Annotated in this window: 60 protein-coding genes, 1 tRNA gene and 1 pseudogene (1 of these 62 running past the window's edge); 51 read left to right on the top strand and 11 right to left on the bottom strand. The window is 41.1% G+C overall.

Annotation, left to right across the window (positions count from 1 at the left end):
• Both LZD48_RS15395 and LZD48_RS15390 read right to left on the bottom strand, forming a co-directional pair.
• Positions 1-574: the start of a BglG family transcription antiterminator gene (locus tag LZD48_RS15395; protein ID WP_235763613.1), read on the bottom strand. The gene continues 1,481 nt to the left of window position 1, outside the view; only the first 574 of its 2,055 coding nucleotides appear in the window; the start codon lies at positions 572-574; the stop codon falls past the left edge of the window.
• A 16-nt stretch (positions 575-590) separates the two neighbouring features.
• On the bottom strand, positions 591-2,372 hold the full coding sequence (locus tag LZD48_RS15390) for a PTS mannitol transporter subunit IIBC (RefSeq protein WP_235763612.1): 1,782 nt from the start codon (positions 2,370-2,372) through the stop codon (positions 591-593).
• A gap of 528 nt (positions 2,373-2,900) precedes the next feature.
• On the opposite strand from LZD48_RS15390, the gene LZD48_RS15385 reads away from it, so the two are divergent.
• Positions 2,901-3,200 (top strand): GNAT family N-acetyltransferase, encoded by a 300-nt coding sequence (locus LZD48_RS15385; protein WP_235763611.1) that lies wholly within the window; start codon positions 2,901-2,903, stop codon positions 3,198-3,200.
• Here LZD48_RS15385 and LZD48_RS15380 read toward each other — a convergent pair.
• Positions 3,130-3,678 carry a short-chain dehydrogenase gene (locus tag LZD48_RS15380; protein WP_235763610.1) on the bottom strand — a complete coding sequence of 183 codons (549 nt, stop codon included), beginning with the start codon at positions 3,676-3,678 and terminating at the stop codon, positions 3,130-3,132. The two genes, LZD48_RS15385 and LZD48_RS15380, sit on opposite strands and share 71 nt — an antisense overlap.
• Positions 3,679-3,785: 107 nt before the next feature.
• Positions 3,786-4,832: an NADH:flavin oxidoreductase/NADH oxidase gene (locus LZD48_RS15375; RefSeq protein ID WP_235763609.1), complete on the bottom strand. Its 1,047-nt coding sequence runs from the start codon at positions 4,830-4,832 to the stop codon at positions 3,786-3,788.
• Positions 4,833-5,262: 430 nt separating this feature from the next.
• On the opposite strand from LZD48_RS15375, the gene LZD48_RS15370 reads away from it, so the two are divergent.
• From LZD48_RS15370 to LZD48_RS15345, 6 genes and pseudogenes are all read left to right on the top strand, one after another.
• Positions 5,263-6,240 (top strand): ABC transporter substrate-binding protein, encoded by a 978-nt coding sequence (locus LZD48_RS15370; protein WP_235763608.1) that lies wholly within the window; start codon positions 5,263-5,265, stop codon positions 6,238-6,240.
• A 1-nt stretch (position 6,241) separates the two neighbouring features.
• Positions 6,242-7,306 carry a FecCD family ABC transporter permease gene (locus tag LZD48_RS15365; protein ID WP_235763607.1) on the top strand — a complete coding sequence of 355 codons (1,065 nt, stop codon included), beginning with the start codon at positions 6,242-6,244 and terminating at the stop codon, positions 7,304-7,306.
• Positions 7,293-8,072: an ABC transporter ATP-binding protein gene (locus LZD48_RS15360; RefSeq protein ID WP_235763606.1), complete on the top strand. Its 780-nt coding sequence runs from the start codon at positions 7,293-7,295 to the stop codon at positions 8,070-8,072. Before LZD48_RS15365 ends, LZD48_RS15360 begins: the two co-directional genes overlap by 14 nt.
• The gene (locus tag LZD48_RS15355) at positions 8,069-8,479 is read left to right on the top strand and encodes an ankyrin repeat domain-containing protein (RefSeq protein WP_235763605.1); all 411 of its coding nucleotides are present in this window, start codon (positions 8,069-8,071) and stop codon (positions 8,477-8,479) included. Before LZD48_RS15360 ends, LZD48_RS15355 begins: the two co-directional genes overlap by 4 nt.
• Before the next feature lie 36 nt (positions 8,480-8,515).
• Positions 8,516-8,860: an antibiotic biosynthesis monooxygenase gene (locus LZD48_RS15350; protein ID WP_235763604.1), complete on the top strand. Its 345-nt coding sequence runs from the start codon at positions 8,516-8,518 to the stop codon at positions 8,858-8,860.
• A gap of 199 nt (positions 8,861-9,059) precedes the next feature.
• A pseudogene (locus tag LZD48_RS15345) lies at positions 9,060-9,718 on the top strand (HAD hydrolase-like protein).
• A gap of 190 nt (positions 9,719-9,908) precedes the next feature.
• Here LZD48_RS15345 and LZD48_RS15340 read toward each other — a convergent pair.
• Genes LZD48_RS15340 through LZD48_RS15330 form a run of 3 tightly spaced genes read right to left on the bottom strand, consistent with a single transcriptional unit; the run spans position 9,909 to position 12,341 of the window.
• A complete protein-coding gene (locus tag LZD48_RS15340) occupies positions 9,909-10,667 on the bottom strand; it encodes a hypothetical protein (RefSeq protein ID WP_235763603.1) in 759 nt (252 codons plus the stop codon).
• Positions 10,664-11,578 carry an ABC transporter ATP-binding protein gene (locus LZD48_RS15335; RefSeq protein ID WP_235763602.1) on the bottom strand — a complete coding sequence of 305 codons (915 nt, stop codon included), beginning with the start codon at positions 11,576-11,578 and terminating at the stop codon, positions 10,664-10,666. Before LZD48_RS15335 ends, LZD48_RS15340 begins: the two co-directional genes overlap by 4 nt.
• On the bottom strand, positions 11,571-12,341 hold the full coding sequence (locus LZD48_RS15330) for a MerR family transcriptional regulator (protein ID WP_235763601.1): 771 nt from the start codon (positions 12,339-12,341) through the stop codon (positions 11,571-11,573). Before LZD48_RS15330 ends, LZD48_RS15335 begins: the two co-directional genes overlap by 8 nt.
• 429 nt (positions 12,342-12,770) lie before the next feature.
• Here LZD48_RS15330 and LZD48_RS15325 point away from each other — a divergent pair, with 429 nt between their 5' ends.
• From LZD48_RS15325 to LZD48_RS15315, 3 genes are all read left to right on the top strand, one after another.
• Entirely contained in the window at positions 12,771-13,208 is a 438-nt protein-coding gene (locus tag LZD48_RS15325; RefSeq protein WP_235763600.1) for a MarR family winged helix-turn-helix transcriptional regulator, read from the top strand.
• A 64-nt stretch (positions 13,209-13,272) separates the two neighbouring features.
• Positions 13,273-14,223, top strand: coding sequence for a ring-cleaving dioxygenase (locus tag LZD48_RS15320; RefSeq protein ID WP_235763599.1), 951 nt, complete (start codon positions 13,273-13,275; stop codon positions 14,221-14,223).
• Position 14,224: 1 nt separating this feature from the next.
• Positions 14,225-14,434, top strand: coding sequence for a DUF896 domain-containing protein (locus tag LZD48_RS15315; RefSeq protein ID WP_235763598.1), 210 nt, complete (start codon positions 14,225-14,227; stop codon positions 14,432-14,434).
• A 90-nt stretch (positions 14,435-14,524) separates the two neighbouring features.
• Here the strand turns inward: LZD48_RS15315 and LZD48_RS15310 are convergent, their stop codons facing one another.
• Positions 14,525-15,076 (bottom strand): helix-turn-helix domain-containing protein, encoded by a 552-nt coding sequence (locus LZD48_RS15310; RefSeq protein ID WP_235763597.1) that lies wholly within the window; start codon positions 15,074-15,076, stop codon positions 14,525-14,527.
• Positions 15,077-15,176: 100 nt separating this feature from the next.
• Between LZD48_RS15310 and LZD48_RS15305 the strand changes: the two genes are divergently transcribed.
• Both LZD48_RS15305 and LZD48_RS15300 read left to right on the top strand, forming a co-directional pair.
• Positions 15,177-15,902, top strand: coding sequence for an AzlC family ABC transporter permease (locus LZD48_RS15305; RefSeq protein WP_235763596.1), 726 nt, complete (start codon positions 15,177-15,179; stop codon positions 15,900-15,902).
• The gene (locus tag LZD48_RS15300; RefSeq protein WP_235763595.1) at positions 15,899-16,222 is read left to right on the top strand and encodes an AzlD domain-containing protein; all 324 of its coding nucleotides are present in this window, start codon (positions 15,899-15,901) and stop codon (positions 16,220-16,222) included. The genes LZD48_RS15305 and LZD48_RS15300 overlap by 4 nt, the downstream gene beginning before the upstream one ends.
• A 166-nt stretch (positions 16,223-16,388) precedes the next feature.
• Here the strand turns inward: LZD48_RS15300 and LZD48_RS15295 are convergent, their stop codons facing one another.
• Positions 16,389-16,625 carry a glutaredoxin family protein gene (locus tag LZD48_RS15295; RefSeq protein ID WP_235763594.1) on the bottom strand — a complete coding sequence of 79 codons (237 nt, stop codon included), beginning with the start codon at positions 16,623-16,625 and terminating at the stop codon, positions 16,389-16,391.
• A 17-nt stretch (positions 16,626-16,642) separates the two neighbouring features.
• Here LZD48_RS15295 and LZD48_RS18820 point away from each other — a divergent pair, with 17 nt between their 5' ends.
• Positions 16,643-16,768, top strand: coding sequence for a hypothetical protein (locus tag LZD48_RS18820; RefSeq protein WP_255771100.1), 126 nt, complete (start codon positions 16,643-16,645; stop codon positions 16,766-16,768).
• On the opposite strand, the gene LZD48_RS15290 is transcribed toward LZD48_RS18820, so the two are convergent.
• Positions 16,761-18,455 carry an FAD-dependent oxidoreductase gene (locus tag LZD48_RS15290; RefSeq protein ID WP_235763593.1) on the bottom strand — a complete coding sequence of 565 codons (1,695 nt, stop codon included), beginning with the start codon at positions 18,453-18,455 and terminating at the stop codon, positions 16,761-16,763. The genes LZD48_RS18820 and LZD48_RS15290 overlap by 8 nt on opposite strands.
• Positions 18,456-18,672: 217 nt before the next feature.
• Here LZD48_RS15290 and LZD48_RS15285 point away from each other — a divergent pair, with 217 nt between their 5' ends.
• From LZD48_RS15285 to LZD48_RS15170, 24 genes are all read left to right on the top strand, one after another.
• Positions 18,673-18,933 carry a metal-sensitive transcriptional regulator gene (locus LZD48_RS15285; protein ID WP_235763592.1) on the top strand — a complete coding sequence of 87 codons (261 nt, stop codon included), beginning with the start codon at positions 18,673-18,675 and terminating at the stop codon, positions 18,931-18,933.
• Between the two features lie 24 nt (positions 18,934-18,957).
• Positions 18,958-19,329, top strand: coding sequence for an Lrp/AsnC family transcriptional regulator (locus tag LZD48_RS15280; protein ID WP_235763633.1), 372 nt, complete (start codon positions 18,958-18,960; stop codon positions 19,327-19,329).
• 163 nt (positions 19,330-19,492) lie between these two features.
• Positions 19,493-20,824 (top strand): alpha/beta hydrolase, encoded by a 1,332-nt coding sequence (locus LZD48_RS15275; RefSeq protein WP_235763591.1) that lies wholly within the window; start codon positions 19,493-19,495, stop codon positions 20,822-20,824.
• A gap of 77 nt (positions 20,825-20,901) precedes the next feature.
• The gene (yabG, locus tag LZD48_RS15270) at positions 20,902-21,816 is read left to right on the top strand and encodes a sporulation peptidase YabG (protein WP_235763590.1); all 915 of its coding nucleotides are present in this window, start codon (positions 20,902-20,904) and stop codon (positions 21,814-21,816) included.
• Between the two features lie 506 nt (positions 21,817-22,322).
• Complete coding sequence (veg, locus tag LZD48_RS15265; protein WP_235763589.1) at positions 22,323-22,565, top strand: biofilm formation stimulator Veg; 243 nt, start codon at positions 22,323-22,325, stop codon at positions 22,563-22,565.
• 154 nt (positions 22,566-22,719) lie between these two features.
• Positions 22,720-22,899: a small, acid-soluble spore protein, alpha/beta type gene (locus LZD48_RS15260; RefSeq protein ID WP_156857427.1), complete on the top strand. Its 180-nt coding sequence runs from the start codon at positions 22,720-22,722 to the stop codon at positions 22,897-22,899.
• 108 nt (positions 22,900-23,007) lie between these two features.
• The gene (ispE, locus tag LZD48_RS15255) at positions 23,008-23,862 is read left to right on the top strand and encodes a 4-(cytidine 5'-diphospho)-2-C-methyl-D-erythritol kinase (RefSeq protein ID WP_235763588.1); all 855 of its coding nucleotides are present in this window, start codon (positions 23,008-23,010) and stop codon (positions 23,860-23,862) included.
• A gap of 65 nt (positions 23,863-23,927) precedes the next feature.
• Positions 23,928-24,737, top strand: a complete 810-nt coding sequence (purR, locus tag LZD48_RS15250; RefSeq protein ID WP_235763587.1) for a pur operon repressor — start codon at positions 23,928-23,930, stop codon at positions 24,735-24,737.
• 132 nt (positions 24,738-24,869) lie between these two features.
• A complete protein-coding gene (gene spoVG, locus LZD48_RS15245; protein WP_156857424.1) occupies positions 24,870-25,160 on the top strand; it encodes a septation regulator SpoVG in 291 nt (96 codons plus the stop codon).
• A gap of 396 nt (positions 25,161-25,556) precedes the next feature.
• Positions 25,557-26,501, top strand: coding sequence for a malate dehydrogenase (gene mdh / locus LZD48_RS15240; protein ID WP_235763586.1), 945 nt, complete (start codon positions 25,557-25,559; stop codon positions 26,499-26,501).
• Between the two features lie 315 nt (positions 26,502-26,816).
• Complete coding sequence (gene glmU, locus LZD48_RS15235) at positions 26,817-28,190, top strand: bifunctional UDP-N-acetylglucosamine diphosphorylase/glucosamine-1-phosphate N-acetyltransferase GlmU (protein WP_235763585.1); 1,374 nt, start codon at positions 26,817-26,819, stop codon at positions 28,188-28,190.
• Between the two features lie 18 nt (positions 28,191-28,208).
• Positions 28,209-29,162, top strand: a complete 954-nt coding sequence (locus LZD48_RS15230) for a ribose-phosphate diphosphokinase (protein WP_235763584.1) — start codon at positions 28,209-28,211, stop codon at positions 29,160-29,162.
• Between the two features lie 97 nt (positions 29,163-29,259).
• Positions 29,260-29,886, top strand: coding sequence for a 50S ribosomal protein L25/general stress protein Ctc (locus LZD48_RS15225; protein ID WP_235763583.1), 627 nt, complete (start codon positions 29,260-29,262; stop codon positions 29,884-29,886).
• Between the two features lie 325 nt (positions 29,887-30,211).
• The gene (pth, locus tag LZD48_RS15220; RefSeq protein ID WP_235763582.1) at positions 30,212-30,775 is read left to right on the top strand and encodes an aminoacyl-tRNA hydrolase; all 564 of its coding nucleotides are present in this window, start codon (positions 30,212-30,214) and stop codon (positions 30,773-30,775) included.
• A 73-nt stretch (positions 30,776-30,848) separates the two neighbouring features.
• Entirely contained in the window at positions 30,849-31,079 is a 231-nt protein-coding gene (gene fin / locus LZD48_RS15215) for an anti-sigma-F factor Fin (protein WP_235763581.1), read from the top strand.
• Positions 31,080-31,147: 68 nt separating this feature from the next.
• Positions 31,148-34,672, top strand: coding sequence for a transcription-repair coupling factor (gene mfd / locus LZD48_RS15210; protein WP_235763580.1), 3,525 nt, complete (start codon positions 31,148-31,150; stop codon positions 34,670-34,672).
• A 113-nt stretch (positions 34,673-34,785) separates the two neighbouring features.
• Positions 34,786-35,322: a stage V sporulation protein T gene (gene spoVT, locus LZD48_RS15205; protein WP_235763579.1), complete on the top strand. Its 537-nt coding sequence runs from the start codon at positions 34,786-34,788 to the stop codon at positions 35,320-35,322.
• 101 nt (positions 35,323-35,423) lie between these two features.
• Positions 35,424-37,001 (top strand): putative polysaccharide biosynthesis protein, encoded by a 1,578-nt coding sequence (locus tag LZD48_RS15200; protein ID WP_235763578.1) that lies wholly within the window; start codon positions 35,424-35,426, stop codon positions 36,999-37,001.
• Positions 36,998-38,437: a bifunctional methyltransferase/pyrophosphohydrolase YabN gene (yabN, locus tag LZD48_RS15195; protein WP_235763577.1), complete on the top strand. Its 1,440-nt coding sequence runs from the start codon at positions 36,998-37,000 to the stop codon at positions 38,435-38,437. The genes LZD48_RS15200 and yabN overlap by 4 nt, the downstream gene beginning before the upstream one ends.
• A 2-nt stretch (positions 38,438-38,439) precedes the next feature.
• Positions 38,440-38,694, top strand: coding sequence for an RNA-binding S4 domain-containing protein (locus tag LZD48_RS15190; protein WP_235763576.1), 255 nt, complete (start codon positions 38,440-38,442; stop codon positions 38,692-38,694).
• 52 nt (positions 38,695-38,746) lie between these two features.
• Positions 38,747-39,052, top strand: a complete 306-nt coding sequence (yabP, locus tag LZD48_RS15185) for a sporulation protein YabP (protein WP_235763575.1) — start codon at positions 38,747-38,749, stop codon at positions 39,050-39,052.
• Positions 39,049-39,648: a spore cortex biosynthesis protein YabQ gene (gene yabQ, locus LZD48_RS15180; RefSeq protein ID WP_235763574.1), complete on the top strand. Its 600-nt coding sequence runs from the start codon at positions 39,049-39,051 to the stop codon at positions 39,646-39,648. The genes yabP and yabQ overlap by 4 nt, the downstream gene beginning before the upstream one ends.
• Positions 39,649-39,653: 5 nt before the next feature.
• The gene (locus LZD48_RS15175; RefSeq protein WP_235763573.1) at positions 39,654-40,034 is read left to right on the top strand and encodes an FtsB family cell division protein; all 381 of its coding nucleotides are present in this window, start codon (positions 39,654-39,656) and stop codon (positions 40,032-40,034) included.
• Positions 40,035-40,106: 72 nt separating this feature from the next.
• Positions 40,107-40,490, top strand: a complete 384-nt coding sequence (locus LZD48_RS15170) for a S1 domain-containing RNA-binding protein (protein WP_235763572.1) — start codon at positions 40,107-40,109, stop codon at positions 40,488-40,490.
• Between the two features lie 467 nt (positions 40,491-40,957).
• Here the strand turns inward: LZD48_RS15170 and LZD48_RS15165 are convergent.
• A tRNA-Met gene (locus LZD48_RS15165) sits at positions 40,958-41,031 on the bottom strand.
• Between the two features lie 414 nt (positions 41,032-41,445).
• Here LZD48_RS15165 and spoIIE point away from each other — a divergent pair.
• The 14 genes from spoIIE to lysS all read left to right on the top strand — a co-directional run bounded on the left by spoIIE (position 41,446) and on the right by lysS (position 57,312).
• Positions 41,446-43,893 carry a stage II sporulation protein E gene (spoIIE, locus tag LZD48_RS15160; protein ID WP_235763571.1) on the top strand — a complete coding sequence of 816 codons (2,448 nt, stop codon included), beginning with the start codon at positions 41,446-41,448 and terminating at the stop codon, positions 43,891-43,893.
• 61 nt (positions 43,894-43,954) lie between these two features.
• A complete protein-coding gene (locus LZD48_RS15155; protein ID WP_235763570.1) occupies positions 43,955-44,695 on the top strand; it encodes a vWA domain-containing protein in 741 nt (246 codons plus the stop codon).
• Positions 44,658-45,575 carry a serine/threonine protein kinase PrkT gene (prkT, locus tag LZD48_RS15150; RefSeq protein ID WP_235763569.1) on the top strand — a complete coding sequence of 306 codons (918 nt, stop codon included), beginning with the start codon at positions 44,658-44,660 and terminating at the stop codon, positions 45,573-45,575. The genes LZD48_RS15155 and prkT overlap by 38 nt, the downstream gene beginning before the upstream one ends.
• Positions 45,576-45,632: 57 nt before the next feature.
• Positions 45,633-47,024, top strand: coding sequence for a tRNA lysidine(34) synthetase TilS (tilS, locus tag LZD48_RS15145; protein ID WP_235763568.1), 1,392 nt, complete (start codon positions 45,633-45,635; stop codon positions 47,022-47,024).
• Between the two features lie 25 nt (positions 47,025-47,049).
• On the top strand, positions 47,050-47,592 hold the full coding sequence (gene hpt, locus LZD48_RS15140) for a hypoxanthine phosphoribosyltransferase (RefSeq protein ID WP_235763632.1): 543 nt from the start codon (positions 47,050-47,052) through the stop codon (positions 47,590-47,592).
• Positions 47,593-47,696: 104 nt separating this feature from the next.
• On the top strand, positions 47,697-49,778 hold the full coding sequence (gene ftsH, locus LZD48_RS15135) for an ATP-dependent zinc metalloprotease FtsH (RefSeq protein ID WP_235763567.1): 2,082 nt from the start codon (positions 47,697-47,699) through the stop codon (positions 49,776-49,778).
• Between the two features lie 384 nt (positions 49,779-50,162).
• On the top strand, positions 50,163-50,939 hold the full coding sequence (locus LZD48_RS15130; RefSeq protein ID WP_235763566.1) for a type III pantothenate kinase: 777 nt from the start codon (positions 50,163-50,165) through the stop codon (positions 50,937-50,939).
• A 13-nt stretch (positions 50,940-50,952) separates the two neighbouring features.
• On the top strand, positions 50,953-51,822 hold the full coding sequence (gene hslO / locus LZD48_RS15125) for an Hsp33 family molecular chaperone HslO (RefSeq protein WP_235763565.1): 870 nt from the start codon (positions 50,953-50,955) through the stop codon (positions 51,820-51,822).
• Positions 51,823-51,843: 21 nt separating this feature from the next.
• Complete coding sequence (locus LZD48_RS15120) at positions 51,844-52,749, top strand: peptidylprolyl isomerase (RefSeq protein ID WP_235763564.1); 906 nt, start codon at positions 51,844-51,846, stop codon at positions 52,747-52,749.
• A 145-nt stretch (positions 52,750-52,894) separates the two neighbouring features.
• Entirely contained in the window at positions 52,895-53,821 is a 927-nt protein-coding gene (gene cysK, locus LZD48_RS15115; RefSeq protein ID WP_235763563.1) for a cysteine synthase A, read from the top strand.
• A 222-nt stretch (positions 53,822-54,043) separates the two neighbouring features.
• Positions 54,044-54,871, top strand: coding sequence for a dihydropteroate synthase (folP, locus tag LZD48_RS15110; protein WP_235763562.1), 828 nt, complete (start codon positions 54,044-54,046; stop codon positions 54,869-54,871).
• The gene (gene folB, locus LZD48_RS15105; protein WP_235763561.1) at positions 54,864-55,229 is read left to right on the top strand and encodes a dihydroneopterin aldolase; all 366 of its coding nucleotides are present in this window, start codon (positions 54,864-54,866) and stop codon (positions 55,227-55,229) included. The genes folP and folB overlap by 8 nt, the downstream gene beginning before the upstream one ends.
• The gene (gene folK / locus LZD48_RS15100) at positions 55,226-55,714 is read left to right on the top strand and encodes a 2-amino-4-hydroxy-6-hydroxymethyldihydropteridine diphosphokinase (RefSeq protein WP_235763560.1); all 489 of its coding nucleotides are present in this window, start codon (positions 55,226-55,228) and stop codon (positions 55,712-55,714) included. The genes folB and folK overlap by 4 nt, the downstream gene beginning before the upstream one ends.
• Before the next feature lie 113 nt (positions 55,715-55,827).
• On the top strand, positions 55,828-57,312 hold the full coding sequence (lysS, locus tag LZD48_RS15095) for a lysine--tRNA ligase (RefSeq protein WP_438822771.1): 1,485 nt from the start codon (positions 55,828-55,830) through the stop codon (positions 57,310-57,312).
• Positions 57,313-57,671: the final 359 nt, after the last annotated feature.

Raw genomic sequence — 57,671 nt, 5'->3', positions numbered from 1 at the left:
AAATGGTCGGCGTTTGCTTGTTTTGAATATTTTCTTTTAGTAGGGAGATGAAAGAAAAGGGATCCACGTATTTTGCAATCAAATGAGTGATTGCGGACCGTTTATTTGCTTCGTCTCCTTCAATTTGTACACCATATCCTCTTCTTCGGATAATCGTTAAGTGAAAGTTCCCTAACGCTTCTTCCAGTTGATCCAAATCATTTCTGACAGTGGCAATCGTTACATCTAATTCATGAGCAAGGGTGAACAGTTTCACCGGCTCATTTGATTCAAGCAGCATGGATAGAACCATGGCTTGTCTTTCTTCCTGAGTGTAATCAATAGGATTAATATTGGAAAGCATCCGTTCTAATAATTGCTTATCCGCTTGGTTACCAACGATTTGGAGCCCGACGCCCGCTTTTTTGTCGAGCTCCAATTGGTGGTTTGAAAGAATTTTTTCAATGCTTTTTAAATCACGGTGAATCGTTCGCGAACTAACATCAAGTGCTTTAGCGATATCTTCGACAGTCACTTGTCCTTGGTTCTGAAGTAAGAACAAGATGATTTTTCTTTCTCGAGCTGTAATACTCAAGGTCAATTCTCCCCCACTAGTTATCTTTCAACCGTTCCACCAATTCGTCATATTTCGGGCTGTTTAGGAAATTATCAACGGAAATATGCTCTGCCGTTGGAAGTTTATTCTTCGCACGGTCGGTCAAATCCTTATGGGTGATGACAATATCTGCATCATCCGGGATGTCATTAATCGCTTTATTCGTTACGAAGATGTCAATATCTGCCTTCTTGAATTTATTTTTCAGTAACGAGGCACCCATCGCGCTTGAACCCATACCAGCGTCACAGGCGAAAATAACTTTATTTACATCTTCCTGTTCTGGTTCAGGTGCTGTCTCTTCTTTCTCTTGATCTAAATCATCTGCCACATCTCCTGTAAGCAATCGATCTACGAGTTCATCATATTTCGGGCTGTTCAGGAAGTTATCGACGGAAATATGCTCAGCTGTTGGAAGTTTCGCTTTTGCACGATCGGTCAAGTCTTTATGGGTGATAACAATATCCGCATCATTGGGAATATCATTGATTGCTTTATTCGTTACGAAAATATCGATATCCGACTTCTTGAATTTATTTTTCAGAAGGGATGCACCCATCGCGCTTGAGCCCATACCAGCATCACAAGCGAAAATAATTTTATCGATTTGTTCTGGTGTTTTCTTCCGGGTAGTGACTGTTTTTACAATCTCTTTATTTTCTTCTTCATCTTGGTTCAAAGCACCTGTAACAGAGCTTTTCTTGCCTTTCATTGCTTCCATTTTACCTGCAGCATCTGCTAAACTGTCCGTCTCTGTCTTGCTTGATTTCAAAATGATAGCAGCAATAACAAAGGTGACGGCTGCTGCCACTAGAACACCTAAGATTACACCAAGATAACTGTCTTGTGCCGTCATCGCAAGGACAGCGAAAATACTACCAGGTGATGAAGGGGCAACTAATCCCGCACCAAATAGCTGGAACATGAATACACCACTCATACCACCAGCGATGACTGCAAGAATTAGAATTGGTTTCATCAATACGTAAGGGAAATAAATTTCATGAATCCCACCGAAGAACTGAATGATTGCAGCCCCTGGTGCAGAACTCTTGGAAGCACCTTTACCAAAAATCATGAATGCGAGTAAAATACCGATACCTGGGCCAGGGTTTGCTTCCAACAGGAATAGTATTGATTTCCCGACTTCACTCGCTTGATCCGCACCAATCGGACTTAATATTCCATGGTTAATTGCATTATTCAAGAATAGAATTTTCGCAGGTTCAATAATGATGTTCGCAAGTGGCAATAACCCTGCGGCAATAATTACTTCCACTCCTGCTGCAAGTGCTGTGTTCAATCCTTCTACTACTGGACCAATTGCATAGACAGCAATAATCGCAAGTAGTGCCGCCAATATACCAGCGGAGAAGTTATTGTAAAGCATCTCAAACCCTTGACGAATCTTCGCCTGGAAGAGATCATCTATTTTCCTCATTAAATAGCCGGCAAGTGGTCCCATCACCATTGCTCCGAGAAACATTGGAATATCCGCTCCGACGATAACTCCCATCGTAGCCGTAGCACCAACAATCCCACCACGTATGTCATAGACCATCCGGCCGCCTGTAAACCCTATCAATAATGGCAATAAGTAAATAAGCATCGGGTCGACCATTGTTGCCAATTGTGCATTTGGCAACCAACCATCTTCAATAAATAAAGCCGTTATAATTCCCCAAGCAATAAAGGCACCGATGTTCGGCATAATCATTCCGCTTAAATAACTGCCGAATTGCTGTGCTTTTGCTCGAATGCCCTTCTTTTCAGCCATCTTTCCACACTCCCTTAATTGAAGTAATATCTTATACTTCTATTTTAAAGCAATCCGTTGGCACTACTCAATGGAATCTAAACATATCTTTGGCAGACCACTTGTTGACATTATTTTAAATGGATTGTCTCTGTTGTTACTATGCCCAACTTGAGTGATAAGATAAACCCGAATTAGAAAATGGAAACCAATGATTTATTCAGTTAGCGTACATTTGTTCAATAAATAGGAAAAGGGATGTCAGAGACCCTTGTCTGTAATGATATAAAATATAATCAATAAAAGCTTGGAGGGAATATCCATGAATATTTTCAATCATTAAAGCAGCTCCAGAACATGGAGAAGAAATTAGTAGAATTTGTTCCATTGGCTGGCTGCAAACGGTTTAAAGTGTTTATGATGAGGAGTACCAAAATAAAAATGTAGAATATTGGTATAACCATGAGCGGGTACATGACGATATTGTGAAAGGTACATACACACATGTTGCATTAGTGAACGGGAAAGTTGTCGGGACATGGAGGGGGGATGACGGGTCCGGATGTTAGTGAGATTTACGTTTTCTATGTTGATGATAATTATAGATATAAAGGAATCGGTGCAAAACTACTCAAGGCATTTACAAAGAAGCATATAGAAAGAGGTGCGAAAAAACAGTATGTATCTGTACAAGAGGGAAATGACTTGGTATCCCTATCTACAAGGCGCGGGGCTTTGCACAGCAGGAACAAGCTGGGCGCTACTGGCGGCGAATTGGTTAAGGTCTATCTTCCCATGGCTCGAGTTGACCAACAATCATTTGTTTCTGTTTTGTCTTTATCGCTGTAATTGTACCTAAAGAAATCTCCTTGTTTGTTAGCCATCTGGAATAATTGTTTTCCACGACAAAGCCTAGCTGCACTTGATGGTATAAGCAATTTCCTGGTACAGATATCTTTTGTTGGATTTTTCTTAAGTCTGTACTGCTCCCTAGTATATGGAACAATTCCCATTCCTTTTGATTTTTGGAGACTTTATTTGTGATGATTGACAGGGCATTTTCAGCAATGGAATGAATCCATGCAACTACGATATTGATATTGCCATTTTTCTTGATTGTATCGCTAATTTGTTCTTGTAACTTTTCTTCATTTGTATAATTAACGAAGAGTGGTGTTATCTTTTCACCCGAAATAGTCTTGCTCATTAGTTCTTTCATCCGTTTAGGGTTACGAGCAACGATGGACACGTGATAACCTTGTTCAACTAACCAGAGTGATACGTCCGATAACATTCCTGTTCCGCCAACTACTAATGCGTGCTTCATTCCGATTAGCTCCTTCTAAATTAACTTTTAAAAACAAGTTCTATCACCGCGATATGAAGGAATCATTACCCGTTCAGACACATGAACAGGTAATGATAAAATTTTTACTACCTTATCCCTCTCTCGTATTGAAGTGGTGGGCTTACTTTCCGAGTTAATTCTTTCTCTGCATGTAATCCCCAATAAGGATCATGAAGCATCCCTCTAGCTATAGACACGAGCTCTGCATCTCCATTTGTGATGGTCGCTTCAGCAAGTTCTGGATTACTCAATTTGCCGACTGCAATTACTGGTACGTCCAATTGTTTCTTAAACTCCCGTGCGAAAGGCACTTGATAGCCTGGCGTGTTGAGTGGTTTACGTTTGCCTGGAGGTCCTTCTCCACCACTGGAAACGTGAAAGACATCAACGCCAGCTGCTTTAAAACGCTTGGCAATCGCGATCGAATGATCCAAGTCATATCCTCCGTCGATATATTCCACAGCAGACATCCGCATAAGAAGTGGCATGTCCGCAGGTATGACAGTTTTTACTGCTTTAATGATTTCTTCACCGAACAAAGCTAAATCTTTTCCATACTCATCTGTACGATTATTAATGCTCGGCGACATGAATTGATGGATGAGATAGCCATGCGCTCCGTGTAATTCAATTGTATCAAATCCAGCTTTTACTGCTCTTTCGGCAGCTTCCTTAAATTGCTGAACCGTTTCTTTTACTTCCTCTGTCGTTAAAGCTCTTGGGGCTTTTAGTGCGCCACTTTTTGTTTCTTCTTGCAGAACTTCTACTGGAATATCGGAAGGAGCTACAGGCTGAACAGCGTCCTCAGCTTTTCTTCCCGCATGAGCGATTTGAATACCAACCTTGGCATCATGCTTTTTGATCGCTTGAACAAGGCGTTCGTAATGTGGAATATGTTCATCTGACCATAATCCAAGATCGTTATCTGTAATCCTCCCCTCGGGAGTAACACTCGTCATTTCCATAATGATGAGACCAGTTCCTCCGATTGCTCGCGAGACGTAGTGGACAAAATGCCAATCATTTGGAATCCCATCTTCTTTTGTAACGGAATATTGACACATTGGTGCCATGACAATCCGGTTTTTTAATGTTAAATTCTTAACTGTGTAAGGGCTGAATAGTTGACTCATCATGTAAAACTCCTTTCATTACGTTGTTTGCGCATGTTTACAATGTACCTTTTAATCTATACAGGTGCAAACAAATGAATTTAGAAAGGATTATTCTTATGAATCATAAAAAAACTGGTTCATGGTTTAAATAATCTAAGTTCTATGGAAACTCGGCTTTTTTGTTATCGCATAAAATATTCTTATTAGCAGACTTAATGAATTTCATAATACGTATTTAATGCTTCACCATCACCATATGTAGTTGGTTCGTTCCCAACTACATATGGTGATGGAAAGTCGACTTTGGTAATTATGAAATTCATTCGACTAACTAATTTTATCTAAAAATTTAAATAAAAACTATTGACAATGATAATCATTCTCACTATAATGGCAATGAACGGTGAGAATGATTATCATTATTAATTATATGAAAGGGGAAGAAAATATGAGGAAATTATCTATATTTATTATTTCTATATTTTTGCTAATCGTACTAGCAGCATGCGGCACAAGTGCAGAGGAAACGGAAGAGGATGTTCAGGACACAAATGATACGGCAAGTGAATCATCAGATAAAGAAAGTAATTTGCCGATTGAAGTTACAGATGCGTCAGGTGAGACAATCACGTTTGAATCGATTCCTGAGTCCGCTGCTACGTTAAGTTCAGGAGATCTTGATATTTTACATAATCTTGGAGTGGAAATCGTTGGAAGACCAACAACAAATGTTGAAGTTCCTGCAGATGTTGAGGATGCTCCTGAAATAGGGAATCTTCATCAGCCCAATTTTGAGAAAATTGCCGAGGCTAATCCAGAAGTGTTAATTGCGCCGCTCAGCTTCGAGCGGCATGCCGCTAACATAGAAGAGCAAGGAACAAAAGTTGTATATTCAAACGCAAACTCCATAGCTGACATTCAAGAAACAATCGAAGTGTTTGGACAAATATTCCATAAGGAAGCAGAAGCAGAAAAAATAAACAATGGGATAACAGAGAAAACGGAAGGCATCGAAGTGGATGAAGAAGACCCTGTTCGTGCGTTGCTCGTATATGGAACAACCGAGAGTTCCCTCGCAGCACTTCCTAACTCGCTTTCTGGTGATTTACTGGAAAAGGCTGGTGGAGAAAATATCGCACAAGACTTTGAACTTGCAGAAAACTTTCCGAACTATGCTAATTTAAGTCCAGAAAGGATTATTGAAAGAAACCCGGAAGTCATTATGTTAATCACACACGGTGAACCAGAAACAGTGAAAGAAGCTTTTGAACAGGAAATGGAAACAAATGCAGCATGGTTTAATTTGGATGCGGTTAAAAATGGAAATGTAGTTATTCTACCATCGGATTTATTTGGCGCTAACCCAGGAACGAAAATTGTTGATGCGTTGGAAGTAATGAGCGAAAGCCTGGAGAGTGTTAGGTAGAATGGAATCTGCAAAAGTAAACGTACGTACATATTCTGCCGAGGAGGGACCGAAGCAGCATGATCGGCATCCGCTTGCAAAAAGACGGCTCATTGTATTAGTTTCATTAAGTATTACGCTCATCCTTGTTTCGTTATTCAGTTTGATGGCGGGAGCTGTATCTTTTTCCATCAGCGAGATATGGAACGGACTTTTTGATTCCTCCGATACACTCGAAAGACGTATTGTCTGGGATTTACGGCTCCCTAGAGTATTGATTGGAGTAGTTGTTGGTATGTGCCTTGCGTCTGCGGGAGCAATCTTGCAAGGGGTTATGCGAAATCCATTAGCTGATCCGGGTATTATCGGTGTTTCTTCCGGGGCAGGTCTTGTTGCAGTAATCATTATGATTATTTATCCAACTTATATTGCTTTATTACCCCTTGCTGCTTTTATCGGTGCATTGGTAACAGCTTTAATCATCTATGCGTTGTCATGGAGGGGTGGGACTTCCGTTGTACGCATTATTCTAGTGGGTGTTGCCATCAATGCCATTATCGGTTCGTTTATGTCAGCCCTGATGCTGCTTTACAGTGACCGGGTACAAGCGGTCCTTCCATGGTTGGCGGGAGGAATCGGTGGAGTTGGCTGGGTGCAGTTTAAAATGATTATTTACTATGTCATGATAGCGCTTATCTTAGCTTTATTTTCAATCAAACATATTCGTGTCCTAAGGCTTGGTGATGAATTGGCAAAATTACTCGGCCATCATGTAGAACGAAGCAGGTTTTTCCTTATTGTTATGAGTACGCTCTTAGCTGGTATTGCGGTCAGTGTTTCTGGGTTAATCGGATTCGTTGGTCTTGTTGTTCCACATATTTTACGATTGATCATTGGTGGAGATTATCGCTATTTGCTTCCGGCATCTGCGCTTGGAGGTGGCCTGCTTGTCGTACTGGCGGATACGATTGCCAGAAGTGCCTTTAATCCGATTGAACTTCCTGTTGGCATTCTGCTGGCGTTTATCGGTGGTCCATTCTTTTTATATTTGATTCAGAGAAGGAGGGGTCCGGTTGCTGGTCACTAAGCGTTTAGATTTCGAGCATTCTACTGCTTTTCAGCTGGAAGATATCAATTTATCCATCCAAAAGGGTGAGATTGTTAGTTTAGTCGGTCCGAATGGTTCGGGAAAATCTACACTGCTGCGTCTCATGTCCCGTCTCATTTCTCCAAAAAGCGGGGAAATCCTGTTGGTTGGAAAAGCAATTAAATCGATGAAGACGGAGGATGTAGCAAAGAAACTAGCGATGCTTCCTCAGATGCTGGATCATCAATTAGACCTGACGGTGGCTGAACTTGTTGAATTCGGCAGGTATCCGCATCGCGGGGCATATAGTAAGCTGACGACGGAGGATAAGAAAGTTACCCAATGGGCGATTGAGATTACAAAGCTTCAGTCCTTCCGAAATCGAATGTTGCATTCCCTTTCAGGTGGAGAAAGACAACGAGCATGGATTGCTATGGCAATAGCCCAGCGTCCGGAAATTTTACTGCTGGATGAGCCAACAACATTCCTTGATATATCCCATCAATTGGAAGTCATGGAGCTTGTCAAAGATTTGAATGAGAATTTTGGCATGACGGTTGTAATGGTATTACATGATATTAACCAAGCAGCAAGGTACAGTGAGAGAATGATTGTACTAAAGAACGGAAAGGTCCTCTATGATAGCACGCCAACTGATGTGCTGCGCCGGGAGATGTTTCAATCTGTATTCGGAATTGATGCTAATATTTATAAAGAATCTGGGAAAACCTTTTTTACCCCCATGAAATTAGGAAAGGAAGGATGAATGTGAACAGCAAGCCTTTAGATATTGAATTAGTAAGGGAGTTCGTCATCGCTGCACATGGTGATTTTGAAAAAGTAAAACAACTCGTGACAGAAGAACCGGCATTAATCCATTCGGTCGTGAACTGGGGAGGGGATGACTGGGAAAGCGGACTGGGAGCAGCTGCGCACACCGGCAATCGATCCATTGCAGAATGGTTACTCGAACGTGGGGCAAGGCTAGATATATTTGCAGCAGCCATGCTTGGAGAATTAGGCGTCGTCTCTTCTATCATCGAACGATTCCCGGAAGTGTTGCAGGAAAAGGGTCCACATGGAATTCCACTCATCCGCCATGCAGAAAAAGGTGGGGAACAAGCTAAATTTGTCGTCGAATATTTGAAATCAAAAGAACAATTGATACATTAATTGTAGTAGTATGACCTGTAAAAGGAGGAAAATAAAATGATAAAAGCAGTCAATACCATTCGAATTGAAAAAGGTCGGTCAGATGAAGTGCTTCCCCTCTTTCAAAAACCAAAAGATGTCCATAAATTTGAGGGATTTGTAGTAATGGAAGTGTTGAGGAATGAAACAAGTGAAGAATATGATGAATTGGATATTTGTACGACATGGGAAGAGAGAAAACACTTTGATCAATGGCTGGAAGCGAGAAATCACCGAAAAGAGCAGCAGGGTCAGCAGGCAGGGAAAAGGTCAGAAGACAGTCCCATTTTAGGGGCAGAATTGAATATCTACGAGGTCGCTTATCGACATGAGCCTACTCGGAAACAGGAAAAGGAAGCATAGATGTTTTCCGTCATTTTGCATATTACCCCCCATTATGTGCAGTGACTTTGTATATAGAAAGGGCTATCGTTGGATGGCTCCTTTTTTAATTCAGAAACGATGAACGCTATAAGCATCCCGCAGGAAATCCTAAGCGTTAGCGCGCTAATATATGCTATACTTTATGAATTGACTGAATAATAAAAAAGGGAATATAGAAATGACTCAATCACTAATCTTTGATATGGATGGAACATTATTTCAAACCGGTAAAATTTTAGAGTTATCTCTGGAAGATGCATTTGAACGTTTACGGTCATTGAAAAAGTGGAATGCGAAACACCGATTGATAAATATCGTGAAATTATGGGTGTGCCTTTGCCAAAAGTATGGGAAACGTTAATGCCTGATCATTCTCGTGATGTTAGAGAGCAAACAGATGCTTATTTCTTGGAGAAGCTCTTAAACAATATAAAAGGCGGGAAAGGTGCATTATATCCGAATGTAAAAGAGGTTTTCAGTTATCTGAAAGCAAATGATTACTCGATTTACATTGCAAGTAATGGGTTAACCGAATATCTTAAGGCAATTGTAAGTTATTATCAATTGGATCATTGGGTTACGGAGACATTCAGTATCGAGCAAATTGATTCCTTGAATAAATCAGATCTAGTACAGCGTATAATCACGAAATACAATATTACCCAAGGCGCAGTAGTAGGCGACCGGCTATCGGATATAAACGCTGCAAAAGATAATGGTTTAGTTTCAATCGGATGCAATTTTGACTTTGCGAAAGAAGAGGAACTTGCACAGGCTGATATTGTGATGGATGATCTAATGGGTCTGAAAAAAGTAATGCCAGAATTAGCGCATTAAATCATAATAAAGAAGTAGAATGAGAACCACCGCTCGTTCTACTTTGTACTTTTCTCAAGCGTACCTCGTGATCTGGAAAAATATTGATTTCCAAACAGCAAGGGGACAGGGAGGTGAATACCTAGCAATAGATAAAGTAATAAATGGAAAGGGCCTGCCAGGCTTTGCTATAACTGCCTCCCTTGAAAAGTTAGTAATCCATTTTTTTAAATTTCCATTGTCCTATTAGACTTGAAACAATAATCCATAATAATAGGACTAATATTGCTCGGAGAAGTGAGCCATCAGCAGAATGAACATCGATGAGCGCGGATAATGCATCCTCGGGAAAAATCGGTAATAATATATCGGAAATATCGGCGGGAAACATTTTAATGAGCGCTGGGAGGAACATCACGCTTAATGCAAAAGCTGCTCCCCCAAATGCGGATTGCAGATAAAAAGTACCTGACGCGCTTAATAGGCTGTAGAATAATACCATCACGATAGAACCAACAATCTTTGTAAAAATATTGAGAGCGAATATGGATAAGCCCCCCATACCATTCATTGATAATACTAGCTGATCAATGGCAAAGAAAAGCAGTATTAATACAATACTAAGAAGAATGGCGAGGATGGATATAAATGAAACTTTAGACAGGAAATAATTCCCTCGAACAGGAGTAATTGCAAGGTTTGTATGAACCGCTCCCGAAGTTAAATCTTTTTTGACAAAATTAGCAGTAAATATAAGGAGCATAATTGCCGCGACATCCATGCCAAGTAATGTTATATCAATAACCTCCATACTGGATAGCTCTATTAATGCTCTTCCTTGTGTAACATTTGTAGTGAATAAAAAAATCATTCCCAGTAAGATACTTAAACAAATGGTTGAAATCAGAAAGGATCGATTACCTGGAAGGTAGAATATTTTTTTGAAATCCGCCTTAATTAAGTTTTTCATTTGGTCTTCACCCCTTTTGCAACATATTCTACTTTCCCATCGGTTATTTCGGTAAATAGGTCTTCTAAAGAAGGGTTTACTTTTGTTAGTTGAAATAGGATAATTTGATGATCATGAGCTAACCTTCCGATTTCACTTGCCTCTAAGTTTCGTACTTTCAAACCTGCGTTATGAGGTTTGATTAAAGCATGTTTTTTCTGTAGCACGTTTTTAAATTTAGCAATATCATTTGCTTCAACATAAACATAGGAACTTAAACTTTTTTCATTCATTTCCCCCATTGTCATGTCAGCTAGCAACTTACCCTGCCCGATAATGACAACCCGATCAGCAACGGCTTCTATTTCCCTCATCAAGTGGCTGGAAACAATAACGGCTTTACCGTGGTCAGCAAGTTGTCTGAAAAGCTTGCGCAGCCATTTAATACCGTCTATATCCAGGCCGTTAAAGGGCTCATCTAATATAATTGTGTCAGGGTTGCCGATTAATGCAGTTGCAACACCCAAGCGCTGTTTCATTCCTAGCGAATAAGACTTCACTTTTTTATTTTTCACACTTTGCAATCCAGTTACATCCAACATTTCTTCTATTCTACTTTTTTCAATACCTGCCGCTGTTGCAATAATCGACAGATGCTGTTCCGCAGTAAAGTTTTTATCTAATGTGGATGGGTCAATTAATGTTCCGATTTTTTTCACTGGTTCTCGGAAATCACTGTATTTTTTTCCGTCAATTATTACTTTTCCATGTGTAGGTTGAACGAGGGAAATGATCATTTTCATTGTTGTTGATTTACCAGAACCATTAGGACCAAGGAAGCCTGTAACTGCTCCTGGCTGAAGCGTTAAATTTAGACGGTCAACCGCTGTTTTATCACCAAACTTTTTTGTTAGATTTTCTGTTTTAATCATTGATTTCACCCTTCCTCTCAAGGTAATAGCGATGTGCTGCTTCGATGAAAGCTTTGGAAAAGTTGTATAAAAATAAATCTTCCTCTGGCCACTGGTCGCTTAGATCAGAGCCTCTTTCATATTCCGCCAGTATTTCGGGGTCATCCGTAGCGTTTTTAGTGAATCTATCCCATTTTTCTCCCAACTGGTATCCTGCCTCGTTTTCATATTGATTACTGTTTAGCTTTAACGCAGCAGCTTCCAAAATAAGCTGTTTCCACTGCCAGTAGAAATCTATAATTTCCCTGTAGTCGATATCTCTGCTTTGAAATACCTTTTTAGTTTGTTCATCGTATTCGACATTTGCATAGTCCAATACAGTTTGTTTATTTAAGCCGCATATCAGCTTTATTATCGGCTCTATATCCTTATCGGGATTTAACTCAATGGAGTTTTCGACAACTTTAATAATAATCAAATTCATTTTAATTTCCATTTCTTGCTGGAATAGAATATCAGCCTGTTTATTTAAAATCTTTTTCATATCAGAGAAATCATTGAAATTTGTTAAGTGATTTTTAATTTCTTTAAGTGGCATGCCAATTCGTTTATAGAATAAGATTTGTTGAAGCCTCATTAAATCATTTTTGTTATAGTATCTTAATTTTTTATTCTTATCTCGCTGTGCAACAAGTAAATTGATTCGATCGTAGTATTGAATGGTTCTTATCGTTGCTCCAGATAACTTTGCTAATTCACCGACAGTGTACCGTTTTTTATTCATTCCATAACCTCCTGATTTAATTAAATCACATTACGTAACGTCGTCTGCAATACCTTTTAAAAAAACCGTGCTAATTAGGCTGCATATTGTGATTAAATATGAAGTAGGGAATTTATTCGATTATTTACAGTTTGTGCAAGGAAATGCTGACTATGCTTGGGAAAGTCGGGGTCTATTCATTACTGCTATTAACGATAAAAAGCCCTACAAGTCATTTAAGGATAATAGGCAAAGATCGTGAAATAATTCAGGCCGATATATTATCCTTCTCGAATAACTTAACATGGTGAATGAAATAAAAACAGAATAATTTGATTAGTAATGCTAAACATTGAATACATGAAAGAAATATACTTAATTCAAAACAAACACCTTGCAATTTAATCAGTTGAGGGGTAAAGTGATAGTAACGAAAGGGAGTGAGGCAATTTGAAAAAGAATACACGAGGTTCCTTAATCTGGCTAAGGATTGCACGATTTACGCATCAAAGTAACCTGTTATCGAATGAATTCCTAAAACAATTTGACATTACTGCTGCGCAATTCGATGTGTTGAACCAGGTAGCCACTTACCAGCCAATCATGCAAAGTGATCTCGCTACAAAAGTAACGGTATCACCTGGTGGGATATCGCGCATGCTCACTCGCCTGGAGCAAGAAGGTTATATCCAGCGCAAGCAAGATTGGAAGACGAAATGGATTTCTCTCACCTGTAAAGGGGAAGAGAAAATGCAGCAAGTGTTTCATCATCAGCTTCATTTCCAAACAACGATGCTAAATGGCTGTTTGACAGAAGAAGAGCAAAAGATATTATATCAATTAATGACAAAACTACAGAAGCATACCGCATCAGAGTTAGAGGGTTGAATATAAACAATTATTTTTTTTAGTTATCAGTTGACTAGTAAACTTAAAAATGGAGGAGATTGACATGTTTACCATACCAGGACATCATCATATTTCGATGATTACAAAGAACGCCAGTCAAAATAATCACTTTTATAAACAAGTACTAGGTTTACGCCGTGTGAAAGTAACGGTGAACCAAGATGATCCATCGATGTACCATTTATTTTATGGAGATAAGACAGGTAGCCCAGGTACGGAACTGACCTTTTTTGAAATTCCAATGTCAGGACATACGTATCGTGGTACAAACGCAATCACAAGAATCGGGTTATTAGTACCATCAGTGGAAAGCCTGCATTATTGGAAGGAACGCTTTGAAAAATATGACGTATATCATGATGAAATTAGCACATATGCGAATCGTCCGGCATTAAAATTTGAAGATCCAGATGGACTGCGTCTCGTGTTGCTCGCTTCCAGTGAACGAATCGACCACTGGGAAACATGGGAGAAATCAAATGTCCCCGAAGAGCATCAAATTCAAGGCATGGGGCCGATTGAAATGACCGTGCGCAGGCTTGAGAAGTTAGCAAATACGCTTACAGATATGTTCGGTTACACAGAGGTAAGCCGGAATGAAAGTGAAGCAATTTTTCAATCTGTTGAAGGAGAGACTTTTGGAGAAATTGTTGTGAAATATATGGATGGCCCATCGGAAAGACCAGGACGTGGCAGTATCCATCACTTAGCAATTCGTGTGCGCAATGACGAAGAACTAGCGTATTGGGATGAACAGGTAAAACAAAGGGGTTTCCATTCATCGGGAATTGTGGACCGTTTCTATTTTAAGAGCCTGTATTTCCGTGAATCAAACGGGATTCTTTTTGAAATTGCAACGGATGAGCCAGGATTTACGGTTGATAGTGATGTGGAAAGCTTAGGCGAGCAGCTTGATTTACCGCCGTTTCTTGAAGAACGAAGAGAGGAGATTGAAGCGAAATTAGCTCCGATTGAAGAAAAGGAGGAAGAATAAGATGATTGAGATCTTACCAAGAATCAATGAATTGGCCAAAAAGCAACGTGAAGCAGGACTAACTTATAAGGAGAAGGCTGAACAGAAAGTGCTCCGGGAAAATTATTTACGAGCAATCCGCGGACAAGTGCTTGATACATTTTCCGGGATGAAGGTGATGGACCCGCTTGGGCAGGATGTAACGCCGGAGAAGGTGCGGGAATTGAAATAGGAAGCTTGAGTAGTATCGTTTCGGATTTTCCCGCAAATTAAAAGGCAGTAGAGGAGAGTATCCTTTGCTGCCAATTTTTTATTCTAATGATCATTCCGGATAAAAGATAACAGTAAAAAATCTGACCAGCTCATCCGTATCATTTTTATACATATGAACTGTATTTGCAGGAAACTTAATGGTTTCATGTGCCTTTAATTCAAACTTCTCATCATGAATCTCAAGCGTAAGTGTCCCACATTGGATCAATATATATTCCTCACCAAGATGTTTCTCCGCTTGATGGCTGAATCCGGGCTTCAATTCTACGGTAAAAATTTCAAATTTCTTCTCCGGATGGAATGGAAAGACGGAATAGACAAGATAATTACCCCCGTCGTCAATGACAGGACGGAGCTTCGACATATCGATTTTTTCAATTCTAGGTTTCTCTCTTTCCTTAAGAAAACTAGAAAATGACACTTGTAGCCCATTGGCAATCTTCCAAAGTGTAGTGACGGTCGGATTGGATTTGCCTCTCTCGATTTGAGCCAGCATTGCTTTACTGACCCCAGTCAATTCGGCAAGTTGATCAAAGCTTAATCCCCTCGCTTTTCTTATTTCAGCAAGATTGTCTGCGATCACTTCTTGAATGAATTCCATATCAAATCTCCTTGACTCTTTAATATGTTTATTATAGCATATGATAAACAACATAACATACATAGGTTTAATTTAATGGACAAAAGGGTGGGAGGAAATAATGAGTGAGTTGACAAAAAAGTTAGATGATGAATATAAATTGTCTACTTTTTCTCAAGGTGTTAAGGATTGTATTCCGACTTTATTCGGTTATATCAGTATTGGAATTGCTGCAGGAATTGTGGGTGCTTCGTCAAATTTGAGTGTGCTTGAAGTTGCCCTTTTATCTATACTTGTTTATGCTGGTGCAGCTCAATTTATTATCTGTGCATTGATTGTAGCAGGCAGTCCTATATATGTTATTGTATTTACAACTTTCATTGTGAATTTAAGGCATCTATTATTATGTATGACCTTAGCTCCTTATTTCACAAAGTATTCCCTGTGGAAAAATATTGGGATCGGCGCTCTTGTCACAGATGAGTCATTCGGTGTCGCTGCGAATAAAATTGTTCAAAAAGAAACGTTCAATGATCGCTGGATGAACGGGTTGAATATAACTGCTTATATTTTTTGGATTCTTTCTTGTGTCGCAGGTGCGATTTTTGGAAAATGGATTTCGAACCCGGAAGTACTTGGGTTGGACTTTGCGTTAACAGCTATGTTCCTGGCTTTACTCGTATTGCAGTTAGAGCATATCGATGCAGGTAAATTGAAATTTTATCTCTCATTAATTGGTTATGTCGTTGTATTCATGTTAATTTTCAGCATGTTCATGCCTTCTTATATTGCAATTATCTTGGCTACAATTATCGTTGCTACGATTGGAGTGGTAAAAGATAAATGAGTATAAATATGACCATACTTTTAATTATAGTAGGCTGTGCGATTGTTACCTTTATTCCAAGGGTTATTCCGTTCATTGTTATTCGAAATATAGCCCTTCCGAAAGTTGTCGTCCAATGGCTTTCATTTATACCAGTTTGTATTTTCACCGCGCTGATTGTGGATAGCTTTATCATTCAAGATACGGCAGTATTAGCGATCGATTGGAGAGTGCTTACCGCTATTATTCCAACACTTCTTATCGCTTTATGGACAAAGAGTTTATCGGCTACTGTTCTGGTAGGGATTGTATGTATGGCGACGGTCCGTTTTTTTGTTTAAATTCTAGGAAAAGTTGCATAGTCAACCCTCTTTGGATACCCTTATCTAAAAGAGGCCTGACACTTTCATTCAGGGTAATTGTTTGCATTTTTAAGTCATATATTTGAATGAAAAAAGAAAAGGCTGGAACATCGTGAGGTTTTGTCCCAGCCTTTTGCTATAATAATTAACCATTCAATGCCTGCATCATCTTCTCCGGATTAAAACCGGAGATCAATTTCCCGTTTATCTTTGTTTGCGGCACAGACAATCTTTTTGTTTTCGTAACCAATTGAAGCATGGCGACCGGATTCATATCCACATTCACTTCCTTGTACGGAATTTCTAACGTATCGAGAAAGCTTTTAACCATGCCGCATACTGGACATAGTGCTGATGTATATACGATTGTCGTCTGATTCACGATGAATACCCCATTGAATGAATTTCATAATTACCAAAGTCGGCTTTTCCATCGCCATATATAGTTGGGAACGAACCAACTCAACTACATATGGTGATGGTGAAGTATTAAATACGTATTATGAAATTCATTTCATTAGTTAAAGTTATATGCTGTTACAATTTTTTCTCTTCCAGTAACGAGATCATTAAAATATTCATAGAGATTAATACCTAAATAGGAACCGGAAATGTTGTATATGTTTGTATAGCCGAGGTTATTTAAAGCGATGACCATATTATAGCTTCGTTGACCAGAACGGCAGTGGACATACACGGGTTCGTTTGTAGGGATTTCATCTAATCGGTTCCTGAACTCACTTAATGGAATATTGACTGCATGCTTCAGGTGACCTGATTCAAATTCGCCTTTTTCCCTAGCATCGATTATAAAGGCATTGTTCTCAACTAATCCGCGGACTTCGGAAACCTTTACCTCTTGGTAGCGTCCCTCCAGCTGATTAAGGGCTACGAGTGCTGCATGGTTTACAACATCTTTAGCTGTTCCTAACATTGGAGAGTATGATAGTTCGAGGTCTTTTAAGTCTTCCAATGTTCCATTCATTGTGAGCATCGTTGCAATGATATCAATCCGTTTATCGACATTTCCTTTTCCGATTGCTTGGGCGCCGAGAATTTTTCCTGTCGGGTATTCGTAGACTAATTTAAAATGCATCGGATTACTGTCCGGCATCAAGCCCACTTTATCTGCAGGCATGACATAAACCGAATCGTGAGATATACCAGCTTGCTCAGCGGTTGTCACATTCAGTCCAGTTGAAGCTGCATTCAAATCAAAAAGCTTGATGGATGACGAACCGATCACACCCTGATTCCTGTTCGAAATGCCATACATATGATCAGCTGCCGCCCTCGCTTGCTTTTGGGCAGGACCTGCGAGTGCAAGTCTTGTCGGTTTGTGTAAGAGGCGATGATGCACTTCGATTGCATCTCCGACAGCATAAATATCTTTATCGTTTGTTAAATAGTTATGATCGACTTTAATTGCTCCAGTCCCACCAATTTCAAGTCCGGATTCTTCTGCTAAAGTTGTTTCCGGCCTCACACCGATAGCCAAGACAACCGCGTCTGCTTTTATCCTTTTTTCTGAACTTGTTTCGATATAACCGTCTTCAATTTTTGTCAATCCATCATCTAAAATGAGCTCAATTCCGTTATCCACCATTTCTTTATGAAGGATTTGTGCCATATCGTAATCGTACGGTGCCATGACTTGGTTGGCAAATTCAACTAACGATACATTGTGACCAGCTAGTTTGAGATTTTCAGCAACTTCCACGCCAATGAAGCCACCGCCAACAACTGCGATATCTTTCAAGTCCTTTTGCTTAATGAAATTACTCACATTCTCAATATCGACGACGTTACGGATTGTAAACACATTGTCATTATCGATACCTTCCAAGTTTGGCTTAATCGGTTTTGCTCCAGGCGACAATACTAATTTATCGTATGTTTCTTCATATGTTTCATCAGCTATTAAATCTTTTACGGTGATTGTTTTTTGATCCCGATTAATTGTAATAACTTCTTGATTGACCTTTGCTTGAATATTGTAGCGTTGTTTAAATATATCTGGATTGATTAGAACAAGCTGCTCGCTATTTTCAACAATCCCACTCAAATGATAGGGTAAGGAACAATTGGAAAAGGATACATGAGGCCCTTTTTCAAACATGATAATTTCTGCATTCTCATCCAATCTTCTCACTCTGGCGGCCACGGAGGCACCACCAGCAACTCCGCCAATGATTACTATTTTTTTTCCCATAAGCACACTCCTATTTTATTTTTCCTTGGATTACCTAACGGGGTATATGCTGCACCTTGTAATACATAATACATCTGACTTCTCGTTAATATCATATACCCCTAAGGGTAATTTGTCAACACTTACGAAGGTGAGTATCCATGCGGTTATGTTGACAAAATACGGGTTAGGGTATAATATAATGTTGCTTACCATATGTAAAAGAAGGAGAATAACGATGGAATATAATGATCAAATGAAAAATAGAGTAAAGCGCATGGAAGGACAACTCCGCGGCGTTTTAAGAATGATGGAAGAGAGTAAAGATTGTAAGGATGTTGTTACACAATTATCAGCTGTTCGGTCGGCGGTCGATCGAACACTAGGTGTAATTGTAAGCACGAATTTAGTTGAATGTGTCCGTGCAGCAGAAGCAGATGGCACGGATGAAGGAGAATTAATAAAAGAAGCTGTCAACCTACTTGTTAAAAGCAGATAAAAAACAAGAGGTTGATTTTTTTTGATTAACTGTCTATTCCGGGTATTTACCGACAATGTATTAAGACAGGGGGCAGTACATGAAGCGGCGACAGCGCGAGTATTAAAATTAGAAGATGCTGGAGTGATTGAAGGATACACCATCAAAGTGGACCAAGCGAAATTAGGATATGAAGTCCATGCCTTTATTACAGTTTTCGCCCATCATATGAATCATCAGCCTTTCCATACTTTCATCAAAAAACAAGAATCATATGTGCAAAACAATTATAAAATAAGTGGTGAAGGGTGTTATCTTTTAGAATGTAAATTTCCATCCAATGACTTGTTGGACAGTTTCTTAAAAGAACTGAACAAGTATGTAAACTATAAATTGTCGATCGTGATTAGCAAATAGAAGGAATTACGTTAATGTGATAATGGAAAGGTTTTTAATGATAAAATGAGTGGAAGTCTTAATGATAGGTGAGAAAAATTCTTATTGGGTGATGTAAATGGTGCTAGGAGAGAAGAAGGAACGCTTATACAGGGCTTTATGGAGGGCATCAGGTGGATTGCTGATGCTTCACGTATGGCTTGAAGGGTATTATGTAGATGCAGTCCGGTCCATAGGTGTAATTATTTTATGTTTGCTTATTTGTTTTATTGTCTTTAGTTTTGTTATTAAAAACAATACAGAAAGGATCCGCGGCACGGCTCTTATTCTCGGTGTGCTTGCTATTTCATTTGAGGTAGCTTGGCTTGCCATGAATTGGTATCCCGCTTTTGTAATTGCCCAAATACTTGTAATTGGGCTTGGGCTCTATTGCCTTATTATCGGCAAAAGTCGATTGGGAAGAGCTAAGAACAAAAGTGGTCGATTGAATGGATGGAAAATTACAGGACAGATACTTAAATCGGCGGGTATTGTTATGTCGTGTTTGATTTCGTTCATTGTGATTGTAAACTTTATAACACCCGCTCCATTGATGAGTATCACACAATCGCAATTAGGATATGGCAATCGTGATTATGCACCTGCTATGGAACAGACAATCCTCGAGCACGGTCATTTAAAGGTAAATGATATTAAATATGGCGAGGAATACCCAAATAGTTATTTGGATGTGTACATTGTGAACAATGATCTGGATACGGAAAGACCAACGTATTTCTTCGTTCATGGCGGTGGCTGGACAATAGGTGATAAGAAGCTTGAGGACAATGCCTATTATGAGCAGATGCTTGGAGCAGGATATAATGTTGTTTCCATCAATTATGCCCTATCCCCTGAATATACTTATCCTGTGCCGTTAGAACAACTGTCTCAAGCCGTCGAATTTATGCAAGAACATGGGAATGAATTCGGAATAGATATGTCAGAAGTTATCTTTGCGGGCAGTAGTGCAGGAGGGCAAATTGTCGGACAGTTTTTGAACGTGCAAACGAATGAGGCATATGCGGAGAAAATTGGCATTGCTCCGGTAATTCATCGAGATGCTATTAGGGCTGCTGTATTAGACTCCGCGGCGCTTGATATAAGGAGGATGGGGAAAACAAAATCCCCAGTCGCTTCTTCTAATTGGACTTTCTATCAATTCAGCAGAAATTATTTTAAAAAAGAACATTTAATTAATGGTACGGATAAAAATGCTGAAGAAGCGAATGTCATTGTCCATGCAACAGAAAGTTTTCCACCTGTTTTCCTGGCAGATGGAAATACTGGAACATTTCCGGATCAAGCGAAAGATTTTGCCGCAAAGCTAAATGATCTGGGGGTAAAGCATGAGCTGTATCTGATTGATAAAAATAAAGCAAGACTGGGACATGTTTTTATGGATACTCCTTCCAAATATACAATTGATTATACGAAGAAAAAGATAGCCTTTTTAACGAATGTATTAAAGCAGTGAAGCCCTTGATTTACAAGCACAGATTGTAGACACCTCTCATAGCCTATAAAAGGAATGCTGGGCTGGGAGGTGGATATATGGATATAAAGATTGGTGATATCGTGACACGGAAATCCTATAACCACGATGTAGTTTTTCGTGTGTCCGAATTAGAAAAGCAACTGGTGTTGCTAAGCGGGACAGAAATGCGACTGCAGGCCGATGCACCGCCGGACGATCTAACGAAAGTGAATCGGAAAGATTTGGAAAGCAGGCAAAAGACCTCGAAGGAAAAAGAAGAATTTTCTTATCGTTTATTCCGCCAGGATTATCAGTTGATGCGAGAGAAGAAGGCCCATCAGATAAGCGGTGGTTATGAGCGGAACTTTTCATATTTCCAGCTTCCTGCCAAGGTTTTGCATTTGGATGGCGACCCGATTTATTTACGGAAATGCATCAGTTTGTATCAGCGGATGGGTCTGCATGTGCATGGTGTTCATTTACTTGAAAAAGATATGCCTCAGGCAGTTGGCCCGTTAATTGAACGGATTCAGCCGAATCTGATTATTGTAACCGGTCATGACTCCTATTCGAAAAATAAAGGCGAGAAGAAAGATTTACGTGCTTACCGGAATTCTAAGTATTTTGCAGAAACGGTACGGGAAGCAAGGAGAGTGAATCCTCATCTTGATCAGCTCGTTATCTTTGCAGGTGCGTGTCAATCCCACTTTGAGTCGATTATCAGGGCTGGTGCAAATTTTGCCAGCTCGCCGTATCGAATTAACATTCACGCATTAGACCCCGTTTATATTGCGGCAAAGATTGCTTATACCTCTTTTATGGAGAGTGTCAATGTTTCAGATGTTCTTCGCAATACATTGACCGGAGAAAAAGGCATGGGTGGCATTGAAACCCGCGGTCTCCTCCGAACCGGAATGCCGTACCTCGATGGCACAGAGGAAGAAGAACCTGCTGATCCAAATACCCCAACAAACAATATCATCGAATTTTAATACCAAAAGATGTATCGAGCCTGTCAGTGACCTATTATGCTAAGACAAAGCGAGTCGGGTTGATGATAGGCTCTATCTGTGTCCTGTAACGGCGATACTGCGTGGAATGCATCACTGACAAGCTCTGTCAGTAGCGAAGTGCATGAAAAAGGCCACGGATAAGCTTCCCCAAGTACCAATCGTAATGAGAAAATAAAGGAAATGGAACTGATGCGAGCTGTCAGTGCTCAGGTAAGTTAAAATCAATTACTTCAGGGGTACAGACTTTTTAACCGTGTTCTAGGTCAGGGTATTTACCTGTATTTTTACCGGGTTGGCTAGCTATAAAGCGTTATACGGCAAATTTTCATGTAAACCGTACATAAAAAGTTAATAATTACTAATAATACGTAATAAGACCTAAGTTTTATTGTTGACAGGTAAAATACAATCCTGTTATAATATTTAGCTTTATTTGACTAATGAACGAGCCTGTGCTATAATAGGATGCAGTGAGGTGGAGTGTATTGGCTAAAACATTGAACGAAATTAAGCAAGGTCTTGACTGCCAAATAGGTAGACGTTTGCGTTTGAAAGCAAACGGTGGCAGAAGAAAAACGATTGTAAGATCCGGGGTATTAGCAGAAACTTATCCTTCTGTATTTATCGTGGAACTTGATCAAGACGAAAATGCATTCGAACGTGTGTCATACAGCTACGCAGATATTTTAACAGAAACAGTCGAACTAAGTTTTTTAGAACAAAAATAAAGGACGTGCATAAAGCGGTGGAGCGGTAACATTCCACTGCTTTATTTTTTTACGGATTTTCCCACTATTCCCGTAAGCTTCCACGGTTCATTATCCAAAGAACGGTCAAACTATACATGTCGTAACGAGACTAACGAAAAGGAGCTGTTTTTTCATGGGAAGGCGTCGAGGAATCATGTCAGACCAACTGAAAGAAGAAATTGCTAAAGAGTTAGGGTTTTACGACACAGTCCAGCAAGAAGGCTGGGGTGGCATTAAAGCACGAGACGCTGGAAATATGGTGAAACGTGCGATCGAGATGGCAGAGGAGAACCTCGAGAAAGGCAAGCGCTAGTCGCTTGCCTTTTTCTTATGTATTCGCTTTCGCTATTGAAGGTCGCACCTCTTTTTGGATTATGATACAATTTGTTTAACTTTTCGTTTTTGAAGCAGGTGAAGGAGCATGATGATCATAGAGAAGGCACCAGCAAAAATAAATCTGTCGCTTGATGTTATACGTAAACGAGAAACCGATGAATATCATGATGTGGAAATGATCATGACGACCGTTGATCTGGCCGACCGGCTGGAATTCACTTCTCTTGAAGAAGACCGAATTACGATTTCTATGGAAAGCCGTTATGTCCCGAATGATGAACGGAATTTAGCATTTCGGGCGGCGAAGCTTTTTAAGGAAGCATTCGGTATAACAAAAGGTGTCCATATTGCGATTGATAAACATATTCCTGTCTCGGCTGGTCTCGGTGGCGGTAGTACCGACGCAGCAGCTGTGATTCGAGGACTCAATCGTTTATGGTCCCTCGGTCTGGAACTAGCGGAATTAGCTCCGATAGCAGCTAAATGCGGGTCTGATGCGACATTTAGCCTGTACGGAGAGACAGCAATTGCGCGGGGGTTCGGTGAAATTGTGGAAAAGCTTCCCTCTCCGCCACCTTGTTGGGTTATTTTGGCAAAACCGGATATCGGTGTATCGACCCGAACCGTTTTCCAGCATGTGAAGGTGGAGGAGCTGACACATCCAGATAATGAAGCGCTTATACAAGCACTTTATGCAAGAAACTTTTCCGAGATTTGCAATCATATTGGCAATTCTTTAGAAGCGGTTACAGTCTCACTCCACCCCGAAGTAAAACAAATTAAAGATACAATGAAAAATTTGGGAGCACCAGGTGTTTTGATGAGTGGGACAGGCCCGACTGTTTACGGGTTAGTCGAACAACAACAAAAGGCGAAGAAAATTTATAACGGAATGCGTGGCTTTTGTAATGAAGTGTATCTCGTTCGTCTCCTCGGGTGAACATTGCCAAAACACGTATGAAAATGGTATATTTAGATAAAATATACGGGTTTTGAGGTGTCATTATGAAAAGAAGTAACCGTCTAATCGTGTTAACTCAGTTTTTTCTGGAAAATCCCCACACACATACACAATTACCTTACTTTGTGGAATTATGCGGTACGACGAAATCTTCCATTAGTGAGGATCTTGATATTATACATGCTGTGTTTGAGCAGCAAGGGCTCGGAATGCTTTATCGGACGACAGGAGCTGGAGGTGGCGTCCGTTATATTCCAAAAAATACGGAAGAGCATGACGAATCTTTCATTTTGGAATTATGCGAGGAACTGAAAGATCCAGAACGAATTCTGCCAGGCGGCTATTTATATATGAGCGATCTATTAGGTGACCCGAAAACCGTTCGGGAAATTGGCCGGATCTTTGCTTCCAGATTTTCTGAGATAGAATTGGATGCAATTGTTACGGTAGCAACGAAGGGAATTCCGCTTGCCTATGCGGTTGCATCCTTTCTCCAAGTGCCGGTCGTGATTGCAAGAAGGGACCCGAAAGTGACGGAAGGTTCCTCGGTCAGCATCAATTACGTCTCTGGTTCATCCCGGAGAATTCAAACGATGGTCCTTCCAAAGCGGAGTCTGAAAGAAGGATCAAATGTATGTATCATTGATGACTTCATGAAAGCAGGCGGAACGATAACCGGAATCACGAATCTGCTTGCCGAGTTTGATGCGGAAGTGAAAGCGATTGGAGTATTTGCAGAAGCAGATGATGAAGATGAAGAAAGAAAAGTAACGAACTATACATCACTTATCAAAATTTCCGAAGTAGATACAAAGGAAAATCAAATGGAAATTGTGCCTGGTAATTTCACCTAATCTTGAATAGCCTTTTCCCTTTTTTAAATTTTTAGTAAGAAAATTAATTTTTTTATGAATTAAAGCAGGAGTTTTAAGAGTTTTGTTGAACTATACATGTAGAGTTCAAATGGGAAAAGGTGGTGAAACATCGTGGAAGTTACTGACGTAAGATTGCGCCGCGTAAATACAGAGGGCAGAATGCGAGCGATTGCATCAATTACTTTGGACCAGGAATTCGTTGTCCATGATATTCGTGTGATTGACGGAAACAATGGACTATTCGTAGCAATGCCGTCTAAGCGCACGCCGGATGGAGAATTTAGAGATATTGCCCATCCTATTAATTCCAATACGAGAAATAAGATTCAAGAGGCAGTGCTGGAAGCTTATCGGCTATCGGGAGAAAATGAGGTCGAATTTGAAGAAGCAGGTGCTTCCTAAGATGATCAATGATAAACAGGGGGGACTAATCTTACATAGGTTAGCCTCTTTTTTTGTTTTACTTTCCCAATACCCACCTTTCACAGTCTTAAATAGCTAACTATTCCAATAACTCTCCTTCAAAAGTCACACACTTCCATTCATCGTATGTGTTTTGCTCGTTCTCATGAATGGCTCTCTAGTTGCCGTTCAGTTGCCCGGTGGATGGATGCTTTCCGCGGGCATACCAGCCGCTCAGCAGGTGCGAGAGGTGTCTGGACTGCGGACCTTCAGTAGAAAGTTGCAAACACTTACGCTGAATTTCATATTTCGATGAGTGAAAGTTGAGTGATTGGGAACTTTCAGATTGTTATTTGAAATAGAATCATGTTTAAATAATGGTGTAGAGGTGATGAAATGACGAATTTTAAACGGAGAAAGTTCGCGGTGATTGGAGCTGGATTCACTGGAACGACGACAGCGTTTTTATTAGCGCAAAAAGAATTGGGAGATGTTGTATTAGTCGATATACCTGATGCTGAAAATCCGACGAAAGGAAAAGCATTGGATATGCAGGAAGCTGGCCCGGTGGAAAAATTTAACAGCTCAGTCGTTGGAACGTCAGATTATGCCGATATTGCCGATGCAGACATGGTTATTGTTACAGCAGGAATCGCAAGAAAGCCAGGAATGAGCAGGGATGATCTTGTATCAATCAATGCGAAGATTATAAGGGACGTAGCAAAGCAAGTCGTAACCTATGCAAAAGACAGTTATGTTCTCGTGTTAAGTAACCCGGTGGATGCGATGACCTATACGATATTCCGGGAAACTGGTTTTCCAAAGCATCGTGTGATTGGTCAATCGGGTGTGCTTGATACAGCACGGTTTAATACGTTTGTAGCACAAGAATTGAATGTGTCGGTGGAAGATGTAACTGGGTTTGTACTTGGTGGTCATGGTGATAGTATGGTTCCACTTATCCGTTATTCAAATGTAGGGGGCATTCCAATTGAACATTTACTTCCCGAAGACAGAATCAAAGCTATTGTAGAACGGACACGAAAAGGCGGCGGAGAAATTGTCAATCTGCTTGGTAATGGAAGCGCTTATTATGCTCCGGCAGCCTCCCTTGTAGAAATGGCCGATGCGATTGTAAATGATAAAAAACGCGTTCTACCGAGTATTGCTTACTTGGAGGGGGAATATGGTTATCAAGACATCTATCTTGGCGTTCCTACCGTTTTAGGTGGTGGGGGAATCGAACGTGTGATTGAACTGCCACTTACAACTGACGAGAAAAAGCAACTCGATCAATCGGCAGAAGATGTAAAAAAGGTTATCGATTTGTTGCCGCTTTAGTAAATGAGCACTTATTTTATAAAAAAACTTATCACTTTAATGAATTTCATAATACGTATTTAATGCTTCACCATCACCATATATAGTTGAGTTGGTTCGTTCCCAACTACATATGATGGAAAAGCCGACTTTGGTAATTATGAAATTCATTCACTTATTGGATAACATAGGTTTGGGACATAACTCGTCCCAAACTCTTCCTTCTGGTTTACCTTTTCCAGCAATAAAAACATTCATATCCCCAACAATTCTTGAAATCCTCAAACGTTTGCGATATATTTTAAGGTGGACAAATAGAATAATGGAGGTTTCTTTATGACAAATCGCTATGCGGTAATTCTTGCTGCAGGACAAGGTACAAGAATGAAATCAAAGCTTTATAAGGTGCTGCACCCTGTGGTGGGAAAGCCGATGGTACAGCATGTCATTGATCAGTTAAATGCCGTTAATTTAGATAAAAATATTACAGTTGTTGGTTTTGGTGCAGAAAAAGTGCAAGAAGAGCTTGGAACACAAACAGAATATGTCGTGCAGAAAGAACAATTAGGAACAGCCCATGCCGTTCTCCAGGCGAAAGAGCTATTGCAAGATGCTAAAGGAACGACAATTGTTGCATGCGGAGATACCCCGCTTATTACAGGAGAAACGTTTCGTAAGCTAGTTGAGCATCACGAGGAGGTGGAAGCTAGCGCAACCATATTAACAGCCAACACTCCTGACCCTGCTGGATACGGGAGGGTTATTCGGAATGCGGATAAAGAAGTGGAGCGCATTGTTGAACATAAAGATGCGAATGATGACGAATTACTCGTTAATGAAATAAATACTGGTACATACTGCTTTAATAATCAGGATTTATTTGAAGCTCTTGAGAAAGTTTCCAATGATAATGCTCAAGGTGAATATTATTTGCCGGACGTTATTGAAATTTTAAGAGCTGAAAAGAAATTAGTTACCGCTTATCTTACCCCAAACTTTGAGGAAACGCTTGGGGTAAACGACCGGGTAGCACTTGCTGAAGCGGAACGGATTATGAAGCAACGTATCAATGAATTGCATATGCGAAACGGCGTTACATTCATTGACCCGAACAATACGTATATCGAACCGGATGCTGTAATCGGTCAGGATGTGACAATTTATCCGGGTACGTTGATTACTGGGGAGACAACCATTGAAGCAGACGCTATAATTGGGCCGGATAGTGAACTGCATAACGCAACGATTGGACAAGGGACAGTAATCAAGCGAAGTGTTGTTCACGACAGTAAAATCGGTGAGGGTGTTGTGATTGGTCCATTTGCTCATGTGCGCCCAGAATCTGTCATCGGTAACCATACGAAGGTCGGTAACTTTGTCGAATTGAAGAAAACCTCTCTCGGCAATAATAGTAAAGTATCCCATTTAAGCTACATGGGTGATGCGAATATTGGAGAACATGTAAATATTGGCTGCGGTACGATTACAGTGAACTATGACGGGAAGAATAAACATCTTACGACAATTGAAGACCATGCATTTGTTGGCTGTAACTCCAATTTGATTGCGCCAGTTACAATCGGTGAAGATTCTTATGTCGCTGCAGGTTCAACAATCAATAAAGACGTACCGAAAAATGCACTATCGATTGCAAGAGCAAGACAGACAAATAAAGAAGATTATGCAGAACGATTTAAAGGGAAAAAATAACAACGGAGGGTTCATTCCATGGCATCTAAATATGAGGATGGTTCGCTAAAACTATTTACACTCAATTCAAATCCCGCGCTGGCAGAGGAGATAGCAGAACATCTTGGCATTCCACTAGGGAAATGCACCGTATCAAAATTCAGTGACGGTGAAGTTCAAATCAACATCGAAGAAAGTATTCGTGGCAGTGATGTTTACGTTCTGCAGTCGACTTCAGCACCAGTTAATGATCATGTAATGGAATTACTCATTATGATCGATGCACTGAAACGTGCTTCAGCAAAGTCAATCAATATTGTGATGCCTTATTACGGCTATGCAAGACAGGACCGGAAAGCACGCGCCCGTGAACCGATTGCAGCTAAACTCGTTGCTGATATCTTGGAGACAGCTGGTACGACTCGCGTTATCACGCTCGATCTCCATGCACCACAGATTCAAGGATTCTTCAATGTACCAATTGACCATTTACAAGGTGTGCCAATTCTTTCTGACTACTTTGAGGAAAAGGACTTACAAGACATTATTGTTGTCTCCCCTGACCACGGTGGTGTAACAAGAGCGCGGAAACTAGCAGACCGTCTGAAAACACCACTCGGAATTATTGATAAGCGCAGACCGAAACCGAACGTTGCGGAAATCATGAATATCATCGGAAATGTAGAAGGTAAGACTGCGATTTTAATTGACGATATTATTGATACGGGTGGCACAATTACACTTGCAGCAGACGCTTTAATTGAAAATGGTGCGACAGAAGTGTATGCTTGTTGTACGCATCCTGTTTTATCAGGGCCAGCTATTGAGCGAATTGAAAACTCTGCGATTAAAGAGTTGGTTATTACAAACAGTATTCCACTCCCTGAAGAGAAGAAGTTGGATAAAATCACTGCTTTATCTGTTGCACCTTTAATTGGTGAGGCGATCATTCGTGTCCATGAAGAGCAATCTGTAAGTATTCTATTCGACTAATAGTTTCAATCATTACCCAAGAAGGTATATATTTATATTTATTAATATGAAAAGATTTGCTTGTTTTTAGCAGAAAAATATTTGGAGGATGATGAAGATGGCAATAAAGCTTAAAGCCTTAAAAAGAGATGATTTTAGTAACTCAGTAACAAAACAATTACGTGCAGACGGCCAAGTTCCTGCAGTTGTTTATGGAAAAGGTAAAGAATCAAAAACTGTTGCAGTAGATAGCATTGAACTACTCAAAACAGTTCGTGACGAAGGAAGAAACGCAATCATCACATTGGACATCGAAAATGACACTTCTGTTGATGTGATGCTTCACGAATATCAAGTCAATCCAATTAAAGACTCTTTAATTCACGTCGACTTTTATGTTGTCGATATGTCCGAGGAAATGGAAGTTTCTGTTCCAGTGCGTATCGAAGGAGAAGCAGCTGGTACAAAAGAAGGCGGCGTTATGCAGCAGCCACAGTACGAAGTGCTTGTTAACGCAAAACCTGCTAACTTCCCGGATGAAATCACAGTGGATGTATCCGAACTTCAAATTGGAGATGTGATCGCTGTTCAAGATCTGCCGACATCTGATAAGTATGAGTTCGTGGATGAGCCGGATGCGGTTATCGTTACAATCGTACCACCGACTGAAGAAGAACCTGAATCACAGCTTCCAGACGAAGGTGCAGAACCTGAACTTGTCGATGCAAAAGAAGACGAAGAATAATTTAAGCATTTCAATGATATATTAAAGAACAACCCTCCTATCAGGTGCATATTGGTTTCCTGTGGGAGGGCTTGTTAAGTGTTAAAGGTTGTTCAAAAAGTCCGGTAAAAATGACACTTCGAAGGGAAGTTCTACTAAAACCGTCCACGGTCCTGTGGACAACGTAGAACTCACGACATCCTGTGGAAGCAACAGGACGTTGCTTATTTAGCCGACCTCGGTCCTTTTTATCCTCCTTTTTGAACAATGAAAACACAGGAGTCAGTTTTTGGAAAATTCTGTTTGCGTATAGGGAATAAAATTTTTACAAAAGGAAGAAGTAATCATGAAATTAATTGTCGGGTTAGGGAACCCTGGAAGAAAGTACAAGAAAACACGTCACAATATTGGGTTTATGGTCGTTGACGAGCTGCTTTCCCGCCATGGATTCAAATTAAATAAGAACAAGTTTAATGGCGATTATGCAATGGAGAACCTTGCTGGGGAAAAAGTGATTTTCTTGGAACCTCAGACCTTCATGAACTTGTCCGGTAATGCTGTTCGACCATTGATGGAGTACTTCGGTGTTGAGGCGGAAGATGTGCTCGTTATTTATGATGACCTCGATTTACCGACTGGAAAGATTCGTTTGCGGGCAAAAGGCGGACATGGCGGTCACAATGGGATGCGCTCTCTCATCGAACATCTTGGTACGAAAGAGTTTAACCGGATTCGTTTCGGAGTGGGGAGACCAACAAATGCAGTCGCTGTCGTTGATTATGTGCTTGCTGACTTTGCGAAGCAGGAGCAGGAAACGGTCAGGGAAAGTATTGCAAAAGCAGCAGATGCCTGTGAAGATTGGGCTGGGGGTAAGGCGTTCATTGATGTTATGAATGATTATAACCAGTAAGTGCAGGAGCTTGCGTATAATTGGGGCTGAATCGGATAAACTTTTATTATAGATATCCGAGGAGGCGATTAACGTGGCAATTATCTATCAATGCAGACATTGCACCCAAGAGATTGGCAGACTGGAGGAACAAGTTCTAGATGCCGCGCTTCTGGGAATTGATCGATTAACAGCAAAGGAAAAACAAGAAATGATGGAATATCAGGCAAATGGTGATATAAAAATTTATGCGATTTGTGATACGTGTGAGGCTGCCCTACAGGAGCATCCCCATTATCATGAACTCGATTACTTTATACAATAAGTTGAACGGGCTTTGGTACGGACCAAAGCGTTTTTGCATTTATTTTGATATAGGTAGAGTGGTATGAGATGAAAGAAATATATCAGTTTTTACAAGAAAAAGAAGATTTCCAGTCGATTATGAATGGATTATCGGGCGGCATGAAGGAGCAGCTCGTGGCAGGTCTTGCTGGACCTGCCAGGAGTATGCTCGTTTCTGCTATTAATGCGTCGTTAAAACGGCCGGTATTATTAGTGACCCATCAGCTGCTGCAGGCGGAGCAATTATATGACGACATAGCTGGACTCGTTGGGGAGGAGCGAGTACATCTATACCCGGTGAACGAACTGATCGCCTCAGAAATTGCGACAGCCAGCCCCGAATTAAGAAGTCAGCGTTTGGAAGCACTTACCGCATGGACCGAGGGGAAGGCAGATATTTTGATTGCTCCGATTGCGGGTCTGAAACGAATGCTGCCGGACCGTAATGAATGGTTGAAATACCAACTGTATTTCAAAGAAGGAGAAGAAATTGATGTAGATGCTTATTTTTCTTTTCTAGTGGAGATGGGGTATGAACGGACACAGATGGTGACAACACCGGGAGAATTCAGTCAACGTGGTGGAATTATTGACATTTATCCCTTGACGGAAGAACATCCTGTCCGGATTGAACTATTTGATGTAGAAATCGATTCCATCCGCTTTTTTGATGCGGACACTCAACGATCCCTTGAACGTACGGAGGAGATTACAATTGGTCCTGCAACTGAGCTGCTTCTCACCCAAGAAGAGCTGCTTGCTGCTGCGGAACGGATTGAAAAGGCGCTTGCAGAAAGCTTAAAAAATAAAACATCGAAAGAAGCAAAGGAAGAGTTGCTGGAAACAGTCGAGTATGATATTAGTCGACTCAAGAACATGGAGCGCTTCCAGGAAATGTATAAGTATATTGGATTTTTCTATGAGAATCCTAAGAGTTTACTAGATTATCTTCCGAGCAATGGCCTGCTTATTTTAGAAGAGATGGGAAGAGTTCAAGAAACGGCTATGAATCTTGATACAGAAGAAGCGGAATGGTACAGCAGCTTACTTGAATCGAACCGCATGGTGAAGGATAGTCATTTTTCCTTTGACTGGCAGGCTGTAGTGGAAAAAATGAAGCATCAACGCATTTATATGTCTGTTTTTCTCCGTCATCTCCCAAATACACAACCGGAAAATATTATTAATCTCTCATCCCGTGCGATGCAAGAATTCCACGGTCAGATGCATTTGTTTAAAAGTGAACTCGAGCGCTGGGAAAAAGGCGACGTATCTGTCTTGATTCTAGCTCCAAGCGCGGAACGAGCCGGAAAAATACAATCCATCTTAGAAGATTATCAAATCGAAGCAGCTATTTCGAAACAATTACAGCTTCCGGTTACGAAACCAACGATTGTGGCGGGTAATTTATCAAGCGGTATTGAGCTTCCGATGCATAAGTTAGTCGTCATTACGGAAAGTGAGCTCTTTAAAAAACGGACGAAACGGAAACCGAAGTCTCAAAAAATCTCTAACGCAGAGCGTATTAAGAGCTATCAAGAGTTAAATGTCGGGGACTTTGTTGTCCATGCGAATCATGGAGTAGGGAAATATTTAGGAATTGAAACATTAGAAATGAATGGCATGCATAATGACTACATGCTGATTCGTTACTCTGGGGATGACAAGTTATTCGTCCCGATTGATCAGATCGATCTCGTACAGAAATTTGTCGGTTCGGAAGGAAAGGAACCGAAGCTTTATAAACTTGGCGGATCAGAGTGGACAAAGGTAAAACGCCGGGTCCAGTCTTCAGTTGAGGATATTGCAGATGATCTTATTAAACTTTATGCTGAACGGGAAGCGCGTATTGGATATGCCTTTTCCCCGGATACTGAAATGCAGCGGGAGTTTGAAGCGGCCTTCCCGTATCAAGAAACGGAGGATCAACTGCGCTGTATTGTGGAAATTAAGCAGGATATGGAGAGACAACAGCCAATGGATCGGCTGCTTTGCGGCGATGTTGGATACGGGAAGACAGAAGTGGCCATTCGGGCTGCATTCAAGGCGATTATGGACGGAAAGCAAGTCGCTTTCCTTGTCCCGACAACGATCCTAGCCCAACAGCATTACGAAACGGTCCGTGAACGGTTCCAGGATTACCCGATTAATATCGGATTATTAAGCCGTTTCCGCACAAGAAAACAACAAACAGAGACATTGAAAGGCTTGAAGAAAGGTACTGTTGACATTGTTGTAGGTACTCACCGGTTATTATCAAAAGACGTGGAGTATTTTGATTTAGGCTTATTGATTGTTGACGAAGAGCAGCGCTTTGGTGTGAAGCATAAGGAGAAGATTAAACAGATTAAAACGAATGTAGATGTCCTTACTCTAACAGCAACACCAATTCCGCGTACCCTTCATATGTCAATGCTCGGTGTGCGTGATTTATCTGTTATTGAAACACCGCCGGAAAATCGTTTCCCGATTCAGACGTATGTAATGGAATACAATCCAATTCTCATACGGGAAGCAATTGAACGGGAGATGGCTCGCGCGGGGCAAGTGTTTTTCCTTTATAACCGTGTCGAGAATATCGATAAGGTTGCCCGGGATGTCGGCATGCTCGTTGACGGTGCTCGTGTTGGGGTCGCCCATGGACAGATGAACGAGTCAGAGCTTGAAAATGTAATTATAAGCTTTCTTGAAGGTGAATTTGATGTGTTGGTGAGTACGACGATTATTGAAACGGGTGTTGATATTCCAAATGTGAACACACTTATTGTCAATGATGCGGACCGCATGGGATTAAGTCAGCTCTATCAGCTGAGAGGACGTGTCGGTCGTTCGAACCGAGTCGCTTATGCATATTTTACCTACCGAAAAGATAAAATCTTAACTGAAGTTGCTGAGAAGCGTTTACAGGCGATCAAGGAATTCACGGAGCTAGGCTCTGGATTTAAGATTGCGATGCGCGACTTATCGATTCGCGGTGCAGGAAATCTCCTCGGTTCCCAGCAGCATGGATTCATCGATTCCGTCGGGTATGATCTGTATTCGAAAATGTTGAAAGATGCAATCGATGCCCGTAAACAAGGGAAAGAAATCGAGGATATTACGCCATTTGATCCAGAGATATCCTTGAAGATTGATGCTTATATTCCGGAAGACTATATCCCGGATGGCAAGCAGAAGATTGATATTTATAAATTATTCCAGACGATCGATTCAGAAACGGATATTACGGACTTGCAGGATGAGCTCATTGATCGATTTGGTGACTATCCGGAAGAAGTGGAACATTTATTCACTGTCTCGAAACTTCGCTTGTATGGCCGCAAAGAAAGAGTTGAATTTATTACCGAGAAAAATAAAAAATTAGAATTGTTATTGGAAGAAGATCGGAGCCACATGGTCGATGGCGCGAAGCTCTTTGAACTCGCAAACCGCTTTGGTCGTAATGTCCAACTCGGAACAGAAAACACGAAGCTTAAAATTGTCGTCACATGGAAGAGGGAAACCGAACATGAACGATATAAAGTGGCAGAAGAGTTGATTAAAAATTTGGCAGAAGTAAACCGCGAATCCTAAACTTTTCTCATCATGTATATTTATCCCAAGTTGCCTCATACTAAAACAACACTGGTGATATTTACAACTTCTTAAGAATTGTAATTTTTAGTTGAAAGTGAGGCAGGCATGGTATGAAAGCGACAGGAATTGTACGACGGATCGATGATTTAGGCAGGGTTGTTATTCCTAAAGAAATAAGACGTACATTACGCATTCGAGAGGGAGACCCGCTAGAAATTTTCGTCGATCGGGATGGAGAAGTTATTTTAAAGAAATATTCGCCTATTAGCGAACTGGGACATTTCGCGCAGGAATATGCAGAGTCTCTATTTGATTCATTAAAAATACCAGTGTTAATTTGTGATCGTGATGACGTCATTGCGGTTGCCGGTGAATCGAAAAAGGACTATTTAAATAAAATGATTGGTTCAGATGTCACGAAAGCAATAGAAAATCGCTCCCAACTACTTAAAACCAATAAAGAAACGATGGAGCTGTTGGAAGGCAAGGAATTGGAACTTGATTCCTATTGCCTGAGTCCAATCATCGCTAATGGCGACCCGATTGGCTGTGTATTTCTATTCTCGCGAGAAGGGGATAAACTGACCGATGTAGAAGCGAAAGTAACCGAAACGGCGGCGGTATTTTTAGGAAAGCAAATGGAGTAACTTAAAGGAATGAGTCATTCAGGGATATCCTTGGATGGCTCATTTTTGTGTTTTAAGTGGTATAATGGACACAAATTATGTATTGTAAGGGACGTTTTTTAATGAGTAGTGATAGTAAATGGCTCAAGGGAGCATTGCTTTTAACGGTTGCCGGACTGATTAGTAAAGTGCTAAGTGCCGGATACCGGATTCCGCTCCAGAACCTTACAGGTGATATCGGCTTTTATATTTACCAGCAAGTTTACCCGCTGCTTGGGATGGGAATGATTCTTGCATTGTATGGGTTTCCGTCCGCAATATCAAAGCTGACAGCGGAATCGAAGAAGAAGGGAAATACGCGGACGACTGCTAATTTTTATTACCCTATTTTTCTGATTTTATTCCTTGTGATGGGAACACTTGCTGTTCTGCTATTTGTATCCGCTAGTAGTTTAGCAAGCTGGATTGGAGACCCTGGTTTAACCCAGGCCTATCAGCTCGTTGCTTTTAGTTTCCTGCTTATCCCTTTTACCTCTTTGCTGCGAGGAGTTATGCAGGGAAGCGGGAATATGAAGCCAACCGCTTATTCTCAAATAGGAGAACAGTTCTTTCGTGTATTGCTGATTCTTGCTGTTGCGGTTTATGTTAGCTTTTCGGGAGCGGACCTTTACCGGATTGGCGAAGGGGCGGCAATTGCGGGTATTGGTGGGGCGCTTACCGCTATTTTCATACTAACCCTGTTTGTTCGTAAGTCGGAACAGCCGCCTCTATTGATGCAGACTTCCGTTCCTTGGCGCTATTATATCCAGACGATTCTATTGTTCGGGCTTGTTGCCTCACTGAATCATATGGTACTCCTGCTGTTTCAGTTTGCCGATGCGTTTACGCTCGTGTCTGGATTACAGGAATATGGGCTTTCACAAGTGGATGCAATGGAGGCAAAAGGGGTGCTCGACCGTGGGCAGCCGCTGATTCAGTTAGGTACAGTACTCGGTTCTTCATTTGCATTAGCGATGATTCCGTCGGTTTCTCAACATAGATTGCAAGAAGATGCGCCGTCATTTTATCAACATATCCGCAGCAGTATTGCAATTGGTTTTTATTTGGCAGTTGGTGCAACGGCAGGACTGATTGCGATCATGCCAGAAGCGAATATATTGTTATTCGAGGATACGAAAGGAACAAGTGATTTGCAAATTCTCGTCTTTGCAATTTTGCTCAGTTCCATAGGGGTTACCTGTGCGACAATTTTACAAGGACTAGGTTGGACAAAGCGGACTGCTATTTTTATTATCCTATCTGTTTTCGTGAAAGGGCTTGGAAATGAATTACTCGTGCCAATTTTCGGAATAACAGGAGCGGCCATTGCAACCATTCTTGGTTTAGCATGTTTTTCTTTACTCGTTTTCATAGAGCTGAAGCGAAAGTTACCGAAGCTGATGTTAATAAGGCAAATCAATTGGCAGGCTGTGTTACTTGCTGTTTCCGCTATGCTTTTATATATTTTTATTATCGATTTATTTATTCCTGAGCTCTCACGGGTTGATGCCTTACTTTATGTCGGCTTTGTAGCTGGGACGGGAGCATGTATTTATCTTTTCATTTTACTGCGCGGGAGAGCATTTATTTCCGAGGAAATAAATATGCTGCCATTTTCCCATATTTGGATGCGGATTTATAAGGAGAGGAAGAGAACATGATAGAAGTTATTGGCCTAGGAGCTGGTGATATCAATCAGTTGTCCATAGGTGTCTATAAAAAATTACTAAACTCAGAAGCGATTGTTTACACACGAACATTAGACCACCCTGTCATTACTGATTTACAACAAGAAGGTGTTCGTTTTTATTCGTTTGACAAGATTTATGAAGAAATGGAGGATTTTGCGGGCGTCTATGAAAAAATTAGCACTTACCTCCTAGACAAGGCAAAAGATGGTCCTGTCATTTATACCGTTCCAGGTCACCCGATGCTTGCAGAACGAACAGTGCAATTATTGTTGGAGCAAGATGAGGTTCCTGTTGAAATATCTGGTGGTCAAAGTTACTTGGATGCATTATTTACTTCGCTCGAAATTGATCCGATTGAAGGATTTCAATTTGTCGATGGGACAAGCTTTGAGCGGAGACAGTTGAATTACGAACAGCATCTTGTCTTTTGCCAAGTGTATGATTCATTTATTGCCTCAGAGGTGAAGCTCAGCTTACTTGAAGACCTCCCGCCTGAATATGAAGTAACAATTGTAGAGGCGGCTGGAACGGAAAAGGAGCAACTAACGAAATTACGGATTGAAGACTTAGACAGGACTGTAGAGGTTAGTAATCTGACGAGTGTTTATGTTCCGCCAATTCAACATGATGAACTTTCTCATCGATTTTCTCGTTTAGTAGAAGTGATTGCTGCCCTGCGCGGGCCAGACGGTTGTCCGTGGGATCAAAAGCAAACACATGAATCTTTGCGTGCCCACACAATTGAGGAAGTTTATGAATTGATTGACGCAATCGATCAAGAGGATGATGACAATATTACGGAAGAGCTTGGTGATCTTCTCATGCATGTCGTCCTGCATAGTCAAATCGGTGCGGATTCCGGATATTTTTCAATTGAAGACGTCATCCTGTCAGCTACTGAAAAGATGATTCATCGTCATCCCCATGTTTTTGGCGACGTTCAAGTGGATTCGGCAGCTGAAGTGCTTACGAATTGGGATGCACTGAAGCAACAAGAAAAGGGTAAACAAAGGGATTCCATCCTAGAGGGGATCCCGAAGCACCTGCCAGCACTTGCTAAAGCTGCGAAAATCCAGCAAAAGGCAGCAAAGGTTGGCTTTGACTGGGCGGAAGCAAAAGACGTTTGGGCCAAGCTTGAGGAAGAAGTGAAGGAAGTCAAAGCAGCAATTACAAGTGGAGTAGCAGAAGATATTGAAGATGAGTTTGGTGATGTTCTGTTTGTGCTCGCTAACTTGACTCGTTTTTATCAGATAAATGCGGAAGTTGCCTTAAACCGCGCGAACAGAAAATTTATTTCCCGGTTTACGCATATCGAACAAAGAATCAAAAGACAGGGGAAAAGATTAGAAGAAGCGACTCTAGATGAGATGGAAGCATACTGGCAAGAAGCAAAGGAGAGTGAATAAGGATGCGATTGGATAAATTTCTAAAAACATCCCGTTTAATCAAGCGGCGGACATTGGCGAAAGAAGTTGCTGAGCAAGGGAGAATTTCAGTGAATGGTAATCAAGCGAAGGCCTCGACGACAATAGTTCCAGGTGACACCCTTAAAATCGAATTCGGACAAAAGCTTGTCACCGTCCAGGTTAATGACACACGTGAAACGGTAAGAAAAGACGAAGCAGAAACATTGTATACGGTTGTCAAAGAAGAAAAAATATAAGTTCTATACTTGTCCCTCCTCTCATAAAATACAGTGAGAAGGAGGTTTTTTTATGAATGAATTGGGGAATTATCCTACTAATAATAATCGGACAGAACTAGATCACCAAGTAAAACTTGTGAATCGCAAAACACTTGAAATCAGTGGTGTAAAGGAAGTCGACAGCTTTGATAATGAAGAGTTTCTACTAGAGACAGTGCAAGGCTATCTCATCATCCGCGGCCAAAACCTTCAATTGAAAAATCTTGATGTTAACGCTGGCAATGTAACGATAAAGGGCAGAATTTATGAGCTTTCCTATATTGATGAAGTAAGCGGGGAGAAAGCTAAAGGATTCTTTAGCAAGTTATTCCGATGACGCTCTCCGTACAGTTTACAACAATGGCTGTCATGGTGCTAAGTGGAATTTACTTAGGGCTTGCCCAAGATACGTTCCGCCGGTTTTCCGTTCATTGGAAAAATCGTACAGTCATCAGCTATTTACTTGAAATCGGCTTTTGGCTTCTACAGACAATTATTGTTTTCTATTTTTTATTCCTTGTTAATTCCGGAGAAATTCGGCTTTATATATTTTTAGCTTGTCTGTTGGGCTTTTCCTTTTATCAGGCGTTATTGAAAACGGTCTACCGTAATGTGCTGGAAGGGGTAATCTCGGTACTACGAACCATTTTCCGCTTTATCAAGCAGGTATTTCTAATTTTCATCGTCACACCGCTTAAATGGATCTTTTTTCTATTGTCAGGCATCATTGTATTTATAATTAATTTGGTAGTAAAACTACTAGCCATTATATTGAAAATTATCCTATTTCCATTCCTAATGATTGGTAGAATTTTAAAACCGCTTATACCAGAAAATTTCATTAAATTTTTCCACAAATTGCATCCGATTTATAGTACAATAAGAAATATATTAAAGAAGGGCTTGGAGTATGCCACGTTTAAGAGGAGGTAGGGTAATTGTCCGCAGAAAGAAAAACGGTAACAAGATTAGATTCGAATTACGTCCAACAGTATGATGCATACATAGAGAGACAGAATCGAAAGAAGCAGCGTTTAATTCGTCGCCTTGTGTTATCTACCATTGTAACAGTATTGATTATCGGCTTTATGGGAGTCTATCATTGGAACCAACGGGCACTACATGCCGAAAAAACGGAGAAGTACGAGCAACTGCAATCCGAATTAGCGGGATTACAGCAGGAAGAGGCTCAACTGCTTGAAGAAATTGAACTGTTGAATGATGAAGACTATGTCTTAGATATTGCAAGAACGAATTATTTCTTTACGAAAAAGGGAGAGTTAATCTTTAAACTCCCAAATGAAGACCCGTCATATTGACACTTTACATGAACAGCCATATACTATATGTAGAGAATTTTACTCAAACTTTTAAGGAGGAGCATTTTTTTTATGTCAATCGAAGTAGGCAGCAAGCTGCAAGGTAAGGTTACAGGAATCACAAATTTTGGAGCGTTTGTTGAGCTCGAGAAAGGTAAAACAGGCCTGGTCCACATTAGTGAAGTTGCTGACAACTATGTAAAGGACATTAACGATCACTTAAGTGTTGGCGATACTGTTGAGGTTAAAGTAATCAATGTCGAGAAGGATGGCAAAATTGGCCTATCGATTAAGAAGGCAAAAGAGCGTCCGGTTCGCCAAAAAAGTGTAAAAGAGCGTCAAGAAAGTTTCGAATCGAAAATGAGTCGTTTCCTTAAGGATTCTGAAGATCGTCTAGCCTCACTTAAGAAGCATACGGAGTCCAAACGTGGAGGTCGAGGTGCTAAACGCGGTTAATAGTTTGCTGCCCGAAGGAAATTACAATGCTCTGTGATAGAGAAGCAGCAGATTCATCCTAAAAGATGGGTCTGCTGCTTTGTTTTTTGTTGATGTATAGATTGAAAAAGACCGGTTAGGGAATGGTGTGGAAATCCCTAACCGGTCTTTTTTACTTTTGTATTGTCTAGCTTCAAAGTGCAGGGATGAACCGAACTTCCCGCGCTTTCAGTCGATAAGTCAACATCGGTTCGTTGCCTCACCGTGTTTCCTTTATCTTCTTACACCGCAGTCCAGTTCGATCATCCCTAAACGCACTTTTCAGCTTTTGTAATATCGTCTAATAAAAAAGACCAGGGACTGCACGAATTTCCTGTGCTTCCGGTCGATAAGTCAACATCGGTTCGTTGCCTCACCGTGTTTCCTTTATCTTCCTGCATCACAGTCCAATTCGTCAGTCCCTAACCGGTCTTTTTTACTTTTGTATATAGCGGCGGAGGGGATCGAACCCACGACCTTACGGGTATGAACCGTACGCTCTCGCCAGCTGAGCTACGCCGCCAAAAATGTCAACGAGATTTATAATACAACAGAAATTAGGTTGTGTCAATGGTTTTTTGTGAAATGTTGAAGTTCTTATTGAAAATGCCGAAGTTCAAGAAAATATCCACCGGAGTCTACAATTAAAATCTTGATGTTCACAAATATGCCTTCCCATCTTACGCTTCTCACTCCCTATTTCCCACTTTTTCGTCAAACATTCATCATTTCCGCAAATTGCCACACCTTTCCGTTTCACCCCATCCAGACTACAGCCACTGAGTTTACTAGATTTCAAACAGACAGGCGTTCGTGCGTTAATCTTGGATTCTTTATCTCTTTCCGTCGAACGATTTTTAGGACGAGCACTGAAATTTTGACAACAAAAGTTTTCTGAATATGGTTTACTAATCAGAAAAGAATGGAGTGATGGTGAATGATGCAATCGGTTGAATCAGCGGGATATGTCGGTTGGAAAGAAAATATCCAGAAAAAGAAACAACATCCATGGAAAACAAAGGCAAAAGTATTATTTATCGATCGAGGCCTGTTGCTGGTGATGATTGGCTTTTTACTTGGGAGGGCGGTCATTTTATCAGCAGTTTCTCCGTTTGCTTTAGCATTTCTTGCGAGCGTCTGGCTGATGCAGCGGAAGAAAACGCTACACGCGCTGCTTGCCGTTTCTTTAGGGGCAGTGACTTATACATTTGAACATACAGGCTTTATTATGCTTTCTGTCCTTGTATTTCTCATTCTTCTTGCAGTATTTATGCAGCTCAAAAGGGAAAAAGTAATCCTTCCTTTTGCAGTTGGATTTGCGACAATGTTGCCGCGTATTTTCTTCTATTCATTGAACGGACCAATAACTTCCTACGAGTGGCTGCTCATTGTTGTAGAAAGTGTGCTTGGTGCCGTGCTTGTACTTATCTTTATGCAAAGCATTCCTTTATTATCACCAAAACGCTATAAACCAACGTTAAGAAATGAAGAAATCGTCTGTATGATTATTTTAATTGCCTCGATTTTAACCGGTACGATAGGTTGGTTCATTTACGGTGCTGCGGTGGAGCAAATTTTTGCCCGTTATTTTGTTTTGGTCTTTGCTTTTGTTGGCGGGGCGGCAATCGGTTCAACAGTGGGGGTCGTTGTCGGACTGATTTTATCCCTTGCCAACGTGGCAAACCTATTCCAGATGAGCTTGCTCGCTTTCTCCGGATTATTAGGAGGGTTATTAAAAGAAGGAAGGAAGTTTGGTGTTGCGGCCGGTTTATTGGTCGGGACATTACTCATCGTCATCTACGGAGAAAGTTTTACATTGGTGAATTCCTTAACCGAATCTTTTATTGCTATCTTCCTCTTCTTTATTACACCGGCGAGCTGGTTTTCGAGTATTTCCCGCTACATACCAGGCACAGAGGAACATGCACGGGAACAGCAGCAATATTCACAAAAGGTACGGGATGTGACGGCGAATCGGGTGAAACAGTTTTCTGGTGTGTTTGATGCGCTCGCCCGCAGTTTCGCTGTGGCGGAAAGTGATTCATCCAGTCATGCAGCTAAGAAACGGGATACGGATCAATTCCTAAGCCAGGTGACGGAAAGGACATGCCAGAGCTGCTTCATGAAAGAACGCTGCTGGCAGAAGGACTTTGATAAAACGTATCAGCTCATGGAGGGAATGAAGGAAGCTTATGCGAGTAATCAGGAGCCGAGTTTGAAAATAAGGAAGGAGTTTGAGAACCATTGTGTCAAGTCGAAATCAACACTTGAAGTGATGAAGGAAGAGATGACCTATTACATGGCAAACCACCATCTGAGACGTCAGGTTCAGGAAAGCAAGCGAATTGTGGCAGATCAATTATTCGGTGTTTCGGAAGTAATGGATGATTTTGCCAATGAGATTTTAAAAGAAAGGGAGCATCACGAAAAACAAGAAATGCAAATCATTGAAGCGTTAAAAGGACTTGGGATTGAACTGGAAAAGCTCGATATCTATCAGCTGAACAAAGGGAATGTCGATATTGAGATGATGGTCTCCTTCTATGATTATCACGGCGAAGGGGAAAAGCTCATCGCCCCTGTATTAACGGATATTTTAGGAGAGATGATTGTTGTAAAAGAGGAAGAAATCTCCCCGTTTCCAAATGGCTATAGTTACCTGTCCTTCGGGTCGGCAAAAGAATATGTTGTGGAAACAGGAGCGGCCAATGCGGCAAAAGGCGGCGGCTTCATTTCCGGTGATAGCTTTAAAACGATGGAGCTCGGTGAAGGAAAATATGCGATGGCGATTAGTGACGGGATGGGGAATGGTAGACGAGCCCAAGAGGAGAGTGAAGAAACGCTGCGGCTTCTTCAGCAAATTTTACAAATCGGTATCCCGGAAAAGGTGGCGATTAAATCAATTAATTCGATTTTAGCACTACGCACGACCGATGAAATGTTCGCTACGTTGGATCTTGCTGTCATTGATTTGAATCATGCGATGGTGAAATTCCTTAAAGTGAGTGCTGCACCAAGTTTTGTGAAGCGGGGGGATGAAATAGTAAAGATTGAAGCAGGCAACCTGCCGATGGGGATCCTACATGATGTCGATATTGATATTGTTAGTGACCAGCTCATCTCCGGAGATCTTTTAATTATGATAAGCGATGGGGTGTTCGATGGGCCCCGACATGTGGAAAATACGGACCTTTGGCTGAAGCGGACACTAAAAGAAATGAAAACGGAGGATCCACAGGAAATTGCTGATCTTTTACTGGAGGAGGTGATCCGTACAAAATCAGGAGAAATTGATGATGATATGACCGTCCTCGTTGCGAAGATTAACAAGAATCAACCGAAATGGGCATCCGTTCCGATCTATCCAAATAAAGCTCTGGGCTGAGTATATCCTCCCCGTTTTCTGGTGATGCTAATAAAACTAGGAACGGGAGGGTAATATAATAATGAAAAAAGGAACATTAAGGCAAATTTTATTATTAACAGATGGCTGTTCGAACCAAGGGGAGGATCCGGCAGCAACAGCGGCTCTAGCATTTGAGCAGGGAATCGCTGTGAATGTTATCGGTATCCTTGATCATGATGAGAGTGAAGAGAGTCATGGTCTGACGGAAGTGGAAGAAATCGCTCTGTCAGGGGGCGGAGTAAGTCAACTTGTTTATAGTGAAGCATTATCTCAGACGGTCCAAATGGTGACAAAGCAGGCGATGAACGAGACATTACAAGGATTCGTCAATCAGGAATTGAAACAAATTCTTGGAAAAGACCAAAGCCTCGAAGATATCGAACCAGAAAAACGCGGTGAAATTGTGGAAGTAGTCGAAGAACTGGGTGAAACTACTGATCTTGAAGTATTGATTTTACTAGATACGAGCGCAAGTATGCATCATAAACTGCAGATGGTGAAAGCGGCCTTGATCGATCTCTCGATTAGTCTCAATGCCCGGACAGGAAAAAACCGCTTTGCCATCTATAGCTTCCCAGGGAAAAGGAAGAATATCCAAAAGGTGCTTGATTGGACACCGAAGCTTGATTCGATTTCTTCGGTATTTCCGAAGATCACGAGTGGTGGAATCACCCCAACAGGACCTGCTCTTCGGGAAGCCATTTATCAGTTCGGTAAAAAGAGCTTATTAAGGAGTTTCCGTCATGGCGATGAACCGGGATTGGAAGAAACAGGTTACTAGCATACCCCCTGGGACTCTTATCCAAGGGAAATTTAAAGGAAATAATTATATGATGAAGCGGAAGCTCGGTGAAGGGGCAATAGGAACGGTTTACCTTTGTCAGCACGGGAATCAGACAGCCGCACTCAAAATAAGTGAAAAGCAAACATCGATGACCCTGGAGGTCAATGTGTTGAAAGCATTAAAGCAGGTCCGAGGGAATCTTCTTGGGCCTGCTTTATTAGATGTGGATGATTGGCTTGCACCGAACGGACGAACATATACATTTTACGTGATGGAATATGTGCAGGGTGAAAGTGTGCAGCAGTTTTTCAGGAAAAATGGTGCAAGCTGGCTAGGCTTGTTTATGGTCCAGTTGCTGGAGGACTTGGAAAAACTTCATGAAGCGGGCTGGGTATTTGGAGATTTAAAGACCGATAACCTTTTAATTAGCCAAGCGCCTCCGCGAATTCGCTGGATCGATGTTGGAGGAGTGACGCAAATCGGACGTGCTATTAAAGAATATACGGAGTTTTATGATCGGGGGTATTGGGGTCTTGGATCCCGGCGGGCGGAACCAAGCTATGATTTATTCGCACTTGCAATCATCTTCCTCGAAATTTTTTATCCACAGCGATTCTCACGACCAGAGACTAGGCGGGCAAGTTTTTTATTTAAAAGAATAGACAGGGTGAAAGCATTACAACCGTATGCACCGGTATTGAAGAAAGCCATTACCGGAACATACACGTCAAGCAACCAAATGAAGCGTGAAGTAAAACAGATTATCTTTTCCCGAAAAAATCAGAGCAAACGTGAAACAGGGAAAATAGGCTTATTGGAGGCTATGTGGATTTTCCTATTCAGTATCCTTTCGATCCTCACTTCATTGTGCTTTTAGAGGGGAAGAAAACTATGATAATATAAGAACAGTATATACGATGGACGGAGAGACAAAATGGAAAAAGCAGTACGTTCTTTTATAAAAAAACATCAGCTTCTACATAAGGGAGCACGAGTACTTGTCGGCGTCTCGGGTGGTCCGGATTCCGTGGGCTTATTGCATTTGTTGGTGAAATGGAGAAAGAGTTGGGAATTGGATATACATGCCCTTTCCCTTAATCACCAGCTACGGGGAGAAGAAGCGGAAGCAGATTTCACTTATGTAAAAAATATGTGCGAGAGCTGGGGTATTCCGTTTCATGGCGCTAGCTTTGATGTGCAGGCATTCGCGGATAAGGAGGGGCTTAGTACGGAGGTTGCTGCAAGAGAAATTCGGTATAAATTTTTTAAAGAGAAGATGAATGCACTGGAAGCGGATTATCTCGCTCTTGGTCATCATGGCGACGATCAGGTAGAAACACTTGTGATGAAGCTTGTCCGAACAGCATCCTCTCAAGCCTTTCAAGGAATTCCCGTTACACGGCCATTTGGAAAAGGTATGATTATCCGGCCGCTCCTTGCTGTCACAAAGGGAGCAATCGAGTCCTATTGTGCGGAGAACGGAATCCAGCCGCGAATTGACGCAACGAATTTTGAGCGTACTTTTACAAGAAATTATTACCGCCATCAAGTCGTCCCGCTGTTGAAGGACCGGAATGCGAACATAGCAAGAACAGCCCAGCATTTAAGTGCGACGCTTGCGGAAGATGAAGCATTTCTGCAAAAGGAAGCAAAAAGTGCGGTTCAAGAAGTGGTCATTTTTGAAAAAGAAAAGCAGCAGGCAACACTTGAAATTAATTTGTTTAAAAAGTACGACCAATCTTTACAAAGACGTGCCTTTCATCTAATATTGAACTATCTGTACGAAACATTACCTAATCAACTTTCGTATGAACATGAGGAACAATTTCTCACCCTCATCAGAAGCCCCATGGGAAACGCAACACTTGATTTTCCACTAGGCTTGAAGCTGAACCGGGCATATAACAAACTGACTTTTTACTTCGAAGCAAACAATCCTGGGCAACAATTCTTTCATTTAACCTTAGCGATCCCCGGCAAAACCAATTTGCCGGATGGATCCGTACTAACAGCTACATATACAGTTACACGCGATAAAGCTACCCCTTACTCGCTCTACATTCCCGTGGAGAAGGTCACGTTTCCTCTTCATGTGAGAACACGTAAAGATGGAGACCGGATGAGCTGGAAAGGACTTCGCGGCTCAAAGAAGCTAAAAAGTGTCTTTATCGATGCAAAAGTCCCCCTCCATAAGCGAGCGTCATGGCCCATCGTTGTGGATGATGAAGATCACATTCTCTGGTTAATTGGATTAAAAAAAAGTAAACAAACAGAAGAAGATGGGAAGCAGTTTGTAAATATTCAATTTGATAAAGGCAATCAGTAGGAGGATAAGAATGCTAAAGGACAGTATGCATAAGGATATAGAGGATATTCTAATTACAGAAGAAGAAATACAGGCAAAATGTAAAGAAGTCGGAGTACAGCTTTCCAAAGAATACGATGGCAAATTTCCGCTTGCAATCGGTGTATTAAAAGGTGCTCTACCCTTTATGTCAGATCTCGTCCGTCACATGGACATTCATGTTGAACTCGATTTTATGGATGTGTCGAGCTATGGTAGCGGGACGAAATCAAGCGGGGAAGTAAAGATCGTAAAGGACTTGGATACGAAAGTAGAGGGGCGCGACCTGCTTATTATTGAGGATATTATTGACAGTGGACTGACGCTTAGTTATTTAGTCGACCTCTTCAAGTACCGGAAAGCGAACTCTATTAAAATTGTAACCTTGCTGAATAAGCCGTCGGGGCGTACCGCTGCAATAGCCGCAGACCTGGTAGGGTTTGAAGTGCCGGATGCATTCGTCGTCGGTTATGGCTTGGATTATGATCAACGTTACCGCAACCTTCCGTATATCGGGGTGTTAAAGGAAGAGATTTATCAGGAAAAATAGTCCTGAAAAATAAAAAAGCATGATAAAGCTAAATTAGTTGTATAATGACTTTTTCATATGGTACTATGTAATATAGTTTTTCCCGGTATGGGAGGAGGTTGGCAATGAGTCAGATATTTCGTAATGTGTTCTTTTGGGTCCTGATATTCTTCGTCATTATCGGCGTAATCGGCATCATAAATGGCCCAGGAGAAGAAAGTGAACAATATGATGTGGAGCAATTTATAAGTGCTTTAAATAATGGTGAAATAAAAGAATTGACGCTGCAGCCGGCAAATGGAATCGTCCGTTTCACCGGTATATTGAATGATGGTGACCAATCTTTTGTTGCCCAAGTACCAGACAATACAGATGTAATCGCTGAAATTACAACACTAGCAAGAGATCAAAGTATATTAACTGCAGAGGAAGAAGAACGACCAAGTCCATGGATGACATTCCTTACGACTTTAGTTCCCTTCTTATTAATAGGTCTATTTTTCTTATTCATTCTTAGTCAAGCACAAGGTGGCGGCGGTGGTGGCCGTGTCATGAACTTCGGGAAAAGTAAGGCTAAGATGGTTACTGGCGATAAAGAAAAAGTGCGTTTCAAAGACGTAGCCGGTGCGGATGAGGAAAAACAGGAACTTGTAGAAGTTGTCGAATTCCTGAAAGATCCGCGTAAGTTTACAGCAGTTGGTGCACGAATTCCGAAAGGGGTACTTTTAGTAGGACCACCTGGAACAGGTAAAACATTACTAGCCCGTGCTGTTGCGGGAGAAGCTGGAACACCGTTCTTCTCCATCAGTGGTTCGGATTTCGTTGAGATGTTTGTAGGGGTCGGTGCATCCCGTGTACGTGATTTATTTGAAAATGCGAAGAAAAATGCGCCATGTATTATCTTTATTGATGAAATTGATGCAGTCGGACGTCAACGCGGTACAGGTCTTGGTGGCGGACACGATGAACGTGAACAAACATTGAACCAGTTGCTTGTTGAAATGGATGGATTCAATGCGAACGAAGGTATCATCATTATCGCTGCTACAAACCGTGCAGACATTCTTGACCCTGCCTTGCTGCGTCCAGGTCGTTTTGACCGTCAGATCATGGTGGATCGTCCAGATGTTAAAGGACGGGAAGCGGTACTGAAGGTTCACGCACGTAATAAACCATTGGATAGTACTGTTGATTTGCAAGTAATTGCCCAGCGCACTCCAGGATTCTCTGGTGCAGATCTTGAGAACCTGTTGAACGAAGCAGCGCTCGTTGCTGCAAGGGATAACCGAAAAGCAATATCCTCACTTGATGTCGATGAAGCGACAGACCGAGTGATTGCCGGAGTTGCGAAGAAGAGTCGCGTAATTTCGGAAAAAGAAAGAAATATTGTTGCCTATCATGAAAGTGGCCACACCGTAATCGGAATGGTCCTGGATGATGCGGACGTCGTACACAAAGTAACGATTGTACCCCGAGGTCAAGCGGGCGGTTATGCGGTCATGCTTCCGAGAGAAGACCGTTACTTCATGACGAAGCCGGAACTGTTTGATAAGATTACCGGTCTGCTTGGTGGACGTGTCGCCGAGGAAATCATCTTTGGCGAAGTGAGTACGGGAGCACATAATGACTTCCAGCGTGCAACAAGCATTGCTCATAAGATGATTACTGAATACGGGATGAGTGATGAAATCGGTCCATTGCAGTTCTCCAGTGGAGATGGCGGCAATGTATTCCTTGGTCGTGATTTGCAGAATAACCAAACATACAGTGAAAAAATCGCTTATGAAATTGATAAGGAAATGCAGAACTTCATTAATTATTGTTACGACCGTGCGAAGAAAATCCTTACCGAGCACCGTGAGCAGTTAGAGTTAATCGCTCAGACGCTTCTCGACGTTGAAACACTTGAACGCCGTCAGATCGAATCCCTTTTCCATAAAGGTGTTATGCCAGAGCCATTGGAAGCTATCGTGGAAGATGACGATGTGAAGGTAACTATTCATTCTAAAGAAGAGGAAGACGACACAGAACAAGTCGGTAAGTCTTTTGAAGAAGTGAAAAAAGAAGTCGAAGAGAAAAAGCAAGAAGAGCATGAAGATGAAGCTAAAGACGACTCTAATAATAAGTGGCATATCAATGACCCAATCATGGGTGAAAAACCAACAACTCCAGCAGATGAAGATGACAATAATAATAAAGATAAATAATGAATCAAGAAAGCAGCCATGCTAAGATCGTGGCTGCTTTCTTTGCTTGGTGCAAAGGGAACTATAAACTAAAAATACTGTGAACAACTTTAATTCCTAGCGTTAGCCACGTCCGCTCTGCGCCCAGCAACTATCAAACTTCACACTCCTCCAATCGATAAAGAAGACTTGCTGATTGGCTTCAGCCAGAGACTTAGTCGCACTTATACCCTTGTGGTGAAAGTCAACATCGGCTCCTTACGTCACCGTGTTTCCTTTATCTCCCTTCCGGAGTGCTCCAGTTTGTACGTTGCTAAACGGACGCTTACGCCTTTGTTCTGATTTTCTTTTTTGCTGTGACCTATGCTATATTTAAACTTAGAAAAATAGGAAGGTTTGATTGTTATGTTATTTGTTCTGGATGTGGGGAATACAAATACCGTTTTAGGGGTTTTTGAAGGGGACAACCTATTGTATGAATGGCGAATTAAAACCGACCGCCATAAGACGGAAGACGAATTTGGCGTGCTCATCCATTCCTTGTTCGACTATAAAGGAATTACATTCGCTGATATAAGCGGAGTCGTCATTTCCTCCGTTGTACCACCCATTATGTACGCGCTGGAAAAAATGAGCCGGGATTATTTCGCGATTGAACCAGTCGTTGTAGGGAAACAGGATATTTCCAAATATATTAAAATGAGTTACCCTAATCCAAAGGAAGTCGGGGCAGACCGGATTGTGAATGCTGTGAGTGCGATTGAGCATTACGGAGCACCGGTAATCGTCATTGACTTTGGTACAGCGACGACTTTTTGTTACATCGATGAAAATAGTTCTTACCATGGTGGAATCATCTCGCCTGGAGTTAATATTTCCATGGAGGCATTATATAGTAAAGCGTCCAAGTTACCAAAGATTGAAATCAAAGGAACGAAAAAAATTATTGGGTCGTCAACAGTTGAAGCGATGCAATCTGGAATTTATTACGGGTATGTATCCTTGGTAGATGGTATAATTGGCAAAATAAAAGAAGATATCAACCAGGATGTTCAGGTGATTGCTACTGGAGGAATCTCTGGCCTAATCGGTAAAGGTTCGCGAACAATTGATGTCGTGGATCGCCATCTGACTTTAAAAGGATTGTGCATTATTTATCGCAGGCTAAAAGATTTTCATTAAAGGAGATATAGACATGAAAGATTATTTAATTAAGACAACTGCTTATAACGGGAGAATCCGTGCATATGCAGCAACATCCACTGCGACGGTGGAAGAAGCAAGGAGAAGACAGGATACATGGGCAACTGCCTCTGCTGCATTAGGTAGAACGTTGACGATTGCTGGTATGATGGGTGCCATGTTAAAGGGTGAGGACTCCAATACAATTAAAATTGAAGGTGGCGGCCCGCTTGGAGCGATTGTAGTTGATACAAATGCAAAAGGACATGTACGCGGCTATGTATCGAATCCTCATGTGGACTTTGAGTTAAATGAAAAAGGAAAGTTAGATGTAGCGCGTGCTGTAGGAACGTCAGGTAACTTGAGTGTTGTGAAAGACTTAGGACTCAGAGATTATTTCACAGGTGAGGTTCCAATTGTTTCGGGTGAAATCAGCGAGGATTTTACGTACTATTTTGCGACCTCAGAACAAGTACCATCAGCAGTTGGCGCAGGAGTGTTAGTGAACCCGGACCATACGATTTTAGCGGCCGGCGGATTTATCGTGCAAGTAATGCCTGGTGCGGGTGAAGAAGTAATTGAACGGTTAGAGGAGCAGATACAAGCTTTCCCGCCAATATCCAAGTTAATTGAAGAAGGATATACACCAGAGCAGCTTTTAGGAAAGTTATTTGAAGGGGAAGAATTTACGATTCATGAAAAAATGCCTCTAGAATTCCGTTGTCGCTGTTCGAGAGAAAGAATTGCTAATGCAATAAGCGGTCTTGGCAACGAGGAAATTGATGCAATGATCCAAGAAGACGGCGGAGCAAGTGCGACTTGTCATTTCTGTAATGAGAAATATGAGTTCACACCAGAAGAGTTGGAAGAATTGAAACAATAAACGAGGGAGTAAGAAAATCGTATGTCAAGAAAATTACTATGGGGGATTATCACTGTCCTCCTTATTACAAACATAGCCACCCTCCTGTTCATGAGTCAGAATGATGATGTCATTGTGAGTGAAGACGGCGAAGAAAAGGCAATCAGAAGTAATGAACCCGTTGCAACGATTGATGGAGAAGATGTAACGTATGCTGATTGGATGACCGTTCTTCGTGAAAACCACGGAGAAAAGGCGTTACAATCCCTAATTGATCGCCATCTTGTCTCTAAATTGGCAGAAGAGAAGAATATTGAAATCAGTGAGAAGGTTATTGAAAGAGAACTTGCTTATTTAACATCCATGCAAGGCCCACTTGAAGAAGAAGAGCTGGCAAGAGCGGAAGAAAAATGGAGAGAAGAAGTTATTTATCGCTACCAACTCGAATTTTTACTGACAGAAGATGTCCCCATCCCGGAAGCTGAAGTAGAAGAGTATTATAACGTGTATAAAAATCAATATGATTTCAGCCCCGCCATGCAACTATCCCATATTCTTGTGTCTGATATGGAAACAGCGGAAAGAATCTATGGGGAGCTTGAACAAGGAGCAAACTTTGAACAGCTGGCAAGGGAAAATTCCATAGATGATGAAACGAAAAACAGTGGAGGTTACCTGGGATTCATTAATACGAGCAGTCAGTTTTTCCCTGACGGTTATGAAGAGATTGCAAATGAGATAGGAGAACATTCTTATAGCACGCCGTTTGCAGCAGGTAACGGAGTCGCTATTATTTATTTACATCAAGCGCTCCCGGAAATTGAGTTCAGCTATGAAGAAATTAAACCATATGTGGAAAACGAACTTGCTTTGCATGAAAAGAATATCTCACTTCAAGCAACACCATTATGGGAAGAACATGAAATAGACTGGCTCTACGGCAACTAAACAAAACGTTGGTACAGCACGCAAAAAATTGCTACTTCCATAAATTCCATAAATCAGTCTGTTAAAACAGTTGACAAATCAGTTAATTAAACATACATTATAATTAACAATTCATATAAAAATGCTAGGAATTAGGAGTGATCACATGCGCGTGGCAAATGATATTACCAAGTTAATCGGGGAAACACCAATTGTGAAATTAAACAATCTGACAGATGAAGACTCAGCTGACGTTTATGTAAAACTTGAATTCATGAACCCAGGGAGTTCGGTAAAAGACCGGATTGCTGTATCCATGATTGAAGCAGCGGAAAAGTCGGGGGATTTAAAGCAAGGAGATACAATTATCGAGCCAACTAGCGGAAATACAGGAATTGGACTTGCGATGGTGGCTGCGGCTAGAGGGTATAAAGCAATTCTTGTTATGCCAGACACGATGAGTCAAGAGCGCCGCAATTTATTACGTGCGTATGGTGCGGAACTTGTTCTTACACCAGGAGCAGATGGAATGAAGGGTGCCATTAGCAAAGCGAATGAACTAAAAGACAAGCATGGATATTTTATGCCGCAACAGTTCGATAACCCAGCAAATCCAGAAGTCCACGAGGCAACTACAGGAAAAGAAATCGTCGATCAAATGACAGATGGCCTTGATGCATTCATTTCTGGAATTGGAACCGGTGGAACAATTACAGGTGCGGGTAAAGTATTGAAAGCTCATTTTGAAGGAGTACAATTATTCGCTGTAGAACCAAAAGATTCTCCGGTTTTATCTGGTGGTTCTCCGTCCCCGCATAAAATTCAAGGAATTGGGGCGGGCTTTGTACCGAAAGTGCTCGACACAGAGCTTTACGATGGCGTCATTCAAATTGAGAACGACGAAGCATTTGAAGTATCTCGTAAACTTGCAACAACAAACGGTATTCTTGGCGGAATTTCTTCCGGAGCGGCAGTGGCGGCAGCTCTTAAAGTTGCTAAAAAGTTAGGCAAAGGAAAGAAAGTGTTAGCCATTTTACCAGATAACGGGGAACGTTATTTATCAACTGCCCTATATCAATTTGATGAAGAATAAGAAGCTTGATATATAGAGGATTAGCGGATCACATCTGCTAATCCTTTTTGTTTGTGGAAAGATAAGTATAAATCCTCTCTTCCTGCATAAGTGCAGCTAAAACATTTGCAAAAAAGGCTTGGTGAAAGCTAAATCTTCCAAGGTAATAATAAACAGGTGCCTGTATTTTAGGAATATGATAGGATAAAGGAATAAAGTGACGATGAGGAGAAAGAAATAAACATGATTTTAAAAACAAGATCGAAACAGTTACATTTGCTAGAGCGAACGCATATTATGGGGATTCTAAACGTAACCCCTGATTCCTTCTCCGACGGTGGCAGCTATACTACAATAGAAAAAGCTGTTGCACAAGCAGTCCGAATGGTTGAAGAAGGTGCAGATATTATCGATGTCGGCGGTGAATCAACACGTCCCGGACACACCCCCATTACGAGTGAGGAAGAGATTTCGCGGATTGTTCCAGTCATTCAATCCATTAAGACGAAAGTGCAGGTGCCAATATCAGTAGATACGTTTAAAGCAGATACAGCTGAAGCGGCAATTGAAGCTGGAGCGGATATTATTAATGATATCTGGGGAGCAAAGAAGAACCCTGAGATTGCAAAAGTAGTAGCGAAGCATCAAGTTCCGATCATATTGATGCACAATCGCACAAATGAAAATTACAATGATTTGATGGAAGACATGCTGGAGGACTTAAGAGAAAGCATTGCCATTGTAAAAGCTGCGGGTGTTCCTGATGAACATATAATTATTGATCCTGGAATTGGGTTTGCCAAGTCACGGGAAGATGATTTACGAGTCATGCAACAGCTGGAAAGACTGCAAGAACTTGCTTATCCTCTGTTACTCGCAACATCAAGGAAGCGAATGATCGGTCATATCCTTGACGTTCCGTCGGCTGAAAGAGATATTGGCACTGGAGCTACAACTTGCCTCGGGATTGTTAAAGGTGCTCATATGGTGCGGGTCCATAATGTCAAAGTAAATGCGGAACTTGCGAAGATGACAGACGCGATGCTTGGAAAAGGAGCATATCATGGATAAAATAATTTTGAAACAATTACAGTTCTACGGCTATCACGGCTTATTTCCTGAAGAGCGTAAACTTGGTCAGCGTTTTACAGTTGATCTTGAACTCTTCCTTGATTTATATCAGGCGGGTACAACAGATGCGATGGAGGATTCGGTCCATTATGGAGAAGTATTTGAAGTCGTTCAAAGCATTGTCGAAGGAGAACCGAAGAATCTGATTGAAGCAGTTGCTGAAACAATTGCGGCCAGACTCCTCGGAAATTTCCAATTGCTTTCTGCCTGCCGCGTACAGGTCACTAAACCGAACCCGCCAATTAATGGACAGTATCATTCTGTTGCCGTAGAAATTTATAGGGAGAAAAAAGAATGAATAAAGCATATATTGCACTAGGGACAAATATCGAACCGCGAGACTTTTACTTGAGTGAAGCATTGAATTTGCTGGAAGCACATGAATCAATTGCTATTCAACAGCGTTCATCGATTTATGAAACCGATCCGGTAGGGTTTTTGGACCAAGCTGATTTTTTAAATATGGTGATAGAAATTCAAACCTTGCTTGACCCGCTTGAATTATTGGATACGACTCAAGGAATAGAAGAGAAATTAGGCCGAACTCGCGATATTCGTTTTGGTCCGCGGACAATTGACCTTGACATTTTGCTCTATAATCAAGAAAATAGTACAGAAGACCGTTTAACATTGCCGCATCCGCGTATGTGTGAACGTGCTTTTGTGCTCGTTCCGCTTGCAGAAATTGCAAGTAATGAAATACTGCCGGACACAGGTAAAGCAGTTCGGGAACAACTTGCAGAACTCCCGCAGAAAGAACTGGATACAGTAAGGAAAAAATAATTCAAAGAAAAGGCTCTGCCGGTGTTTACTGGTAGGTTTTTCTTTGTTGTGGTACGCTTAAATAAAATTCCAGGATAATTCATTTTTACATATATCAAAGACAGGAGTGATTGATGGTGTCAGAAGAACTTACAGAGCAAATGCAGGTGCGAAGAGATAAGTTGAAAGATTTACGGGAACGGGGAATCGACCCGTTTGGCGATAAGTTTGAAAGAAACCATTTTGCCGCAGACTTAATTAAAGATTATGATATTTTTTCTAAAGAAGAATTAGCAGAAAAGGCTATTCCAGTAGTTGTTGCAGGTCGGATTATGACAAAACGAGGCAAAGGGAAAGCTAGTTTCACCCATATTCAAGACATGAGCGGTCAAATCCAAATCTATGTACGTAAAGATGAGGTTGGCGATGATGTTTATGAAATGTTTAAAACGCTTGACCTCGGAGATGTTATTGGAGTATCCGGTAAGATGTTTAAAACAAACACCGGAGAACTTTCCGTCCAAGCAGAAGAACTACAATTAATGACGAAAGCTTTACGTCCGTTACCGGAGAAGTATCATGGGCTGAAAGATGTGGAGCAACGTTATCGTCAACGCTACTTGGATTTAATCACGAATCTTGAAAGTCGTGAAACTTTCATTCAGCGCAGTAAAATCATTCAAGCGATGAGACAGTATTTGAATCAACAAGGGTTTCTTGAAGTTGAAACGCCAATGATGCACAGCATTCCTGGCGGAGCGGCAGCACGTCCATTTATTACCCATCATAATGCGCTAGACATTGATCTTTTCATGCGAATTGCTATCGAATTACATTTAAAACGTCTCGTTGTTGGTGGGATGGAAAAGGTATATGAAATTGGACGAGTCTTCCGTAATGAAGGAGTATCGACCCGTCACAATCCTGAGTTTACAATGATTGAGCTTTACGAGGCATATGCAGATTATAAAGATATCATGCGACTCACGGAAAATATGATAGCTCATATTGCACTTGAAGTGCTTGGATCGACAGAAATCTCATATGGTGACTACACAATCGAATTGAAGCCAGAATGGAAGAGACTCCATATGGCTGATGCTGTAAAAGAAGTAACCGGTGTAGACTTCTGGCAGCAACTTTCTGATGATGAAGCACGTGCATTAGCGGAAGAACATAATGTAAAAATTACCGAAAGTATGACATTTGGACATGTTTTAAATGAATTCTTCGAGCAAAAAGTGGAAGATACACTTATTCAGCCTACATTTATATATGGTCACCCAGTAGAAGTCTCTCCTTTAGCGAAGACAAATAAAGAAGATTCCCGCTTCACGGATCGCTTTGAATTATTCATTGTAGGTCGTGAACATGCGAACGCCTTTAGTGAGCTGAACGATCCGATGGAACAACGTAAACGATTCGAAGCTCAGGTGGCTGAAAGAGATGCAGGAAATGATGAAGCTCATTTAATGGATGAAGATTTTATTGAAGCATTGGAATATGGGTTGCCGCCAACCGGAGGGCTCGGAATCGGGATTGATCGTTTAGTAATGTTACTAACAAACGCACCTTCCATCCGCGACGTCTTATTATTCCCGCAAATGCGTACAAAATAAATATTAAAAAACAATATCCAGTTTACTTTTATAGTAAGCTGGATATTTTATTTTGTAAGCCTATAATAGGAAGAAATTAATTCCAATACTTTTTTTAAAAAATAACCTTGCATTTAAAACTCAAACATGGTACATTTATATTCGTTGCCAAAACAAGCGCAACAAAACAATTGAAAACAACGAAAAAGATTAAAAAAAGTTGTTGACATTACTTTTCGAACGTGTTATATTAGAAAAGTCGCCGTTAAGAAACGGCAAACAAAATTTGCTCTTTGAAAACTGAACAAAACAACCAGTATGAAAAAGAGGTAAGAAGTAAAACGTTGGATTGATCTAACGAAAGCTTTTTATCCCTGAAT

Origin of the sequence: Oceanobacillus alkalisoli, from assembly GCF_021556485.1 — a bacterium.
Classification (GTDB): domain Bacteria; phylum Bacillota; class Bacilli; order Bacillales; family Amphibacillaceae; genus Oceanobacillus; species Oceanobacillus alkalisoli.
This window is presented reverse-complemented; position numbering and strand designations above follow the sequence as displayed.

Bases quoted from the DNA above. Each gene is read 5' to 3' on its own strand.
- LZD48_RS18820 (WP_255771100.1), top strand. From the start codon at position 16,643: ATGAATTTCATAATTACCAAAGTCGGCTTTTCCATCGCCATATATAGT.
- LZD48_RS15230 (WP_235763584.1), top strand. From the start codon at position 28,209: ATGGCATCTAAATATGAGGATGGTTCGCTAAAACTATTTACACTCAAT.
- LZD48_RS15130 (WP_235763566.1), top strand. From the start codon at position 50,163: ATGTTATTTGTTCTGGATGTGGGGAATACAAATACCGTTTTAGGGGTT.
- yabQ (WP_235763574.1), top strand. From the start codon at position 39,049: ATGACGCTCTCCGTACAGTTTACAACAATGGCTGTCATGGTGCTAAGT.
- LZD48_RS15200 (WP_235763578.1), top strand. From the start codon at position 35,424: ATGAGTAGTGATAGTAAATGGCTCAAGGGAGCATTGCTTTTAACGGTT.
- lysS (WP_438822771.1), top strand. From the start codon at position 55,828: ATGGTGTCAGAAGAACTTACAGAGCAAATGCAGGTGCGAAGAGATAAG.
- LZD48_RS15375 (WP_235763609.1), bottom strand. From the start codon at position 4,832: ATGAGTCAACTATTCAGCCCTTACACAGTTAAGAATTTAACATTAAAA.
- LZD48_RS15315 (WP_235763598.1), top strand. From the start codon at position 14,225: ATGATTGAGATCTTACCAAGAATCAATGAATTGGCCAAAAAGCAACGT.
- mfd (WP_235763580.1), top strand. From the start codon at position 31,148: ATGAAAGAAATATATCAGTTTTTACAAGAAAAAGAAGATTTCCAGTCG.
- LZD48_RS15285 (WP_235763592.1), top strand. From the start codon at position 18,673: ATGGAATATAATGATCAAATGAAAAATAGAGTAAAGCGCATGGAAGGA.
- mdh (WP_235763586.1), top strand. From the start codon at position 25,557: ATGACGAATTTTAAACGGAGAAAGTTCGCGGTGATTGGAGCTGGATTC.
- hslO (WP_235763565.1), top strand. From the start codon at position 50,953: ATGAAAGATTATTTAATTAAGACAACTGCTTATAACGGGAGAATCCGT.
- LZD48_RS15120 (WP_235763564.1), top strand. From the start codon at position 51,844: ATGTCAAGAAAATTACTATGGGGGATTATCACTGTCCTCCTTATTACA.
- hpt (WP_235763632.1), top strand. From the start codon at position 47,050: ATGCATAAGGATATAGAGGATATTCTAATTACAGAAGAAGAAATACAG.
- LZD48_RS15320 (WP_235763599.1), top strand. From the start codon at position 13,273: ATGTTTACCATACCAGGACATCATCATATTTCGATGATTACAAAGAAC.
- LZD48_RS15390 (WP_235763612.1), bottom strand. From the start codon at position 2,372: ATGGCTGAAAAGAAGGGCATTCGAGCAAAAGCACAGCAATTCGGCAGT.
- LZD48_RS15170 (WP_235763572.1), top strand. From the start codon at position 40,107: ATGTCAATCGAAGTAGGCAGCAAGCTGCAAGGTAAGGTTACAGGAATC.
- ftsH (WP_235763567.1), top strand. From the start codon at position 47,697: ATGAGTCAGATATTTCGTAATGTGTTCTTTTGGGTCCTGATATTCTTC.
- LZD48_RS15155 (WP_235763570.1), top strand. From the start codon at position 43,955: ATGAAAAAAGGAACATTAAGGCAAATTTTATTATTAACAGATGGCTGT.
- LZD48_RS15190 (WP_235763576.1), top strand. From the start codon at position 38,440: ATGCGATTGGATAAATTTCTAAAAACATCCCGTTTAATCAAGCGGCGG.
- folK (WP_235763560.1), top strand. From the start codon at position 55,226: ATGAATAAAGCATATATTGCACTAGGGACAAATATCGAACCGCGAGAC.
- purR (WP_235763587.1), top strand. From the start codon at position 23,928: ATGAAAAGAAGTAACCGTCTAATCGTGTTAACTCAGTTTTTTCTGGAA.
- yabP (WP_235763575.1), top strand. From the start codon at position 38,747: ATGAATGAATTGGGGAATTATCCTACTAATAATAATCGGACAGAACTA.
- LZD48_RS15335 (WP_235763602.1), bottom strand. From the start codon at position 11,578: ATGATTAAAACAGAAAATCTAACAAAAAAGTTTGGTGATAAAACAGCG.
- folP (WP_235763562.1), top strand. From the start codon at position 54,044: ATGATTTTAAAAACAAGATCGAAACAGTTACATTTGCTAGAGCGAACG.
- LZD48_RS15275 (WP_235763591.1), top strand. From the start codon at position 19,493: ATGCTTCACGTATGGCTTGAAGGGTATTATGTAGATGCAGTCCGGTCC.
- ispE (WP_235763588.1), top strand. From the start codon at position 23,008: ATGATGATCATAGAGAAGGCACCAGCAAAAATAAATCTGTCGCTTGAT.
- LZD48_RS15310 (WP_235763597.1), bottom strand. From the start codon at position 15,076: ATGGAATTCATTCAAGAAGTGATCGCAGACAATCTTGCTGAAATAAGA.
- LZD48_RS15330 (WP_235763601.1), bottom strand. From the start codon at position 12,341: ATGAATAAAAAACGGTACACTGTCGGTGAATTAGCAAAGTTATCTGGA.
- LZD48_RS15370 (WP_235763608.1), top strand. From the start codon at position 5,263: ATGAGGAAATTATCTATATTTATTATTTCTATATTTTTGCTAATCGTA.
- LZD48_RS15355 (WP_235763605.1), top strand. From the start codon at position 8,069: ATGAATGTGAACAGCAAGCCTTTAGATATTGAATTAGTAAGGGAGTTC.
- spoIIE (WP_235763571.1), top strand. From the start codon at position 41,446: ATGATGCAATCGGTTGAATCAGCGGGATATGTCGGTTGGAAAGAAAAT.
- LZD48_RS15385 (WP_235763611.1), top strand. From the start codon at position 2,901: ATGACGGGTCCGGATGTTAGTGAGATTTACGTTTTCTATGTTGATGAT.
- glmU (WP_235763585.1), top strand. From the start codon at position 26,817: ATGACAAATCGCTATGCGGTAATTCTTGCTGCAGGACAAGGTACAAGA.
- LZD48_RS15260 (WP_156857427.1), top strand. From the start codon at position 22,720: ATGGGAAGGCGTCGAGGAATCATGTCAGACCAACTGAAAGAAGAAATT.
- pth (WP_235763582.1), top strand. From the start codon at position 30,212: ATGAAATTAATTGTCGGGTTAGGGAACCCTGGAAGAAAGTACAAGAAA.
- spoVT (WP_235763579.1), top strand. From the start codon at position 34,786: ATGAAAGCGACAGGAATTGTACGACGGATCGATGATTTAGGCAGGGTT.
- LZD48_RS15225 (WP_235763583.1), top strand. From the start codon at position 29,260: ATGGCAATAAAGCTTAAAGCCTTAAAAAGAGATGATTTTAGTAACTCA.
- LZD48_RS15300 (WP_235763595.1), top strand. From the start codon at position 15,899: ATGAGTATAAATATGACCATACTTTTAATTATAGTAGGCTGTGCGATT.
- LZD48_RS15305 (WP_235763596.1), top strand. From the start codon at position 15,177: ATGAGTGAGTTGACAAAAAAGTTAGATGATGAATATAAATTGTCTACT.
- LZD48_RS15365 (WP_235763607.1), top strand. From the start codon at position 6,242: ATGGAATCTGCAAAAGTAAACGTACGTACATATTCTGCCGAGGAGGGA.
- LZD48_RS15290 (WP_235763593.1), bottom strand. From the start codon at position 18,455: ATGGGAAAAAAAATAGTAATCATTGGCGGAGTTGCTGGTGGTGCCTCC.
- cysK (WP_235763563.1), top strand. From the start codon at position 52,895: ATGCGCGTGGCAAATGATATTACCAAGTTAATCGGGGAAACACCAATT.
- LZD48_RS15380 (WP_235763610.1), bottom strand. From the start codon at position 3,678: ATGAAGCACGCATTAGTAGTTGGCGGAACAGGAATGTTATCGGACGTA.
- yabG (WP_235763590.1), top strand. From the start codon at position 20,902: ATGGATATAAAGATTGGTGATATCGTGACACGGAAATCCTATAACCAC.
- folB (WP_235763561.1), top strand. From the start codon at position 54,864: ATGGATAAAATAATTTTGAAACAATTACAGTTCTACGGCTATCACGGC.
- LZD48_RS15350 (WP_235763604.1), top strand. From the start codon at position 8,516: ATGATAAAAGCAGTCAATACCATTCGAATTGAAAAAGGTCGGTCAGAT.
- yabN (WP_235763577.1), top strand. From the start codon at position 36,998: ATGATAGAAGTTATTGGCCTAGGAGCTGGTGATATCAATCAGTTGTCC.
- tilS (WP_235763568.1), top strand. From the start codon at position 45,633: ATGGAAAAAGCAGTACGTTCTTTTATAAAAAAACATCAGCTTCTACAT.
- prkT (WP_235763569.1), top strand. From the start codon at position 44,658: ATGGCGATGAACCGGGATTGGAAGAAACAGGTTACTAGCATACCCCCT.
- LZD48_RS15340 (WP_235763603.1), bottom strand. From the start codon at position 10,667: ATGAAAAACTTAATTAAGGCGGATTTCAAAAAAATATTCTACCTTCCA.